Below are 57,671 nucleotides of genomic sequence, written 5' to 3' on the forward strand. Positions count from 1 at the left end.
GGCCGACGCGACGCGACCGATGGTGCGGACCGAGTCGGCCAGCGCGTCGGCGATGAGCACGTGCGGCACGCCGAGCTGGGTCGCCCACCGCAACGCCTCCAGCGCGCCCGCGCGGTCACCGACCACCGCCTTCTCCGCGACGGCGAAGCCGGTCACCTCGGCGCGGCCCCGGTAGTAGCGGCGGACCGCGTCCGCGTCGATCTTGCCGCCGGTGTCGGCCACCAGCTGCGAGGCCGCCGCGGCCAGTTCCCGCAGGTCCGACCCGACCGCCTCGATCAGCGCGCTGACCCCGCCGGCGTCGGACTTGCCCCCGGCCCGGCGGATCTCGTCGCGCACGAACGCTTCTCGTTCGGCGGGCTTGGTGATCTTCTTGCACTCGGTGACGCGCGCACCGATCTTCTTCAGCGCGTTGGGCAGTTCTTTGGCGTGCTTGGCGCGCCCACCGCCGGTGTGCAACACGATCAAGGTCACACCCTCGGCCGGTTGCCGGGCGTGGGTGAGCAACGCCTCAGCGATCTCCTTGCCCGCGTCTTGCGCCGACTCGATCGCCAGCACCCGTGCCTCTGCGAACAGGGAGGGACTCAGCATTTCAGCGAGCTCCGGAGGGGTGAGGTCACTCACCTTCACACGGCTGAAGTCCGCCTCCGGATCGGCGGCTCGAGCCGCTCCCACGGCGGCCCACATCGCGCGCTCGACCAGCAGCTCTTCGTCTCCGAGCACCAAGTGCAGCGGGTCCGCGACGACGGTCGGTGAGCTCATGCAGGAATGTTCCCATGGGGCCGTGACAGTCTCGCCATCTGGATGCGCACTGGCCAGGAAGACATTCGTTCAACTAACGTTGCTGGCACAACTGAAAAGCTCATCCAGAGGGGCAGAGGGAACGGCCCGTTGAAGCCCCGGCAACCGTTCGTCTGATGCATCGTGCGAATTCCGGCGCGAGGTCACAGACGAGACAGGTGCCAATTCCGACCCGCCCGCGGGACAGATGAGGAGAGGACCTCGCGCGATGACCGCTGCTGCCCAAGCCACCACGACCTCCGGCAAGAAGTTCGACCTCGGCAACGCCGTCGAACTGGTGTCCAAGGAAGAGGGACACCGGCAGCCGCTGGCCCCTGAATTCGTCTCCCTCGAAGACTTCTCACCGCTCGAAGTCGCCTACGACTTCGGCAAGATCCGCCGCGAGGACATCGAGGCCGGTCCGCGCTCGATCTGGCGCTACAAGCAGCTGCTGCCGGTGCCGAGCAACGTGGACCAGATCCCCAACACCGAGCCCGGCTGTACCCGCTTGATCCAGGCGGACAACCTCGCCAAGGCGCTTGGTGTGAAGAAGATCTGGATCAAGGACGACACCGGCAACCCCACGCACTCCTTCAAGGACCGCGTCGTCGCCGTCGCGCTGGCCGCCGCCCGCGAGTTCGGATTCAAGGTCCTGGCCTGCCCGTCGACCGGCAACCTCGCCAACGCCGTGGCCGCCGCCGCTGCCCGCGCCGGCTGGGACTCGGTCGTGCTCGTGCCCAAGACCCTCGAGCGCGCCAAGATCTTGATGAGCGCGGTTTACGACGGTTCGCTGCTGGCCGTCGACGGCAACTACGACGACGTCAACCGCCTGGCGACCGAGCTCGCCGCTGAGCACGAGGACTGGGCGTTCGTCAACGTCAACGTCCGGCCCTACTACTCCGAGGGCTCCAAGACCCTGGCCTTCGAGGTCGCCGAGCAGCTGGGCTGGCGCATCCCCGAGCAGATCGTCGTGCCGATCGCCTCCGGCTCGCAGCTGACCAAGGTCCACAAGGGCTTCAACGAGCTCAGCCAGGTCGGCCTGGTCGACCAAAGCCCGGTGAAGATCTTCGGTGCGCAGGCCTCCGGCTGCTCCCCGGTCTCCACCGCCTTCCGCGAGGGCCACGACGTGGTGCAGCCGGTCAAGCCGGACACCATCGCCCGCTCGCTGGCCATCGGTGCCCCCGCCGACGGTCCGTACGTGCTCGACATCGTCCGCAAGACCGGCGGTGCCATCGAGGACGTCACCGACGACGAGGTCCGCGCGGGCATCCGCTTGCTGGCCCGCACCGAGGGCATCTTCGCCGAGACCGCCGGTGGTGTGACCGTGGCGACCGCCAAGAAGCTCATCGAGGCGGGCAAGATCGACCCGGACGCCGAGACCGTGCTGCTGATCACCGGTGACGGCCTCAAGACCCTGGACGCCGTCGAGGGCGAGCTCGGTCCGAAGGCCACCGTCGCCCCGTCCACCGAGTCGGTGGACCAGGCGCTGGGTCTCTGAGCCGCTTCGGCACCTCCCTTCTTCCGGGCGGGTGGCGGTCTGCGAAGACCGCCACCCGCCCTCTTCTTCCGCCGACTCCCGCCGGTCAGTCATCGGTGGCGCGCAGGGGATCTCCGCGCGAGGCGGATCGCGGCCCCTGCGGTCCCGGTAGGACGGCGATGTCCCCTTCCTGGTCAGTGCGCAGCACGCGAGCGCCCGCGCGGGTGAGCGCCTCGACCACGAACCGGTTCGGGTGCCCGTAGTCGTTTCCCGCGCCGACGCTGATCAGCGCGAGCCTCGGTCGCACCGCGCCGAGGAAGTCCGGTGTGGTGTAGCGGGAACCGTGGTGCGGGACCTTGAGCACGTCGGCCCGCAGGTCCACGCCGGAGGAGACCAACCGCCCTTGCCCGGCCAGCTCGACATCGCCGGTGAGCAGGACCCGGCCCGCCGGCGTGGACGCGCGGATCACCAGCGAGGCGTCGTTGGCGTCGTCGGCGTCCTGCGTGCGGGTCACGCGCGGGTCCGGCGCCAGCACGTCGAGCACCAGTCCCGGCCACGCCAGCCGTTGACCGGACCCCAGCGCGATGACCGGCGTGCGACGCGCGCGGGTGTCGCGGCTGAGGTCGTCGTAGGCCCACCTCGGTTCCCGCAGCGGCCCGATGCCCACCGCACCCACCGGGATCTCGCCGAGCACGGTGCGCAGACCGCTGACGTGGTCGGCGTGCAGGTGCGTCAGCACCACCAGCGGGACGCGGTGGATCCCCAAGCGCCGCAGGCAGTTCGCTGCCCGCCGCGGATCCGGTCCGGTGTCGACCACCACGGCCTCCCCCGGCGTCCCGGTGGCCAGCACGAGACCGTCGCCCTGCCCGACGTCACAAGCCACCACGCTCCACCCCTGCACCGGCCAGCCGGGCAGCATCGTGCGCACCGGCAGCACGATCAGCGCGCTGATCAGCACCGCCACCACGGCCAGCAGCCGAATCCTCCTCCCCCGCAACGCGATCAGCCCCACCAGCACCAGCACGGCCAGCAGCAGACCGCCGCCGGTACCGGTCGGCCAGTCGACGACCGCGCCCGGTACCGCCGAAGCGCGGTCGGCGACCAGCAGCACCCACTCCAGTTCCGGCCCGGCCAGCGTGACGAGCAGACCCGCCACCCAGCTCGAGACCGGCCCGGTGACGGTGGCCAGGACGCCGAACACCGTCGCGGGCGCGATCACCGGCGCAGCCAGCATGTTCGCCGGGATCGCCACCAGGCTCACCCCACCGGAGATCGCGGCGATCAGGGGCGCGGTGACCACGTGCGCGGCCACCGGGACCGCGATCGCCTCGGCCAGCCCGAGCGGGACACCGCGCGTGCGCAACGCCGCCGCCCACGCGGGTGCCAGCAGGACCAGACCCGCCGTCGCGGCGACCGACAGGGCGAACCCCGCACTGGTGGCCAGTTCCGGCAGCAGGAGCAGCAGCACGATCACGCTCGCCGCCAACGCGGGCAGCGCCGACCGGCGACGCCCGAGCACCAACGCGAGCAGCGTGATCGCGCCCATGGCCGCAGCGCGCAGCACGCTCGGCTCGGGACCTGCCAGCCCGACGAAGCCGACGAGCGCCACCGCCGCCCCGGACGCGCAGACCACGGGTCCCAGTCCCAGCAGGTGCAGCAGCACCAGGACCGCACCGCACACGATCGCCAGGTTGGCTCCCGAGACGGCCGTGAGGTGCGTGAGCCCCGCCGCGTCGAACTCCTGCTCCACCTCCGGTGGCAAGCCGGTCGTGTCACCGACCACCAACCCGGGCAGCAGTCCCGCAGCCTCGGGCCCGAGCCGCTGCGCGGCGACCGCGCGCAGCCCGGACCGCATGTCGGTCGCCAGGCGCTGCCACTCCGGTGGCGGGGCGACCTCGCTGGGCGCTCGGTAGACCGGGACCACCGCCACGACCAGCCGACCGTCGCGCGGGGGCGCGGCCTCTCCTCGGACCGTGACTCGTTGCCCGGCGGTCAACCGGCCCCACGACTCGGTGGGCACGAGCAGCACCACCGACCCGCCAGACCGGTACTGCCGGCCACCGACCTCGGTGGTCACCACCTCGGCACGAGCGAGAGAGCGGTCCTGCGCCCGCCTGCCACCGAAAGCCGCACCGCGCAGCGGGGTCGGCGCCGCGGTGAGTTCGACCCGCACCGTCACCGGCTCTCCTGCGTCTGCCGCGTGCCGGAGCGGGTGCGCCTCGACGTCGTGGACCCGGAAGGCGATGCCGGTGGCCGTGACTCCCGCGAGGAGCAGGACCACGAGCACCGCCCGGGCCCCCGGCCCGCGCCGGGAGAGCGGCCGGACCAGCGGAACCGCGCCGACCACACCCAGCGCCGCGACCACCGCGGGCACCGAGCCCACGTGCAGCCCCAGCAACGTGACCAGCCAGACCGCCGCGGCCGCCGGAACCAGCCGCAGGTCCGGCCGCCGGATCACACCCGCACCAGGTCGCGCAGCTTGGACAGCCGGGCGTCACCGATCCCGCCGACCTCGCGGAGCTGGTCCACCGAGTCGAAGCGGCCGTGTTCGGTGCGCCACTGCAGGATTCGCTCGGCGGTGACCTCGCCGACTCCCGGTAGTCCATCGAGCTGCTCCTTCGTCGCCGCGTTGAGGTCGAGCTTGCCGTCACCGCCACCCGAACCGGACTGCCCGGTCTGGGCGCCCGGTGGCACCGGGATGGCGACGTAGAGCTGCTCGCCGTCGGCGAGACGGCGGGCGAGGTTGAGGCTGGTCAAGTCGGTGTCGGGCAGTGGCCCACCGGCCGCCGTCACGGCATCGGCGATCCGGGATCCGGCGGGGACGGTGACCAGGCCGGGGTTCGTCACCCGGCCGACGACGCTGACCACCAGCTCGGCGGGAGCGGTGGTGCTGGTCATCACGGGCGGCGGCGCGGGCGGCAGGGGTGGCGGTGCGGACTCGGCCGTCGGACGTCCGCTCCAGGTGAGGACCAGCACGCCGAGCAGCACGACCACGACCAGCCCGATCGCGAGCACCCCTGCCCTGCCGGGGTCCACTCTGGACCGCAGCAGGGACTCGGGCAGCCACCTCTCGGCGAACCGGGACAGCGGCGAACTTCGGCCGCTGTCCGGCGGTTTCACCGAGTAGTTGCGCTCGAGGCGTTGCGTCGGCTCGTCGTGCTCGGCCTCGCGGCGCAGGGTCTGCAACCGGGACCGGGTGTCGAGCTGCTCGTAGGAGTCGTCGTCGGTGGCGCGGAAGAGCGTGGAGTCGAACATGCCGACGACGATAGCGCGGGCGAAAGACGTTGTGCACGAACATTTTCCGTGCATCTGACTACTGTGGACGGGAAGGCGTCGGGATTCAGCTCGATGGTGTGGAATCCGCGACCCGGAAGGTCCTCACCCGCTGAAACGCCACCCGTTCGGGAGCACGACCACACCGACCGATCCAGGACCGATGTGCGCCCCGATGACCGCGCCGACCTCCGAGACCACGCACTCCACCGACCCGCCCAGCTCGGCGGTGAAGCGCGCCGCGAGCTGCTCGGCGTGCTCGGAAGCGGCGAGGTGGTGCACCGCGATCGCCGCGCTCCCGGACCCCGCCGCGTCCAGCGAGAGGTCGCACAACCGGGCCATCGCGCGGGTCGTCGTCCGCACCTTCTCCAGCGCGTCGATGCGCCCGTCGTGGACGTGCAGCAGCGGCTTGATCGACAGCGCGGTGCCGAGCACGGCGGCCGCGGTGCCGATCCGTCCACCGCGCCGCAGGTACTCCAGGGTCTGCACGGAGAACGTGGTCGTCGTGCGCGCGGCCGTCACCGCGGCGGTGTGCTCCACCTCGTCGAGGTCGGCTCCCGCCGCCGCGGCGTCGGCGGCGGCGAGCACGGAGAACCCGAGTCCCATCGCGGCCGACCGGGAGTCGACGACCCGGACCCGGTCCGGGTCGGTCTCGCGAGCAGCCAGCCGCGCGGCGTCCCAGGTCCCCGACAGCTGCCGCGACAGATGCACCGCGACCACGCCCTCGGCGCCGTCGTCGAGGGCCTGCCGGTAGGCACGCGCCAGCTCACCGGAGGTGGCGCTGGCCGTGGTCACCCGGTGCTTGTGCGCCAGGGCCTCGGCGAGGTCGCCGGGCGAGAACCCGGTCTCGTCGACGTGCTTCCCCCCGTCCACGCTGACGTGCAGCGGGACGATCCGGACCCCGTACCGAGCGGCGTATCCGGAAGGCAGGTAGGCCGTGGAATCGGTGACGACGGCAATGGACACGGCGCCACCCTACGACGTCAGACGGCCGCGGCGATCACGCGTGGCTCTGCGGACCCGCGTTGTAGGCCACCAGCCGCCACCGGTGGTCGCTGGGACTGCGGCGCTTGAGCACCACCCAGTGGCAGTTGCGCACCCCGCCGAGCCCGGGCCACAGCTCCACCGGCAGGGCCAGCAGCTTGGCGGTCAGCGCGGTGATCAGACCGCCGTGGGCGCACAGCAGCGCGGTGCCCTCGTACTGGTCGTCGAGCTCGGTGACGACCTCGCCGGCGCGGGTGGCCACCTCGACGCGGGACTCGCCGCCCGGCGGCGCCCAGTCCGGGTTCGCCCGCCACGTGTTCAACGCCCCCGGCCAGCCGTGCTCGACCTCAGCTCCGCTGAGGCCCTGCCACTCGCCGACGTGGGTCTCCCGCAGCCGCTTGTCCAGCTTCACCGGCTCACCGCTGAGCTTGGCGTACGCGGCGGCGGTCGTGCGGGCGCGGTTGAGGTCCGAGCTGACGGCCACCGCCGGCTCGAACCGCGCGATCTCCGGTGCGGCCAGCTCGGCCTGCACGACGCCGTTGGCGGTCAGCGAGCTGTCGAGGTGTCCCTGGATGCGTCCGGCCAGGTTGTAGTCGGTCTCGCCGTGCCGCCACAGCACGAGCCGGTCGAGGCTCACTCGTCTTCCTCGGCGGGCTGGTCCTGGTCGACGAACTCGATCCGCGGGCAGTCCTTCCACAGCTTCTCCAGCTGGTAGAAGGAGCGTTCCTCCTCGTGCTGGACGTGCACCACGACGTCGACGAAGTCCAGCAGGACCCACCGGCCCTCACGAGCACCCTCGCGCCGGACCGGCTTGACCCCCGCCGCGCGCATCTTCTCCTCGACCGAGTCGACGATCGCTTCGACCTGCCGCTCGTTGGACGCCGAGGCGATCATGAAGCAGTCGGTGATGACCAGCTGTTCGGAGACATCCAGCAGGACCACGTCACTGGCCTTCTTGGCGGCCGCCGCCTGGGCGGCGACCTGCGCCAGTTCGCGTGCTTTCTCGGTGGCTGCCACGTCACTCCTCTCGGCCGGGCTCGGTCTGCCCACGCCGGGTAGCAGGATAGGCCGCCGGTACCCGGGAGGACCCGCCCGGCCTCCCCGACGACCAGCACGCCTTCTGATCCACGCCGCCCGGCGGGCGCCCGGGCCGGCGCCGGGCGGGGCTGCGCTCGGTGACCCGGCGTGCCCTGGGGGCCGCACCCGTGCCACCACCAGTGTGCACGTGCCCTGGACCGACGTGTCGCAGCCGCTCAGGCGGCGCGGTGCCGACCGCGCCTCACGCGAGGACGCGCCGGGTGGTGACGCTGACCCCTCCGCTGGCGCGTCCTCCGCACACGTCCACGATGCTCAGGCAGTAGCGCACCCACATGTTCAGCTGCATCTCCTTGGCCAGCCGGAGCCGGGCGTAGAGGAGGTTCACCAGCTCGCTGCTCGGGCGTGCCCACGTCTCGATCTCGAAGCGGAGGCCGGCCTCGTCGGGCACCGCCCGGAACTCGATCTGACCCGCTTCGAGGTGCCCCTTCAACGTCACGAAGCGGAAGCGTTCCTCATCGCAGCCGACGACCCGCACCGGCCCGTCCCACGGACCGGGCATGCGCACCAGGAACTCGTCGCCGAGGCGCATGTCGTCCATCCCGCCGCTGGTCTTGTAGAACTTGGCCACCTCGGTGGGAGCCGCGCAGTTGAGGTTCTCCTTGACCTGCCGCACCAGGTCCGTGCAATCACGCGTGCCCTGCTCGATCCGCACGCTGAAGAGGCGGTGGTAGAGCTCGCCCACACCTTCGTCGTCGGTCTGGGAACGCTCGTCGAGCAGTTCCGGCGGGATCTCCGGTGGCGGCCGGTCGTCGGTCCGCACGGTCACCTCGTCGCGGTGCAAGGGCGTGGTTTGCCACAGGTAGCGCCAGGAGACCAGCGCCATGCCCATCAACCACCCCGCCAACAGGGTGACGTACCTGGTGATCTTGACCATCACGTTCCCTTCGCGGAACCAGCTGGAAGCAGGGATGCTGGCATGGTCCCAACAGTCGAGCAGGCTCACACGTCAGCGAGGTGACATCGGTGATCGCGCTACTACACCGGCTCGGGGTGCGCAGCGCGTACCTGCAACTGGCTTCCCTCGGATCGGTCGGGCTGTGCATCGGCCTGTGGATCCGGGCGAAGACCGTCGACCAGGACGAGCGCGGCAACGCCGAGCGCAGGGCGCTGTTCGTCGGGCTGTGGCCGACCACCCTCTGGCTGATCGGCGACACCCTCCGCGAGCTCGAGTGAGCGGCTCCCGCAGCGGCCTGCTCGTCGGTGTCGACCACGTCGCGGCGCTGGACGACCTGACGTGGCGGAAGGTCAACTACGCAGCCGAGGAGGTCCGCGAGCCGCACTGGAACTTCGACACCCACCGCCGCTTCCTCGGTGTGGAACGGCCCGGACCGCCCGAGCCGGGCAGGATCTGGGAGACGGCGTGCCGGCTGGTCCGCGACTACGAGTTCGCCGTCCCCAGCCGGATCCGCGCGATCTACCGGTGCGGCTCCCCGCTGCTCGGCCGGGACTTGCTGTTGGAAGGCCGCTTCTCCGGCATGCGCTTCCACATGGGCGTGCGCATCACGGAGGTCGTCGACGAAAGCAGCCCGCAGCGGGTTTGGGGCTGGGCTTACGAAACGCTCGAGGGGCACCTCGAGCGCGGGAAGATGAGCTACCTGGTGGTCAAGCACCCCGGCTCAGGTCGCGTGGAGTTCGTCGTCTCCGGTTGCTCGCAACGCTCGCCCGGTCTGGGCCCGGTGGTGGAGCTGGGCTGGGCGCTGTTCGGCAGGCCGACCCAGCTCCGCTTCTACGGCCACTGCGGGGTGCGCTTGGAGCGGCTCGTGCGGGAGAGCCTGGCCGGACGACCCCCGGGTCCCCCACGAGTATCCGACGGCGTGGCCTTGGCGCCGTCGGACGGCGTCCCGCACCGCTTCGACGTGGTGCACGCCCGCCTCGACCACCCGGGCTGACCAACCTGCGGGGCCGGGCGTCAGGGCATCGGGAGCGGGCCACCGGCGAGCAGGGTGTGCAGCTCCTGCAGGGACACAGGGCGGCAGAACAGGTAGCCCTGGAAGGCCGAGAAGCCGAGGTTCGCGAGGATCTGGAACTGGGCGGGGTTTTCGACGCCTTCCGCGATGCAGACCTGGCCCATGCTGGTGACCATGGCCAGCACTGCGGTGGTGATCCCGCGGTGGGTGGGGTTCTCCGCCAGGTCGGAGATGAAGTTGCCGCTGAGCTTGATGATGCTGACCGGGGGCCTCTCGAAGTGGACCAGGGAGGAGTACCCGGTTCCGAAGTCGTCGAGCGCGAAGCGCATGCCCCGGCTCGTGAGTCCGAGCATCGCCCTGCGGGCCGGCTCGGCGAGGGTGGCCAACCGGATCTCGGTGATCTCGAGCACCAGCCGAGACCACTCGAGCCCGGTGCGGTTGATGACGTTGACGACGTGCTCGCTGTAGCGGGGATCATCGGGCACGACGCTCAGGTTCACCGCCACCGCAGGCGGGTTCGGCGCCAGTTCCGACCAGGCGGCCGCTTCGCTCGCGGCCCGGCGCAGCACGTACTCGTCCAGGCGGTTCACGAGGTTGCCGCGGTGCGCCGTGGCCAGGATCGTCGCGGGGCTGAGCATGCCGTGCTCGGGGTGCGGCCAACGCAGGAGCGCCTCGGCCATGAGGATGACCCCGCCCCGGTCGACGATCGGTTGGTAGTGCAGCACCAGGTCTTCGTCTTCGAGGGCTCGGCGCAGGTCGCTCTCCAGGCCGAGGTGCGCATCGACCTCGGCGATCAACGACGCGTCCGCCACCGAGACGCTGCCGGGCCCGCGCTCCTTGGTGGCGTACATGGCAGCGTCGGCGTACCGGAACAGGTCCTTCACCGTGGTCTCGGGCCCGGAGACGGTGCAGGCACCGATCGAAGCCGACACCTCGACCATGCCCTGCGGTCTCAGCGGCATCGTGATCCGCAGCAGCTCGCCGACCTGGTCCGTGAGCGCCTCCAAGCCGCCGACCGCGTTGACGTCGGGGCAGAGGACGACGAACTCGTCGCCGGAGAGCCGGGCGGGCACGCACCCGGCGGGCAGCCCTCCCCGCAACCGCCGGGCCAAGGTGTGCAGCAGTTCATCACCGGCGTCGTGGCCGAGACCGTCGTTGATGCGCTTGAAGTTGTCCAGGTCGCAGAACAGGACCGCCACGTTCTCGCGTAGCCCGTTGTCGAGCAGCTCGGTGAGCACATCGCCGAGACCGCGGCGGTTGAGCAGACCGGTCAGCTCGTCGTGGGCGACCTGCTCGCGCAACTGGCTGACGAGCTCGGCTGATTCGTCCTCGGCCAGCGCGTCGTTGAGCGGCGCCAGGCGTTGGGCCAGCGCGACGGTCGAGGCGACGTGCTCGGCGAAGCGGTAGGCGCGCTCGCGCTCGGCCTCGCTCCACGGCTCCTTGCGGTCGAGGTTGAGCGCCCCGACCGTGCCCGTGGCGGCGTTCAGCGGCACCGACAGGGTGACCGGAACTCCGGCCTCACGCGACTGCTCCGCGAACAACGGCCAGCGGAGCCGGTCGTTCACCGTCTCGACCTCGACGGTGTGCCCGGTGGACAGCGCCCACACGCACGGCCCGTCCCGCTGGGACTGCTGGAGCCGGTCCAGCCGCTGTGCGAGTCCGTCGCTGGACGCCACCAGCAGTTGCCCGTCCGGTCGCCGCGGCAAGGTCAGCCCGCACGAGAGGTCCCCACCCGCACCGCCGGCGGCTTCGTCCACGATGGCCTTCGCGACGTCTTCGATCGACCCGGTGAGGACGATCCGCTGCAACAGACCCAGATCCGACAGCTCCCACGGCGCCTGCGCTGGTGGCGCCATGGTCAACGCACCTCCCCGCGCGTAACCGCGCCCGAAGCGCGGTCCGCGCCCGCGGAACCCGATGACCCCAGCCCAGTCGCCACTGCCTCGTGCCGCCAGAGACGAATGTCTCCGCCCGCACAACTCGCCCAACCACCGTGGTCGTACATCCGGGTTGATCAGGCGTCAGGGACCCGGAGCGATCCGACACCCGAGCCGCGACGAGCGACCTGACGCCCTCGGAGCAGTTCACGTCGCCCCGGAACCGCTGTCCCAGGCGTGGGTCCCAACCGGTGCCAGGGGGTTCTGAGCGGCGCACCGCGACGCCGCGTGCAGCGACGTGCTCGACCTGGAGCCCTCCTCGGCGAGCGAAGGCTTGAGGGGCTCCACGAACGCACAGCTGGTTCCGTGGAGAGCCTTCGGGGCTTCGCTCTCTCGTCTCGTCCCCGCGAGGACGAGCTCGCCGACCGTCCTCACCCTCTTGGCCTGCTCCTCGGGTGAGGACGCTCGGTCCACCTGTCTGCGCGGGGATGCGTGCCGGTCTTGCTCTACGTCGGGCGGGCGTGCTTGCGGGCGTACATGTCGCGGTCGGCGCTGTCCAGCAGGGCGCGGGAGGTGGTCGAGGCGTCGTGGGTGGTGGTCATGCCCACGCTGGCACCCAACCTGACGGGGTGACCGGCGGCGGTGGTCTCCGTGTTCAGCCGGTGGACGAGCCGGGCGTGCATGACCTCCGCCCGGGCCTCGTCGCCGAGGTGCGCGAGCACGACGAACTCGTCGCCGCCGACGCGGGCCACGGTATCGGCCGGGCGCACGCTGCACAGCAGCTCGCGTGCTGCGGCCTGCAGGAGCTGGTCCCCGGCCTCGTGCCCGTAGTGGTCGTTGATCTCCTTGAGCCCGTCGAGGTCGATGAGGAACACCGCGAGCACCCCGCTCCCACCGCCGAGCTCGGCGAGCTCCTGCTGGAACCGCTCGATCAGCAGGGCGCGGTTGGCCAGCCCGGTCAACGGGTCGTGCAACGCCATCCGGGTCAGCTCGACCAGGCGCGCTTCACTGACCCGCGCCTCCACCCCGAGCGCTTCGTACTGGCCGACCACGTAGGCCGGCCGATCGTCGGCCCCCCGCATCACGCTGAGGCGGGCCAGCATCCAGAACGGGTGCCCATCGCGGTGCCGCACGCACGCCTCCTGACGGCCCGTCTCGGCGCGGCCTGCGCGGAAATCGGCGTACATCGCCTCCACCGGTTTCCGGTAGCCGGGGTAGATCAGATCCAGCCCGCGTTGCCCCAACAGCTCGTCGCGGCGGCGACCGAGCAGCTCGCAGAGCCTGTCGTTGACCTCCAGGAGGTGCGAGTGCAGGTCCAGCAGTGCCATGCCGATCGGGGCGTTGAGCAACGTCTGACGCCAGAGCTTCTCGGATTCGCGGCGGGCGGTGATGTCGTGGCACTGGGAGATGACCAGCTGCGGGCTGCCGTCCGGGCGCCGGACGAGTGAGCTGTTGATGAGCACCCAGACGACGCCGCCGTCGGAGCGCACCAGCCGCTTCTCGTCCACGAAGCTGTCCGGGCCCTCCGCCACGAGCCGGTCGATCGCCTTCTTGTCGAGAACCGGATCACCGGAGTACGTCACCTCCCCCGGACGGAGGCGGAGCAGCTCCTCCCGGTCGTAGCCGAGCAGGCCGCACATGGCCGGGTTGACCTCCACGGCTCGGCCCTGCAAGTCGAGCAGCACGGTCGGGCTAGGAGCCTGCTGCCACAGCGTCTCCCACGCCATTTCGCCGATCGTGCTCCGCCCTCCGGCCTCCACTCCCACACGGTAAGCGTCCATCGTCCCCACCACCCAGCACGAGCACACACGACCCCTCCACGACTACCCGGCTCTTGCGCGGACGAGGCATCACCTCGATCTCGAAGCAGACGGGTTCACGCGGGTTCCCCCGTGGACCGTCATCCCCTGCGGAAGGAGGCTTCTGCCCACCCCGTCGACCTGGCGCCAGCCCGACCGAGGTCGGGCCGAGGGGGCAACCTGCGATGCAGGCAGGAAACAGCCACGACGAAACCGCGGCCTGCGAGCCCGACCGCCTCAGCCTGTGGGCCTGCCCGTCCGGCGAGGACGTCTCTTCCGTCGCTGCGGCCCCTCCGTGGTTCCCGGTCGCCTGCCCTCCGCCCCCGGACGCAGGGACCGGCGCCAGCCGCACGCCCGGCATCCCGAATGGCCGAGCGCACCAGACAGCGGGCAGGCGGCCCCGGAGGGGCCGAAGAGGTCAGCGGTGATGCGGGCAGGCGGCCCCGGAGGGGCCGAAGAGGTCAGCGGTGATGCGGGCAGGCCCGCCGCAGGGGCTTGGACTGCACGGCTCACCGCACTACTTCGCGACGCTGCGGACCCGCTCGGGGCGTCGGTGAAGACAGTGCAGCTGGCGCTCGGACACAGTTACCGACGATCACTCTGAGCGCCTGCACCCATGAGTGGCCCGGGGCGGTGGGTCGGAGGCGGACGCTCGTCGATGGGGCGCTCGGCTGTGGGCCCTTCCGGCACAGCCTCGCCCTGCACTCGTTCCAGCGTTGTCCCTGCTAGGGGCCCCACTCGGCGGGGACTTCGCGGTAGAGGCCGCGCTTGGTGATGTACTGGACGATGCCGTCGGGCACGAGGTACCAGACCGGCAGTCCGGCCCGGACGCGGTCGCGGCAGCCGGTCGAGGAGATCGCCATGGCCGGGATCTCCACCAGCGAGACCGCGCCCTCCGGCAGGTGCGCGTCGTCGAGCGAGTAGCCGGGCCGGGTGACGCCGATGAAGTGCGCGAGCTCGAACATCTCCTCGACGCGGTGCCAGGACAGGATCTGCTCCAGGGCGTCGGCCCCGGTGATGAAGTACAGGTCCGCGTCGGGGTACTCCGCGTGGAGGTCGGTGAGCGTGTCGGCGGTGTAGGTCGGCCCCTTGCGGTCCACGTCCACCCGGCTGACCAGGAACCGCGGGTTGGACGCGGTGGCGATCACGGTCATCAGGTAGCGGTCCTCGGCCGGGGACACGACCTCGTGGCTCTTCTGCCACGGCTGCCCGGTGGGCACGAAGATCACCTGTTCGAGGCCGAACTGCGCCTGCACTTCGCTGGCGGCCACGAGGTGTCCGTGATGAATGGGATCGAAGGTGCCACCCATGACCCCGATCCGGCGACGAGACATAGCTGACAACCCTAGAGAAGCGCCGCCACCAGGAACATCAACGGGTCGCCCCGGGGTGTCGGAGGCCACGGTCCCAGCGCGGACTCCCCTCGACCCCCGCGCCGGGATCCGTGGCCGGCCGCGGGGTCCGGTCCAAGGCTCCCCCCTCGACCGGACCCCGCAACCCTGCGCGAACCTCGGCGGCTGGGGGTCCACCTCGGAACGCGGGCGCTGCCTCGTGGGCGCGCACGGGTGGGACCCGCGCGTTCCTGAGAACGTGACGCCACCGTGGGCGTGATCTGCGTCACTCGCCCCGGGGGGTCAGTCTTCCGGGGCGACGACCTTCCCGGTCGCGGCCTCCTTCACCACGATCGCCTCCACCGGGCAGGACTCCGCCGCGTCGACGACTTCGTCGGCCGGCTCCACCCGGTCCTGGAGCGGTGTGGAGTAGCCGTCGACCAGCTCGAAGTGCTCCGGGGCGACCCCGGCGCACATGCCCGACCCGATGCAGGTGTTCGCGTCGACCTCGATCGACCAGCTCATGAGTTCACCTCTTCTTCCTCTGAGCGAGATCACCCCACACCTTGCCACGACACCAGCATCCGCTGAGGCCCTCGGACGAGAAGTCCCGTCTTCCACTCGACGTCCTGCTCGGGAGAGTGCGGGAAACTCAGGCCGGGAAGCCGCTCCAGCAGCGTGCGCAGGGCGACCTGCAGCTCCATCCGGGCCAGCTGGGCGCCCAGGCAGTGGTGCGGCCCGTGGCCGAAACCCACGTGCGAGGCCTCGGCGCGCAGCAGGTCCAGCTCCTCCGGGTCGCCGAAGACCGCCTCGTCGCGGTTGGCCGAGCCGATGCTGGCGAGGACCGGTTCGCCCGCGCGGACCAGCACTCCACCGAGCTCCACGTCCTCGGTCGCGTACCGCGCGAAGCCGGCTCCCACGCCCAGCGGCACGAAGCGCAGCAGCTCCTCCACGGCCGGGGGGACCAGGTCCAGGTCCGCGCGCAGCTGCCGCAGCTGCTCGGGGTGGGTCAGCAGCACGTGGAGGAAGTTCGGGATCTGCGAGGCGGTGGTCTCGTGCCCGGCGACCAGGATCCCGGTGGCGAGCAGGACCATCTCGTCCTCGCTGAGCTGGTCGTGCTCGTCGCGGGCGGCGATGAGCCCGGTGATCAGGTCGTCGGCGGGCTCGGCCCGGCGCTGCGCGATCAGGCCCGCGATGTAGTCCAACATCCGCTCGGTGTAGCCGCTGACCTGCTCGTCGGAGAGCCTGTTGGTGGACAGGAAGGCGTCCGACCACACCCGGAAGTCGGCGCGGTCCTCGACGGGCACGCCGAGCAGTTCGCAGATCACCGTGATGGGCAGCGGCAGCGCGAACTCCTCGACCAGGTCGACCGGACGACCTCGCTCGACCATCCCGCTCACCAGCTCGTCGGCGATCTCCTGGGTGCGCGGGCGCAGCTGCTCGACCCGCCGCTGGGTGAAGGCCTTGGCGACCAGCCGGCGCAGCCGGGTGTGATCGGGCGGGTCCATGGACAGGATCCCGCCGGCGGCCGGGCCGGGCCGCATCCGCGGTTCATCGCGCCGCTCTGCCTCGGCTCGGCTGAAGCGTGGGTCGCCGAGGACGACCTTGACGTCCGCGTACCGGGTGGCCAGCCACGCCCTCTCGCCGTAGGGCAACTTCACCCGGGTCAACGGCTCCTGCGCGCGCAACCGCGCGTAGATCGGATCGAGGTCGAGAGCTTCCGCGATGTTGAACGGGTAAGCCCTGGGCTCCGTGGTGGTCATGCGCAGCTCCGCGCGAGGCAGCAGTGGGTGAGCACTCACACGTCACGCTACGCCCGGAAAACGCCTGTGCACGAGCCGATCAACGCTCATCCGGGAGACCCTGGCGGCGTGGCGGCACGGCTGACTTACCGGTGAGCGGGCTCCTGCCGCGCACCGGGCGGGCCGTGCTACCAGCACCAGGCGCGCAGCTGGGCGCCGTCGCCACCAACGGGTGCTCGATTGCGAGCGTGGTCAGCAGCTGCCGGGGCAGCTCGTCCGCGGATCGGCGACCACCTGCTCACTGGGCGGGTCGGCACCGCCGCGAACAGCGCCTGGTCGGCACCGGCGCGGAGCGAAGTCCCGCTGGGGCCGCCTCGGAGAACAGCTCCGAGGCGGCCTGCAGCACGCTCAGGACTCCGGCTTGGCCGGGGCCGAGCCGGCGCGCACGTGGCCGTCGCCGTAGGCGATCCACTTGGTGGAGGTCAGCTCCGGCAACCCCATCGGGCCGCGCGCGTGGAGCTTCTGGGTGGAGATGCCGATCTCGGCGCCCATGCCGAACTCGCCGCCGTCGGTGAAGGCCGTGCTGGCGTTGACCATCACCGCGGCCGCGTCGACCTGCGCGGTGAACTGCTGGGCCGCGCGGACGTCGTTGGTCACGATGGCCTCGGTGTGCCCGGAGCCGTGCTCGCGGATGTGCTCGACCGCGCCAGGCATCGAGTCGACGACCTTGGCGGCGATGTCCAGCGACAGGTACTCGGTGTCCCAGTCGTCCTCGGTGACCGGCACGACGTGGGAGCCGCCGACGGCCACCACCCGCTCGTCGCCGTGCACCGTCACCCCGGCCTCGCGGAGCTCGCTGATGGCGCGCGGCAGGAACTCCTCGGCGATGTCGGCGTGCACCAGGAAGCTCTCCGCCGCGTTGCAGACGCTCGGCCGGCGGGCCTTGGAGTTGAGCAGGACGCGCAGCGCCATGTCGATGTCCGCGGCGGAGTCGACGTAGACGTGGCAGTTGCCCACGCCGGTCTCGATGGCCGGGACCGTGGACTGCTCGACGACCGCCGAGATCAGGCCCGCTCCACCGCGCGGGATGACCACGTCGACCAGGCCGCGAGCGGTGATCAGGTGCTGCACGGAGGCCCGGTCGTGGCAGGGCAGCAGCTGGACGGAGTCAGCGGGCAGGCCGTGCTTCACGACGACCTCGCGCAGCACCGCCACCAGCGCGGTGTTGGAGTTCTCGGCCGAGGACGAGCCGCGCAGCAGCACCGCGTTGCCCGACTTCAGGGTCAGACCGGCGGCGTCGACCGTCACGTTCGGCCGCCCCTCGTAGACGATGCCGACCACGCCGAGCGGCACCCGCACCTGGCGCAGCTGGACGCCGTTGGGCAGCACCTGACCGCGCAGCACCTCGCCCACCGGGTCCGGCAGTCCGGCGACCGTGCGCAAGCCGTCGGCCATCGCCTCGACCCGGCCTGCGCTCAGGCTCAGCCGGTCGATCAGCGCCTCGGTCATGCCCGACTCGCGGGCGGCGGCCACGTCGCGCTCGTTGGCGGCCAGGACCTCCGGGACGCGCTTGACCAGCTCGTCGGCCATGTCGTGCAGGAGGGCGTCCTTGGCACCGCGGGTCGCCTGCGCCAGCCCGGCAGCGGCCTCGCGGGCCCGGCGCGCGGCCTCGCGCACCTGTTCGCGCAGCTCGTCGCCGGTCGCCTTGTCAGAGGTGGGGAACTCGATGACGGTCACCCCACCAGCCTAATCCGTGCCGTCGGACCCCCGACAACGCATTTCCCGCTCCTCAGGACGGCGTCACCCGCAGCCCTGAGGGTCGACGTCGAAGTCATCCGCTGCGAGTTCTTCCACCCGGCACCGCCGGTCACGGTGAGCGGTTCCCGACACGCCCCGCGCGGCCCCGGGCGCGGCTCGTCAGCGACGTCCGGTAGGAATCGGGTCGTGGACGAAGAAGCGCTGCGGGAACTCGCCGAGGAACGACTCCGCGCACTGGCCGGCCCTCAGGCGGCGCTGCGCGAGGACCAGTGGGCCGCGATCCGCGCCCTGGTGGTCGAACGCCGTCGCGCCCTGGTCGTCCAGCGCACCGGCTGGGGCAAGTCGGCCGTGTACTTCATCGCCACCGCGCTGCTGCGCGAGCTCGGCGAAGGTCCGACCGTCATCGTGTCGCCGCTGCTGGCGCTGATGCGCAACCAGGTCGCCGCCGCGGCCGGAGCCGACGTCCACGCCGCCACGATCAACTCGGCCAACCCCGAGGAGTGGGCCGACATCGAGGAGCGCGTCGCCGCAGGTGAGGTCGACGTGCTGCTGGTCAGTCCCGAGCGCTTGAACAACCCCGACTTCCGCGACACGATCCTGCCCGAGCTCACCCAGAGCGCCGGGCTGCTGGTCGTCGACGAGGCGCACTGCATCTCCGACTGGGGCCATGACTTCCGGCCCGACTACCGGCGGCTGCGCACCCTGCTGACCGAGCTGCCCGAGGGCGTGCCGGTGCTGGCCACCACGGCCACCGCCAACGACCGGGTGGTCGCCGACGTCTCGGAGCAGCTCGGTGTCGGCGGCGAGTTCACCGACCCGCAGGAGACGCTGGTGCTGCGCGGCAGCCTCGACCGCGAGAGCCTGCGGCTCGGCGTGGTGCAGCTGCCCACGGTGCAGGCCCGGCTCGGCTGGCTGGCGGGCCGGCTCGCGGAGCTGACCGGCTCCGGCATCATCTACACGCTCACCGTCGCCACCGCCCACGAGATCACCTCTTACCTGCGCGAACAGGGGTACGAGGTGGCCGCCTACTCGGGTCGCACCGATCCGGCCGAGCGGGAACAGGCCGAGGCCGCCCTGCTGAACAACGAGGTCAAGGCGCTCGTGGCGACCTCCGCGCTCGGCATGGGCTTCGACAAGTCCGACCTGGGCTTCGTCGTGCACGTGGGCGCACCCTCCTCCCCGATCGCGTACTACCAGCAGATCGGCCGAGCCGGCCGCGGTGTGCAGCGCGCCGACGTGCTGCTGCTGCCCGGGCCGGAAGACCGCGACATCTGGAGCTACTTCGCGTCGCTGGCGTTCCCGCCGGAGCACACCGTGCGCGCGGTGCTGGACGCGCTGACCGAGCACGGCAAGCTCTCCACCGCCGCCCTGGAACCGCACGTGGAGCTGGGCCGGAACCGGCTGGAGATGGTGCTCAAGGTGCTCGACGTCGACGGCGCCGTGAAGCGGGTCAAGGGCGGCTGGGAAGCCACCGGGGAGCCGTGGCACTACGACGCCGAGCGCTACCAGCGGATCGAGGCCGAGCGCCAGTCCGAGCAGAAGGCGATGATCGAGTACCAGACCACGTCGTCCTGCCGGATGGAGTTCCTGCGCCGCCAGCTCGACGATCCGCACGCGGCACCCTGCGGGCGCTGCGACAACTGCACCGGGACCGGCTACTCCGCCGAGGTCGACGAGCAGGCCGTGCAGCAGGCCCAGGAGCGGTTGCAGCGTCCGGGCGTGGAGATCGCACCCCGCAAGATGTGGCCGAGCGGCATGTCCGCGCTGGGCGTCGAGGTCTCCGGGAAGCTGCCCGAGTCCGAGCAAGCCACCACCGGCCGCGCGATCGGCCGGCTCACCGACATCGGCTGGGGCAACCGGCTGCGCGAACTGCTGGCCACCGGCGCACCTGACCAGGAGCTGCCCAACGACCTGTTCCAGGCGGCGATCAAGGTGCTCGCCGCCTGGGAGTGGGAGCAGCGCCCGGTCGGTGTGGTCGCGCTGGGGTCGCGGACCCGGCCGAAGCTGGTGCGCAGCCTGGCCGAGCGCATCGCCGGGATCGGCCGGTTGCCGCTGCTCGGCGAGGTGCTGACCAACCCCCACACGACGCCGAACCGCGCCACCAACAGCGCGCAGCGGGTCGCCTCGCTGTGGCGGCAGTTCAAGGTCGACGAGGAGCTGGCGGCGAAGTTGTCGCAGCTGGACGGGCCGGTGCTGCTGATGGACGACTACGCCGACACCGGTTGGACCGCAACGGTCGTCGGCCGCGTGCTGCGTCAGGCCGGTGCGCCAGCAGTGCTGCCGTTCACCCTCGCCTCGACCAGCTAGCCACACACCGGCCAGCGTCGACAGCGGCAGCGGGCCGGTCGCCAGCACCCCGTCGTGGAAGCCGCGCAGGTCGACATCGGCCTGCGCGCGCAACCGCTGGAACTCCCAGCGCCCGACCATGTACGACAGCGCCTGGCCGGGAGCTCCGATGTAGCGGTCGGTTTCGCGCTGCACCTCGACCTCGGCAGTGGGACTGCGGGCTCGCAGGAAGTCCACGACCTGCGGCCGGGTCCAGCCGAAGGCGTGCAGCCCGGCGTCGACGACGAGCCGGGCGGCGCGCGCGGAGTCCATCGCGAGCATGCCCCACCGGCCGAGATCGTCGCTGTAGCGCCCGATCTCGTCGGCCAGCCGCTCGGCGTAGAGACCTCTCCCTCGATGGAGGCGTTGAACCCGGCGACCTTGCGGATCATCGGGACGTCGATGAGCTGCTGGGCGAGGCTGATCTGGAAGTGGTGCCCGGGAACGGCCTCGTGGAACGCCACCGGCTCGGCGAGGAAGCGGGGCCGCTGCTCTGGGTGTTGGCGAAGTAGGTGCCCGGCCGCGACCGGTCGACCACTGCTGGGAGGTAGGCGGCACCGACGGCGTCCGGCGCCTGGTCCTCGGGGAACGGTGCGACGCGGCAGCGCTGCTCGGGTGTCCGGCCGAACCACCGGGCGATACCTCTTCCGCCCTGGTCACGGCGCTTTTCGCGGCGTCCAGGAGTTCCTGGCCGCTGGACCAGTACAGCGCCGGATCGGTGCGCACCCGGTGGTGGACGTCGGCGACGTCGCGCAGGCCGAAGATGCGGGCGCCGATCTCGGCGTACTCCTCGTCGAGTTCCGCCAGCAGCTCCAGCCCGGTCCGGTGCAGCCCTGGGGAGTGCGCTCGATCGTGGTGTGCATCCGGACCCACGACGCGTAGGTCCGCTCGCCGTCAGGCAGGAAGCCCAACCCCGGCTCGTCGTCGGAACGGCCGGGCAGGCCCCGCACGCCCTCGCGGTAGGTCGCGAACGCGGGCCGGATCCGCTTTTCCAGCAGGCGATTCCGCTCGTCCTCCGAGCTCAGCGGGGGTTTGCGCAGCGGATCGCCCTGCGGTGCGGCCAGGTGCGCGTCGACGTGGTCGGTCGCGGCGCGCACCCGGCGGGCGACCGGGAGCCGCCCCGCCCGCACCCCGTCCCGGTGCCGCTGTCCGCTCCGGCCGAGGAAGTCCGGGACCGCCTCCAGCAGCCGCAGGCAATCCCGCGCCTGCTCGGGGGTTTCGGGGTGCTGCTCCGGCACCCTCTCCAGGATCAGGCACAGCGGCGGGACCACTGAGTCGTGCATCGCGTGCTCGACCAGGCGAGACTCGACGCGGGCGACCACGCCTTCCGCTTCGGCGGTCACCACCTCGCAGGCGAGGTCGTCACCGTCGAGCTCGCGCGCCCTCCGCGATGCGCAGAGCGCGCGCAGGTCAGACCGGGTGTCCTCCCGCGGATCGGGGAGCTGGCGGTCGTGCCGGGAAGGCCCTGGAGCAGCTCGTTGAGCGGATTCTCCCCGACCAGCACGTCGAGGAGCCGTCGGGCACTTCGCGCACCATCCGGGCAGTCTGCCCGAGAACCGGGAGCGGGTTCATCCGGATCCGGTGATCCCAAATCGGACTCGGACCTTTCTCCCACCCGGTCGAACGCTTACCGTGTCGACACCTCAATTCCCGGGCGCGACACGGAGGTTGCGATGACCCAGGACGAAGCGGTGGCGCACAAGCTACCAGTCCGCACACTGGTCGCGGCCAGCATCGGCAACGCCATCGAGTGGTACGACTGGACCATCTACACGGCGTTCAGCGTCTACTTCGCCTCCGAGTTCTTCCCCGGCGAGTGGGCCCTGATCAACACGCTGGCGACCTTCGCGCTCGCGTTCTTCTTCCGCCCGCTCGGCGGCTGGCTGCTCGGGCGCTTCGCCGACCTGCACGGGCGCAAGACGGCGATGCTGGTGACGATCTCGCTGATGGCCGGCGGGTCGTTGATCATCGGCATCCTGCCGACCTTCGCCACCATCGGGTGGCTGGCGTCGATCCTGCTCGTCCTCGCCCGCATCGGCCAAGGCCTCTCGCTCGGCGGTGAGGTCTCGAACGCCTCGGCCTACCTGGCTGAGATCGCCCCGGCGTCCCGGCGCGGCCGGTACTCGTCGTTCTTCTACATCTCCACCGGAGCCGCGCTGCTCATCGCCTCGCTGCTGGGCTTCCTGCTCACCTCGGTGCTCAGCGACGAGCAGCTGTCGGCCTACGGCTGGCGGATCCCGTTCATCCTCGGCGGAGTTCTCGGGCTCATCGGCATGTGGCTGCGGCGCACGCTGGCCGAGACCGAGCAGTACGAGGAGAACAAGACCAAGGCGCAGGCCTTGAAGAACCCGCTGCTGCAGACGCTGCGCCACCACCCCAAGGCGGTCGGGCAGCTCGTCGGGTTCACGATGCTCTCGACGCTCTGCTACTACACGTTCTTCAGCGCGCTGACGCCGTTCGCCGTGAAGAACCGGGGCGCTGACGCGACCGACGTGTTCCTCGCGCTGTCCATCGCCACCGCGTTGTTCATCGCGCTGCAGTACCCGCTGGGCGCGGCCTCCGACCGCTACGGCCGCAAACCGCAGCTGCTGGTCTGGTCGGCGGCCGTCGCGGTCCTCATCGTGCCGCTGTCCTCGCTGGTGAAGCCGGGTTTGGGCAACCTGCTCGTGGTGTTCTGCGTGGGTGTCGGGCTCTACTCGGCGATGACCTCGATCGCCCCGGCGATCATGTCGGAGCTGTTCCCCACGGAGCTGCGCGGTCTGGGCATCGGCGCCTGGTACAACCTCACCGTCGCCGTCTTCGGCGGCACGGCACCGCTCGTCATCCAGGCCTTCGCCAAGTTCGACGCCTCGACGGGGTTCTTCTGGTACCTCGTGGTCGGCGCGGTGATCGCCTTCTTCGTCATCCGCACCCTCCCGGAGACCCGGGCCACCGAGCTGCGCTAACGACACCTCGTCCCGCGTGGGCGGTCCGAACTGGACCTCCCGCGCGGGACGGCGTCAGCGGAGGGCGACGAGGTCGTCCGCGTGCACCACTTCCCGGCGCTGTTCCGCCGGGAGTTCGTGCGTGGAGCGGCCGATGAGGCCGGGGAGCTCGTCCGCGTCGTAGGCGACGACGCCCCGGGCCACGACCTTGCTGGTGGGGTTGAGCAGTTCGACGACGTCGCCGCTGTCGAAAGCCCCCTCCACAGCGGTGATCCCGGCCGCCAGCAACGATCGGCGGCGCTTCACCACGGCCGCCACGGCACCGTCGTCGAGCCAGAGACGACCGTTGGCGCCCGCGGCGTGCGCCAGCCAGAAGCGGCGCGCCGACAGGCGGTCGCCGGTGGCGGCGAACGCCGTGCCCACGTCCGCCTCGCCCAGCGCTCGGGGCGCGTTGTCCGACGAGGTCAGCAGCACCGGGATGCCGGAGGTGCAGGCGACCTTCGCCGCCGCCACCTTCGAAGCCATGCCGCCGGTGCCCAGTCCGGACGCGCCCGCGCTGCCCGCGTCGACACCGGCCATGTCAGCTGCACCGGTGACCTCGCGGATCACCGTCGAACCGCCCTTGCGCGGATCCCCGTCGTAGAGGGCGTCCACATCGGACAGCAGCACCAGCGCGTCGGCGCCGACGAGGTGCGAGACCAGCGCGGCGAGGCGGTCGTTGTCACCGAAGCGGATCTCGGTGGTGGCCACCGTGTCGTTCTCGTTGACCACCGGAACCACGCCCAGCCCGAGCAGCCGGTTCAGGGTGCGCTGGGCGTTGCGGTAGTTGCTGCGGCGCACCACGTCCTCGGCGGTCAGCAGCACCTGCCCTACGGTGAGGTCGAAGCGGGCGAACGACTCGGCGTAGGCGTGCGCGAGCGTCAGCTGGCCCACCGATGCCGCGGCCTGCTGCGTCGCCAGGTCCTTCGGCCGGCGGCGCAGCCCCATCGGGGCGATGCCCGCCGCGATGGCGCCGGAGGAGACCAGCACGACCTGCCCCCCGGCGGCGACCCGCTTCGCGACCGTGTCCACCAGGCCGGACAGCCGTTCGGCGTCCAGACCGCCCTCGGTGGTGGTCAACGACGAGGAACCGACCTTCACCACGATCCGCTGCGCTGCAGCGACCGCCTGCCGGGCCGACGAGAGGCTCACTCGTCGTCCTCCTCGCCTCCGACGAAGCGGCCGAACTCGTCCAGGCTGCTCCCGCGCCGCGCCTTCCTGGCGGCCTTGCGCTCGTGTGCTGAGATCCGTTCGTCGGACTCCAGCCGCAGGTCGTGCCCGCGGCGGCCGAGCACGCTGGCCATCCCGGCGGGAGTGGAGGGCTCCCAGTCGAAGGTCACGTCACCGATGGTGACCTGGCTGCCCGGCTCGGCGCCCTGCTTGGCCAGCTCGTCCTCGACGCCCAGCTTCGCCAGCCGGTCGGCGAGGAAGCCCACGGCCTCGCTGTTGTTGAAGTCGGTCTGGCGGATCCAGCGCTCGGGCTTCTCACCGCGCACGAGGAAGGCGTCCTCGTCCTCCGGGTCGGGTTCCACGGTGAACCCACCGTCGTCGACCGCGGTCGGCCGCACGACCACGCGCGCCGGTTCTGGCTCGGGCAGCGTCTCGCGGTAGCGCTCGACCTCGGCACCCATCGCGAAGCTGAGCTCGCGCAAGCCCTCTCGGGAGGCGGTGGAGACCTCGAACACCTGCCAACCGCGCTGCTCGACCTCCTCGCGCACGAAGTCGGCGAGCTCGCGGGCCTCCGGCACGTCGATCTTGTTCAGCACCACCACGCGCGGGCGGTCGCCGAGGTCGGCACCGCCCTGCTCGGCAGCCAGCGCCGGGGTGTACTGGGCGAGCTCGTTCTCCAGCGCGTCGATGTCGGAGATCGGGTCGCGGTTCGGCTCCAGCGTCGCGCAGTCGACGACGTGGACCAGGACCGCGCAGCGCTCGATGTGGCGCAGGAAGTCCAGGCCCAGGCCGCGTCCCTGGCTGGCGCCCGGGATGAGGCCGGGCACGTCGGCGATGGTGAAGACCGTTTCGCCGGCGGTGACCACGCCGAGGTTGGGCACCAGCGTGGTGAACGGGTAGTCGGCGATCTTGGGCTTGGCGGCTGAGAGCACCGAGATCAGCGAGGACTTGCCGGCCGAGGGGAAGCCGAGCAGGCCGACGTCGGCGACCGACTTCAGCTCCAGCACCAGCTCCAGCTCTTCACCGGGCTCACCCAGCAGCGCGAAGCCCGGCGCCTTGCGGGCCTTGGACGCCAGCGCGGCGTTGCCCAGGCCACCGCGGCCGCCGGCCGCCGCGACGAACGTGGTGCCCGGTCCGACCAGGTCGGCCAGCACCTCACCGTCCGGGTTGAGCACCACGGTGCCGTCCGGCACCGGCAGCACCAGGTCTTCGCCCTGCGCGCCGTTGCGGTGGCCGCCCTTGCCGGGTTGGCCCTTCTCCGCGCGCGCGTTCGGCCGGTAGTGGAAGTCGAGCAGGGTGTGCACGCCGGGGTCGACGACGAGCTGGACGTCGCCGCCCTTGCCACCGTTGCCGCCGTCCGGACCGCCCAGCGGCTTGAACTTCTCCCTGTGCACCGAGGCGCAGCCATTTCCCCCGTCGCCCGCGGCGACGTTGATGGTCACGCGGTCGACGAACCGCGACACGAATGCCTCCAGGAAGATCAAGCCGAGCCGGGGCCCGGCGGGTGGTGCTCTCGACGAGTGCAACAGCGACGGAGCGCGTGCGCTTCCCGGCCGCGGCGCAGCTCACCCAGGACGACGCACAAAGCGAGGGGCGGTCCGGACATGCCGGTTTCCGCCCCTCGCCGGGAAGTTGCTGGCCTGCGTCGAGAGCCGGGTCAGGCCTCGACCGACTGCACGCTGACGGCCTTGCGGCCGCGGTAACGCCCGAACTCGACGGTTCCGGCGGACAGCGCGAACAGGGTGTCGTCCTTGCCGCGGCCGACGTTCAGACCCGGGTGGAACTTGGTCCCACGCTGGCGGATCAGGATTTCACCGGCCTTGACGACCTGGCCGCCGTAGCGCTTCACCCCGAGGTACTTGGGGTTCGAGTCGCGGCCGTTCCGAGAGCTGGATGCGCCCTTCTTGTGTGCCATGACTACTCAGGTCCTCACTTGTTGATGCCGGTGACCTTCACGCGGGTCAGCTTCTGACGGTGACCCTGGCGCTTCTGGTAGCCGGTCTTGTTCTTGAACTTGTGGATGCGGATCTTGGGGCCCTTGGTCTGCTCGACCAGCTCGCCGGTGACCGACACCTTGGCCAGCGCGTCGGCGTCGGTCGTGACCTCGGAGCCATCGACGACCAGAACCGCCGGGAGCGCGACCTCGGAGCCCAGCTCGCCATCGAGCTTCTCGACCTGGACGACGTCCCCGACAGCCACCTTGTACTGCTTGCCGCCGGTCTTGACGATCGCGTACATGAGTCGGAAGTCTCCTGCTGCTCGGTTTCGCTAATTCACCAGTGTGCGGCGGACGTCCGCCCAGCCACGAGGACCGGGCTTCCTACCACGCCGCCGGTGCAGCGTCTCGGTGGGTTCCTGTCTCAGCAGCGAGGACCGCGCGGGGCCGCACTCGAAACAGGCGTTTCATCTCTCCGCCCGTCCGGCGGCGAGAAGTTCTCACCCATCATACAGACCGGGTCTCCACCCCCGATCGACAGGGGCGGCCACCAGTGCGGATCCTCGCGGACCCCGCGCTGACGGGCGAGCCGGGACAGCATAAGCGAGCTCGTCCGCGCTCGGCGAACCGCCCCGTCCCGTGGCGGGTTCCGGCCGGGTCACCCCGTTCCACCCCTCGTCGTGACCTGCTCTTGCTACCGTCGGTCGCCGCTCGTGATGATCTGGGGAAACGCAGAGTGACCAACACCGCTTCGGAGACCGGCCGCCAGGCCCCGGCGCCCTCGACACCACCGCTGCCGGGGCTCGCGCGGCGCTTCGGTCCGCTCCTGCTGGCGCTGTCGGCGGTCGTGCCGCCGCTGATGATGCTGCGGGAGGTCCTGCGCTACCCGCAGATGCACTTCTACGACTACTGGTGGGTGCTGCTCGACATCACCGACGCCGACGGCTCGCTGCGGCCGGAAGCGCTGGTGGGCTTCCGCAACGAGCACCCCTTCGTGCTGCCGAGCCTGCTGTTCTGGCTCAGCGCCCGCTTCGGCCACGGCCTCAACCAGCCGCTCGGCCTGGTGGTGCTGGCGATGGGCGTCGGGTGCGTGCTGCTGGTCGCGCTGATGCTGCCGCGGCACCTGACCGCCTGGCAGCGGGCCGGCCTGGTCGCGGCGACCTCGACGCTGGTGTTCAACCCGCACGGCATCCACAACTACGTGCGCTCGATGAGCGGCGCCTCGTGGGTCCTGGCGATGCTGCTGGTGCTGGGCGCGCTGCTCGCGGCACACCGGGGGCGCCGGGTGGTCGCAGTGGTTCTGGGCCTCCTGGCCTCGATCAGCTACGGCACCTCCTTCGCGGTGTGGCCGGCGCTGGCGCTGGTCGCCTGGCTGCGCGGGGACCGGCGGAAGTGGATCGCGACGCCGCTGGTGGTCGGCTTCGTGGTGGTCGCGACGTGGCTGGTGCTGCGCGGGCCGCAGGGCGGCGGCGGGGACTCGCCGACCGACGACCCGGCGCAGGCGCTGCTGGCCGGGCTGAGCATGCTCGGCATGGTGTGGACCGGCACCGAACCGTCGGTCGCACTGCTGGCGGGAGTGGCCGGTCTCGGCGTGCTGGTGCTGCACGTGCACCAGAGCGAGTCCGAGCGCCGGGTCGCCGCGCCGTGGTGGGGGCTCGCGCTGCACGCGCTGGGCTGCGCGGTGATGATCTCCGGTTCGCGGGCGGCGTTCGGCGAGTCGGCCGGCCTGCAGAGCCGCTACAACAGCATGGCCGCGGCGCTGTGGATCGCGGTGCTGGTCATCGTCGTGGCCTGGGCGCGCTGGCCTCGGTTCCGCGCGGTAGCGGTGGGCGGCACGGTGCTGGCCACGGTCGCCCTCGGCGCGCCGATGGCGCAGAGCGTGCGGGCCGACGCGCCCCGCCAACAGCTGCTGGCGGTGGCCGCGCGGATCGGGCACCCGGACGCCTTCACCGACCGGTTCCCCTCGCCCGGCGCGCTGCTGCCGCGGTTGCGGGCGCTCGGGCACTACCCCTTCTCCCCCACGTTCTCGCTGGGCTGCCCGGACGGGCTCACCGTCGACGACCGGGTCAGCACCGCGGGCTGGCGCTCCCCCAGCGTCGACTCCCTGCGCGAACCGCGCCCGGACGGCCGGGACGTCGTGCTCAACGTCGAGACCGACCAGGTCCAGGGCGGCGCGCGGATGCTCGAGGGCTGGGCGATCTCGGGGATCGAACGCGCCCGCTGCGTGGCGGTGCTCGACCAGGAGGGGACGGTCGTCGGCGGTGGCGTGGTCGACCTCCCGCGCTCGGACGCCGAGGCGGCCACACCGGGCATCGAGAGCGGGCTCGGGTTCCAGGCCGTCGCCCCGGCGCGACCGGGCCTTCTGCGCGTGGCCTTCCAGTTCCCCGACGGCTGGTGGATCCGGCCGCTGACCGAGAAACCGCAGGTGGCGCGATGAGCGTTCCGCACGTCTCCCTGCTGGCACCGGCCAAGGACGAACGCGACAGCCTGCCCGAGCTGATCGCCCAGGTCCAGCAGGCCATGGACGGCCAGCACCGCGCGTGGGAGCTGGTGGTCGTCGACGACGGCAGCAGCGACGACAGCTGGCGGGTCATCACCGAGCACGCCGCGCGGGACCCGCGGATCCGGGGCATCCGGCTGCGCCGGAACTTCGGCAAGGCCGCTGCGCTGGCGGCCGGAGTCGCCCAGCTGCGCGGCGAGCTGGTGGTCACCCTGGACGCCGACCTGCAGGACGACCCGGCCGAGATCCCGCGGTTGCTGGCCGAGCTCGACGACGGGGCGGACCTGGTCAGCGGGCACAAGGCGCAGCGCAAGGACCCGCTGGGCAAGCGGCTGCCGTCGAAGGTGTTCAACTGGATCACCGGCTTGATCACCGGGTTGCGGCTGTCGGACCACAACTGCGGGCTCAAGGCCGCGCGCACCGAGGTGTACCGGCGGGTTCCGCTGTACGGCGAGCTGCACCGCTACATCCCGGCGCTGGCGCACCAGCTGGGCTACCGGGTCGTGGAACGCACGGTCAAACACCGCCCCCGGCAGCACGGGGTGTCCAAGTACGGGCTGGAGCGCTACGCGCGGGGTGCGCTGGACCTGCTCACGGTCATGGCGCTGACCCGCTACGGGCGTCGTCCGGCGCACCTGTTCGGCGGGCTCGGCATGATCGCCGAAACGCTCGGAACCCTGGTGCTGGTGCACCTGACCGGGGTGTGGTTGTTCACCGAGGAATCGATCGGAACGCGCCCACTGCTGACGCTCGGGATCCTGTTGGAAATTCTCGGTGTGCAGATGGTCTCGTTAGGTCTTCTGGCGGAACTCGTGCTGCACCGGACGGGCCGGGAACACGATGTGACAGTGCTGGTGGCGGACCAGACCAGAAATGCCGGACAACACGCATCGTGACGGAACATTTCAATTCGGAACACAGCGCGGTAACGAGATCCTGACACCGCCATTGCCCAATACCTGACGCATTTGCGAAATAGGGCGGGGGGCGGCAGAACACACCCCGTCATCGCACGTAGGGTCTCCCCCGTGCAGCAAGAGTCGGCGAAGAAATTGCGGTTGCTCGCCACGCTCCTCGGGCTGGTCGGCACCGTGTTGGCGCTCATGGTTCCGTTCCTCCCCGTCAACCACAAGGTGGGGACGTTGCGGTGGCCGACGGCGGAAGGGACGAAACCCGTTTCCGCCCCACTGGTGACCTACGAACCGGTGTGGCTGGACGCGAAGATCCCGTGCGCCTCGGCGAGGAGTCTCGACGCGCGCTCCGAAGGCCCCGGTCTTCTGCTGAGCACCAACTCGCCCGATTCGGATTCGGGTCAGCTCACCGGTCTGGTGATGCAGGTCCGCGACGGGCAGGCGGAGCTCTACAACAAGGGCCAGCAGGTCGGCACCACGCCGCTGCCCACCGGTGACTGCACCCTGGAGGTGCGCGCCGACGCCGCGGGCACCAAGGCCTCCGTCGGCGGCGAGCGGTGGGTCAACCTGACCGGCGACCAGCGCCCGCAGGTGACCGGCATCTACTCCGGGCTCGAGGACGGTCGTGACGACGTCCGCGGCCTGGACTTCCAGGCCCGGGTGGACAACCGGTTCAGCTCGTGGGCCACGCCGCTGAAGACGGTCGTCATCCTGCTGACCCTGGCCTCGTTCATCGGCTCGGTGCTGTGCCTGCGCCGACTGGACGTGCTGGCCGGCCGACGAGCACCACGGCTGGCTCCACGACGCTGGTGGCGGCCGACGCTGCGCGATCTCTCGGTCTTCGTGGCGCTGGGCATCTGGTGGCTGATCGGGGCGATGACCTCCGACGACGGCTACGTGCTGAGCATGGTGCGCTCGGAGCAGAGCGCCGGGTACGTCAGCAACTACTACCGGTGGTTCGCCAACCCGGAATCACCGTTCGGCTGGTTCTACGAGGTCTACTCGTTGTGGGTGCGCGTCTCGACCGCGACCCCGTGGGTGCGGTTGCCGGCCCTGCTGATGGGCATCATCAGCTGGTTGCTGATCTCCCGCGAGGTCCTGCCCCGGCTGGGCCAGCAGGTGCGGCGCTCGCACGCCGCGGGTTGGGCCGCTGCCGCCGTGTTCCTCGCCTTCTGGCTGCCCTACAACAACGGCCTGCGCGCCGAGCCGGTCGTGGTGCTGTTCTCGCTGCTGGCGCTGTGCGCGGTGGAGCGTGCGGTGGCCACCGAGAGGCTGACGCCCGCCGCCCTGGGCCTGGTCGCCGCCGCGCTGTCGGTGGGCGTGAACCCGCACGGTCTGATCGCCGTGCTCCCCTACGTGGCCGGGTTCAAGCCGCTGCACCGGATGGTGCGCAAGCGAGCCCAGGAGTTCGGCTGGCTCCCGGTGCTCGCCCCGCTGTCCGCGTCCGGGTTCGTGATCCTCACGCTGGTCTTCTACGACCAGACGTGGCGTTCGGTGATGGACGCGATGGAGCTCAAGACCACCTTCGGCCCCAACGGGCACTGGTACGAGGAGCTCAGCCGCTACCTGATGCTGTTCAGCGAGAGCGCGGACGGGTCGCTGAGCAGGCGGTTCCCCGTGCTTCTGGTGATCTTGTGCGTGGTGACCTGCGGCGTCGTGCTGCTGCGCCGCGGCCGGATCCGCGGCGCGGGACTGGGCCCGAGCAGGCGCCTGCTCGCGGTGGCCGCGATGTCCTTCGCGGTGCTGGCCCTGACCCCCACCAAGCACACCCACCACTTCGGCATCTTCGCCGCGGTCGGCGGTGCCCTGGCGGCGCTCACGGCGCTGGCCACGAGCACCACGGTGCTGCGCTCGCGACGCAACCGGATGGCGTTCGTGACCGGCCTGCTGGTGATCCTGGCCTTCGCCGCCACCGGCCCGAACGCGTGGTGGTACGTCTCCGGCTGGGGCGTCCCGTGGTTCGACAAGCCACCGTCGATCAAGGGCTACCGGGCCAGCACGTTGATCCTGGGGCTCGCCGCGATCACCGCCGTGGTGGCCGTGGTCGAGCACCTGCGGATCGACGAGCGCAACCCGAAGGTCGTCGACGAGAGCTTCCACGCCAAGGAGAAGCGCAACCTCGCGTTGCGCTGGGGCACGGCTCCGCTGTCGGTGCTGTGCGCGCTGCTGGTGCTCGGTGAGCTCGCCGCGTTCGGCAAGGGCATCGTCGCGCAGGGGCACAGCTACACGCTGGGCACCGACAACATCAAGCAGCTCACCCAGAGCAGCTGCGGGCTGTCCGACGCGGTCGGGGTGGAGACCAACCCGCGCGAGGGCGTGCTGAAGGCGTCGGCGCAGCAACCGACGAAGGCCGCACCCGCGAAGCGACCCGACCTGCAGCTGCCGCCGCAGCGACTGGCGAACCAGGAGAACGCGGAGCAGTACCTGCAGCCCAAGCAGGTCGGGTTCACCGACCCGGGCGTGCCGCCGACCGACGAGTCCTCGCCCGACTCGCCGAACTGGCGTCCGCCGAACCAGTTCGGCGGACCAGAGGCCCCGGTGTGGGGCAGCTACGAGGAGGAAGGCCGGGGCACCGGCGAACTGCGCACCCCTTGGTACGACATCCCGGCGGAGGCCAAGAGCGGCAAGCTGCCGGTCGCGGTGAGCATCGCCGGCGCGGAGTCGGGTGCCAACCAGGTCTACTTCGAGCTGGGCAAGGACACGCCGCAGGGCTTCCAGGTCACGCACCGCTACCCGGTCCAGCAGGGCCCGCCGCCGGGGTGGCGCGATCACCGCTACATGCTCGGTGGTGAGGCCGAGGACGCCACGAAGCTGCGGATGGTGCTCGTCGACCAGTCGCTGGGCCAGACCGGGTGGCTGGCGGTGTCGGCGCCGCGCGTGCCGAAGCTGACGCAGCTCACCCGGTTCGTCGGCGACGACCCGACGTTCGTGGAGTGGCCCGCCGGGCTGGTGCACCCGTGCCTGGAGATCTCGGGCTTGTACAACGGCATCGCCGAGATCCCGAGGTTCCGGGTCAGCGGTGGCGAGCAGGTCCGGGACACCGGTGCGGGCTGGTCCTCGCCGGACGCCGGCGGACCGTTCGGCTGGCTGACGGTGTCCTCCAGCGCCCGGAACCTGCCGACGTACATGGAGAACGACCCGCAGAAGGACTGGGGCTCGCTGTACGAGGTGCACCCCTACACACCGAACGCCCTGCCGGCGTCGAAGGCGCTGGAGCTCCACACCGAGACGCACTCGGGTCTGTGGTCACCCGGCCCGCTCACGCAGGGCCTGGTGCTGCCGGGTGGCATGCCCAGCTCCGACGAGCGGACGGACGTCCCGGAGTTCGGCAGCGACGAGAACTGACCCCGGTCGCGCGAGCCCCCGGTCCCGCAGCGGACCGGGGGCTCGCTGCGTTCCCGGCGCCTGTGTCGGGGTGAGGCCGCACACTGGGTGCCGTGGGGTACTGGGAAGCGGCACCCCCCGCCGAACTGCGGGGTCTCGTCGCGTGCGTGTGGGGGCACCGGGACGTGCACGGTGGCGCGCAGCTGGTCGTGCCCGACGGGTGCGTGGACCTGGTCTGGCGCTCCGGCCGTTGCGAGCTCGTGGGGCCGGACACCGGGTCGTGGGTGTCGGACCTGGAGACCGGGAAGGCGGTCGTCGGGATCCGGGCACGGCCCGGGATGGCGCGGTTGCTGCTCGGCATCCCGGCCGGTGAGGTGCGGGACCAGCGGCTCGACGCCGTCGAGGTCTGGGGCTCCCGGGGACGAGCGCTCGCCGAGCAGCTCGGTGACCGTTCCGCCCCGGACCCCGCGCTGCTCGTGGAGTTCGCCCGGCAGCGGCTGGCCGAGTGGGAGCCGGACCGGGCCGCGGCCGCAGCCGTGGCCGCGCTGGACGACCCGCGACCTCCCTCGATCTCCGCTCTGGCGAGCCGCATCGGGGTGTCCGAGCGGCAGCTGCGGCGGCGGATCGGTGACGCGGTCGGGTACGGGCCGCAGACGCTCGTCGGCGTGCTGCGGTTCCAGCGGGCCGCGCGCAGCGGCGGCCGAGGCGGCCTCGCGGACCTCGCCCACCACTGCGGCTACGCCGACCAGGCCCACCTGACCAGGGAGTTCCGCAGGTTGTCCGGCACGACGCCGAAGCGCTACTTCGCCTCGTCGTAGGCCTGGAGCACCCGCAGCGCGTCGAGCGTGACCCGCGGCCTGCCCTCCAGGGCGGTGCTCGGCGACCACTCCCGCCAGTGGATCGGCCACCCGCCGTCCTCGCGCTGCTGGGCTGCCAGGTGGTCCAGCCCCCGCTCGACCTCGGCGTCGGTGAACCACTCCCGCGCCAGGCTCGTCGGGCTCGCCGCGTAGTCGCAGACCCCGGGGACCTCGCCGGAGGCGTAACCCGGGGCCACCCGCGCCTGCTCGGGGTGGTCGGGGTCGAGCAGCACGTACCCGGCTTCGCGGATCATCGCGCCGATCCGGGCCGCGGTCCGACGGGCGCGGTCCCTGTCGGGCACGTGGTCGAGGAACGCGATCGCGGCGGTGGCCTCGTACGGGTGGGTCTCGGTGAGCGCGTCGACGCGCTTCCAGCAGAAGTCGGTGGCGCCCGCCAGCCAGGGGTGCTCGACGGCGTTCTTGTGCAGCACACCGGCCAGCAGCGCGGTGGTCAGCAGCATGCCCTCGGGCTCCTCGGCGACGGGGATCCACGGGGCGTGCGGGTAGTCCCGCAGCCGGACGTCACCGCCCGGGACGCCGCCGTCGGGCCGGGTGATCGTGGTGAGGTGGTCGCAGATGCCCGGAGCGGCTTCAGCGCAGCACCCGATCTCGTCGAGGGTCGTCAGCGCCGTCCAGGTCTGCAGCGGCTGGCTGATCGGGCCGCGCGCGTCGGGCTCGAGGCCGTAGCCGTAGCCGCCGTCGGCGCAGCGGTAGGCCTCCAGCGCGGTGCGCACCGGCTCAGCCGGGCCACCGGCGTGGAGGTGTTCGAAGCGGCGTTGTTCGAGCACCCGCGCGGTGAGCCAGATGAAGTGCTCGGCGTCGGCCAGGCGCTGAGGTGTGCAACGAGTCATACGCCGACGCTAAGCGCAGATGGCCGACCCGTTCTTGAACGGATCGGCCATCTGCAGCGGGGATCGGGTCAGTCCTCGACCGGTGGACCGGACGGACGCGAGACCGCGCGGCGCCGCACCCGGCGGGCCGGGGCGGCCGGCTCGACGTTGGCGAGGCCGTCGTCGGTGGCCTGCGGCTGAGCCGGCTTGGAAACCACCAACGGCTGGGCCGGAGTCCCCGCGCTGCCGGCCGACCGGACGGCCTTCCGGCGGGGACGGGTGCCGTTGGCTGAGGGCTCCTGCGCGGCGTCCGGCTCCGGCTGCGTCGCGACCGGGGCCGCCGGGGCCTCGCTGACCTGCTGCTTCGCGGCAGCGGGCTCGGCCTTCTCGGTCGTCTCGACCGGCTCGGGCTTCGCCTCGGTCTTGGGCTCCTCGGCCTTCTGCTGCTGCTTGGCTTCGGCCTTGGGCTCGGGCTTGCGCTCCTCCGCCTTCGGCTCCTGCTCGGCCTTGGGCTGGGGCTTCTGCTCCTGCTCCGGCTTGGCCTCGGCCTTGGGCTCGGCCTTGGGCTCGGCCTTGGGCTCCGCCTTCGGCTCCTGCTCGGCCTCGGCCTTGCGCTCGGGCTTGGACTCCTCGACCTTCTGCTGCTGCTTGGCCTCGGCCTTCTGGTCGGTCTTCGTCTCCGAGGCCTGCTGCTCGGTGTCCTGCTGCTTGCCCCGGTTGCGGTTGCGGCGGCCACCGCCGTTGCCGCCACCGTTCTGGCCGCCGCCACCGCTGTTGCCGTGCTGGTGGGTGATCGGCTCGGTGGAGACCATCAGGCCGCGCCCGCGGCAGTGCTCGCAGGTGCTGCTGTAGGCCTCCAGCAGGCCGGTACCGACCCGCTTGCGGGTCATCTGCACCAGGCCCAGCGAGGTCACCTCGGCGACCTGGTGGCGGGTGCGGTCGCGGCCCAGGCACTCGGTGAGGCGCCGCAGCACCAGGTCGCGGTTGGACTCGAGCACCATGTCGATGAAGTCGATGACGATGATGCCGCCGATGTCGCGCAGCCGGAGCTGGCGGACGATCTCCTCGGCCGCTTCGAGGTTGTTGCGGGTGACCGTCTCCTCGAGGTTGCCCCCGGAACCGGTGAACTTGCCGGTGTTGACGTCGATCACCGTCATGGCCTCGGTGCGGTCGATCACGAGGTAACCGCCGGAGGGCAGCCAGACCTTGCGGTCCAGGGCCTTGGCGATCTGCTCGTTGATCCGCTTCTCGTGGAAGACGTCGTTCTTGCCGACGTGCTTCTCCAGCCGGTCGGCCAGGTCGGGCGCGACGTGCTGGACGTAGGCCTCGATCGTCTCCCACGCGTCGTTGCCCTGGATGGTCATCGACGAGAAGTCCTCGGTGAACAGGTCGCGGACGACCTTGATCAGCAGGTCGGGCTCCTCGTAGAGCAGCTGCGGGGCGTTCGCGCCGGAGCTCTCCGACTTCTCCTTGATGACCTCCCACTGCGCCTGCAGCCGCCGCACATCGCGGTCCAGGGCTTCCTCGCTGGTGCCCTCGGAGGCGGTGCGGATGATCACGCCGGCGTTCTCCGGCACGATCCGCTTGAGGATCTCCTTGAGCCGCTTGCGCTCGGTGTCGGGCAGCTTGCGGCTGATGCCGGTGGCACCACCGCCGGGCACGTAGACCAGGAACCGGCCGGGCAGGCTGATCTGGGTGGTCAGGCGCGCGCCCTTGTGGCCGACCGGGTCCTTGGTGACCTGAACCAGGACGCTGTCGCCGGTCTGCAGCGCCTGCTCGATGCGACGGGCCTTGCCCGCCAGCCCGGCGGCGTCCCAGTCGACCTCACCGGCGTAGAGGACCGCGTTGCGGCCCCGGCCGATGTCGACGAAGGCGGCCTCCATGCTGGGCAGCACGTTCTGCACGCGGCCCAGGTAGACGTTGCCGACCAGCGAGCCGCTGCCCGAGGAGGTCACGAAGTTCTCGACGAGGACGTTGTCCTCGAGGACCGCGATCTGGGTCTGCTCGCCGTTCTGGCGGACGACCATCTTGCGGTCGACCGACTCGCGGCGGGCCAGGAACTCCGACTCCGACAGCACCGGAGCGCGGCGGCGACCGGCCTCGCGGCCGTCCCGGCGGCGCTGGCGCTTGGCCTCCAGGCGGGTCGAACCCTTGACCGCGCGGACCTCGTCATCGCTGGAGTCCTGCCGCGACGGCTCGGGCGCGGGCTCGCGGACGTGCACCACCGTGTTCGGCGGGTCGTCCTCGCGGGTACCGCTCTCGTCGTCGGACGAGCCCTTGCGGCGGCGACGACGGCGACGACGGCGGGTGCCCTCCGACGGGCCTTCGGAGTCGGAGGACTGCTCGTCTGCGGACTCCTCCGAGCTCTCGCCCGAGGAGTCGGTCTGGGTGGTCTCGGACCGGGTGTCCTCGGAGCCGTCCTCGCCACCGGTCTCAGTGTCGGAGTCGGCTCCGCGGCCACGACCGCGTCCGCGACGACCGCGGCGGCGACGACGGCGGCCACCGGCATCACCCGACTCCTCGTCGCCCTCGCTCGACGACTCGGTGCGGCCCTCGTCGGAGGCGGACTTCTCCGCGGGCTCCTCGGTGGACTCCGCCTCGGCTTCGGGCTCGGGTTCAGGCTTGGCCGGAGCGGGCTGCTGCGCCGGCGGCTGCGGGGGCAGGAACATCGCCTCCGGGGCCGCGAACATCGGTGTCAGGCCTGCGGAGGCGGGCTCCTGCGCGTCGGCCGCCTGGGCCGGGGTGAAGTCCGCAGCGGGCACCCCGGGGCTCTGCTCGCTCTCGGCCGCCTGAGCGGTCTCGGCCGCCCCGGCCGCCTGAGCGGTCTTTGACGCTCCGGTGGTCCCGGCCGCCCCTGTGGCCTCTGACGCCCCGGTGGTCCCGGCCGCCCCGGTGGCCTCTGACGCCCCGGTGGCCTCTGACGCCCCGGTGGTCCCGGACGCGGTGGTCCCGGCGGCCTCTTCGGAGGCGGGAGCGGACTCGGCCGCGTCCTCGCCTTCCTCGGCGACCATCTCCGGGTTCAGCGTCTGCACGACGCGCAGGGCGACGTCCCGGTTGATGTTCGACTGAGCGCTGCGGACGGGCTCACCGATCTCGTCGAGCGCCTTGATGACCTCCCGGCTGCTGGCGCCCAGCAGCTTGGCCAGTGCGTGGACCCTGAGCTTGGCGGGCAGCTCGATCGTGCCCTGCTCCTCCTGGGTAGGTGTGGGCGATTGCCCGCTGGCGTTGTTCCCAGCGGGCGTGTCCATGTTCAACATCCAGCTCCTCCGCCCCCGGGCGCGTCCGGGTGGACGCGGCCGCACAGAGGCATGTGCGATCTTCTTGTCTCCGCCGCCCGCAGGCGACGGCAATTCTTCGTGGTCCCCTCCGCCCCGGACCCTGCAGGCCGGGAAGCCGTACGGCGGGTCGACGACGTCACGCCGTCCGTCACCCGCCCGCGGGCTCTCCCGCCGGAGTCCGGTCGCCGTCTGAGTCCTGGGCCAACGGGTCGGCAATGCCTCCCCCGTCGTCGAGCCGACCCTGTTCCAGCCGGGTCGCGCTCACGGCGGCCGACGGTGCCAGACCGGCGACGACACGCAGGGCGCTCAGTACGTCGTCGGGCCGTACGACGGGTGTTGTCTGCCGCACGACCGTTACGAGTATCCCATACGGTGCGGACGCCTCGGGCCAATCGTCCACCCGGGCGGTCGCGTCGCGAGTTTGATCACGCTGCGCAATCGGCCGACGACCCTCCCAGACCTCGGCGCTGAGCAGCGCGGAGCGGGCGTCGATGGTGCGCCTGCCGTCCTTGGTCATGCGCTCGACCAGGGCACTTTCAGCGTCCATCAGCTGCTGCGCGGCCCGGCGCAGCTCGTCCACACCGGTGCCGGGCACGTCGATGCGCCACTTGCTGACCTCGAGCCGATCAGCGAGCGCTCCGGGACGTGCCTGGACCGCTTGGAGCAGGTCGATCCCGTCGGGCAGCGCGGTGTCGAGCTCCACGCGCAGCGCCTCGGGGTCGACCTCTTCCACCAGCTGCAGCTCGACGTACTCGGCCTCGCTGGACACGCCTGTCGGCACTGCTCCGGCCCACGACACCTTCGGGTGAGGGCTGAAGCCTTGGGAGTAGGCCATCGGGACGCCGGCCCGGCGCAGCGCGCGCTCGAAGGTGCGCGCCACGTCGCGGTGCGAGGTGAACCGCAGCCTGCCCCTCTTGGCGTAGCGCACGCGCAGCTTCTGCACCGGCGGCGCCGAAGGATTGGGGTGATCTCGCCTACTCAGAATGCCTCCCCGACCATGATCGTCACCGCCGGCCCCCGGACCGCTCACGATGTCGATGCTTGCTCGCTCAACCGCGCGGTGACAACACCCGCGGGAAGTTTTTTCATCTTGGACCGTACCCGGCCAGTAGTGGCGCGCACGTCCGTGCGCGGTCGTGCGCGCCGCCGCGGGAAGCGCAGATCAGCCCTGGGTGAAGGCCGGGTTCTGCACCGGCGAGCCCTGTCCGACCGGTGAGATCGGGAGCAGTTTTCGCCCGGTCGGGCCCACCTCGATGTCGGTGCCCATGGTCGGGCACACGCCGCAGTCGAAGCACGGCGTCCACCGGCAGTCGTCCTGCTCACGGGCGTCGAGGGCGTCCTGCCAGTCCGCCCACAGCCACTCCTTGTCCAGCCCGGAGTCCAGGTGGTCCCAGGGCAGGACCTCGTTCTCGGTGCGCTCGCGGGTGGTGAACCAGGCCAGGTCGACGCCGAACTCCGCGAGCTCGGCCTCGGCGCAGTCCACCCAGCGCTCGTAGGAGAAGTGCTCGTTCCAGCCGTCGAACCGGCCGCCCTCGCGCCACACGCGTTCGATCACCCGGCCGAGCCTGCGGTCACCGCGCGAGAGCAGGCCTTCGACCAGCGAGGGCTTGCCGTCGTGGTAGCGCATGCCGATGTTGCGGCCCAGCGAGCGGTCGGTGTTGATCGCCTCGCGGAGCTTGCGCAGCCGGTCGTCGATGGTCTCGGGATCGGTCTGCGAGGCCCACTGGAACGGGGTGTGCGGCTTGGGCACGAACCCGCCGATGGAGATCGTGCACCGGATGTCCTTGCGCCCGGAAGCCGCGCGACCCGCGCGGATGACCTCCTTGGCCATCTCGGCGATCTGCAGGACGTCGGAGTCCTCCTCGGTGGGCAGACCGCACATGAAGTACAACTTGACCTGCCGCCAGCCGTTGGCGAAGGCCGCCGAGACCGTGCGGATCAGGTCCTCCTCGGAGACCATCTTGTTGATCACCCGGCGGATCCGCTCGCTGCCGCCCTCGGGCGCGAAGGTCAGCCCCGAGCGGCGGCCGTTGCGGGACAGCTCGTTCGCCAGGTCGATGTTGAAGGCGTCGACCCGGGTCGACGGCAGCGACAGGCCGGTGTTGGTGCCCTCGTAGCGGTCCGCGAGGCCCTTGGTGATCTCGGCGATCTCGGAGTGGTCGGCGGAGGACAGCGACAGCAGGCCGACCTCCTCGAAGCCGGTGTTCTCCAGCCCCCGCTGGACCATCTCGCCGATGCCCTCGATGGAGCGTTCGCGCACCGGACGGGTGATCATGCCGGCCTGGCAGAAGCGGCAACCCCGGGTGCAGCCGCGGAAGATCTCCACGCTCATCCGCTCGTGCACGCTCTCGGCCAGCGGGACCAGCGGCTGCTTCGGGTACGGCCAGTCGTCGAGCTCCATCGTGGTGCGCTTGAACACCCGGTGCGGTGCGCGCTCGCAGCGGGGCACGACGTCGGTGATCGCACCATCCGCGCCGTAGGAGACGTCGTAGAACTTGGGGACGTAGACGCCGCCGGACTCGGCCAGCCGCATCAGCAGCTCGTCACGCCCACCCGGGCAGCCCTCGCCCTTCCAGCGGCGGATCGCCTCGGTGATCTCCAGGACGGCTTCCTCGCCGTCGCCGAGCACGGCGGCGTCGAGGAAGTCGGCGATCGGTTCGGGGTTGAACGCGGCGTGCCCGCCGGCCAGCACGATCGGGTGGTCGTCGGTGCGGTCCACCGCGTGCAGCGGGATGCCCGCCAGGTCCAGCGCGCTGAGCAGGTTCGTGTAGCCCAGCTCGGTGGCGAAGCTGACGCCCAGGACGTCGAAGGCGCCCACCGGCCGGTGCGCGTCCACGGTGAACTGCGGGATGCCGTGCTCGCGCATCAGCTCTTCGAGGTCCGGCCACACGGCGTAGGTGCGCTCGGCCAGCACGTCGGCCTGCTCGTTGAGCACCTCGTAGAGGATCTGGACGCCCTGGTTCGGCAGCCCGACCTCGTAGGCGTCGGGGTACATGAGGCACCACCGGACGGTGGCGTCCTCCCACGCCTTCACGCTCGAGTTGAGCTCGCCGCCCACGTACTGCACGGGCTTGGAAACCCGCGGCAGCAAGGGCTCCAACCTGTCGAAAACGGACTCCACAGCCACGCGACCAGGGTAGAGGTCCTTCGACCGAGCGCCGAGCGGGGGCGATCCCAGCCGGGGGCGCTGTGCTGCACACCCGCAGGCGGCGCAGCCGCGAGGCGTGAGGACCACCCTCGCAGCTTGCACCGCCGCGGGTTGTGACACGTCGTCTGGCGAGCACGCCGTGACGCCGTGCGGGTCGTGCATCGGGAGCGGCGCGCGGAGTCCAGACGGCGTGTCAGGTTCCGCTACCCGCACCGACGAGCGAGGTGACCGGCTCAGGCCCCCAGCTCGGGGAACCAGAGCTTGAGCTCTCGGGCTGCGGACTCGGGCGAGTCCGAGCCGTGGACCAGGTTGTACTGGACCTCCAGGCCGTAGTCGCCGCGGATGGAGCCCGGGGCGGCCTTCTCGACCGGGTCGGTGCCACCGGCGAGCTGGCGGAAGGCCGCGATGGCCTTCGGGCCCTCGACGCAGGCCGCCACGACCGGGCCGCCGGTGATGAACTCGATCAGGCTCTCGAAGAACGGCTTGCCGTCGTGCTCGGCGTAGTGCTGCTCGGCGAGCTGGCGGTCGACGTTCTTGAGCTCCAGCGCGACCAGCTTCAGGCCCTTGCGCTCGATCCGGCTGATGACCTCGCCGACGAGTCCCCGCTCGACACCGTCGGGCTTGACCAGCACCAGAGTGCGCTCGCTCACGTTCTCTCTCCTCACGTCACGGTTGCGCCGAGCGAGAAGACCCGGCGCCCGAATTGACCGTCAGCGTATCGATGCAGGTGAACCCACCTCTCCCGGGGTTCGGACCACTGACGTCCGCCCTGCCGCACTCCGGGGGTGGAGTTCTTCCGCCGCATCCGCGCGGACCCTGGTGCGAGTCCGCTCGGGCCGCTAGCTTCACGGCCGAACCGACTGGCCGTGTCCGACGAGGAGGTCATGATGCGCGCCGCCGTGCACACCGCCGCCAACGCACCACTGCGGATCGAGGACCTGGACGATCCCACCCCGAGGGCCGGCGAGGTCGCCATCGACGTGCGCTCCTGCGGCGCGTGCCACAGCGACCTGCACGTCATCAAGGGTGAGCTGCCGTTCCCCACGCCGGCCGTGCTCGGCCACGAGGTCGCCGGGGTGGTCTCCGAGCTCGGGTCCGGGGTCAGCGGGCTGTCCGTGGGCGACCCGGTCGTGACCAGCTTCATCATGCCGTGCGGCCAGTGCGGGCAGTGCTCGCGCGGCAACGAGGAGATCTGCGAGCGCTTCTTCCGGTTCAACCGGGGCCAGGGCAAGCTCTACGACGACGACACGCGGCTGCACAGGCCCGGCGGCGAGCCGGTCTGGATGTACTCGCAGGGCGGCATGGCCGAACGCTGCGTCACCCCGGCCAGCTCGGTGTACCGGGTGCCAGACGGGGTCGAGCTCTCCGACGTCGCCTCGGTCGGCTGCTCGACGATGACGGCTTACGGCGCGCTGCGGCACGCGGCGAACGTGAAGGTCGGTGACACCGTGGCGGTGGTGGCCGCCGGTGGTGTCGGCTCCGCGCTGATCCAGCTGGCGGCGGTGTTCGGCGCGTCGATGATCATCGCGGTGGACATCAACGACGCCAAGCTGGAAGGCGCCCGCGAGCTGGGGGCCACCCACGTGGTCAACTCGTCCGAAGTGGACGCTCCCGCGGTGATCCGCGAGCTGACCGGCGGGCGCGGCGTGGACGTCGCCTTCGAGGCGCTGGGCGCGGTCCCGACGTTCAACGTCGCCCGGGACTCGGTCGTCGAAGGCGGCCAGGTGGTGGTCGTCGGCATCGCCGCCAAGGGCACCACCGGTGAGTTCGACCTCGCCACGATCGCCCGGCGCAAGCTGCAGATCAAGGGTTCCTACGGCGCCAAGCCCCGCCGCGACATGCCGGTCCTGCTCGACCTCGTCGCCCGCGGCCAGCTGCGCCCGCAGGACGCGATCAGCCGCCGCTACCCGTTCGAGAAGGTGCAGGACGCCTTCGACGCCCTCAACCGAGGCGAGATCCTCGGCCGAGCCGTCGTCGACCTCGCCTGATCGAGGAACGGAATTCGAATGTCGCGCGAAGTTCGAAGACTCTCCGTCGGAGTCGAACTTCGCGCGCACGTCGAACGCTCTCCACGGGAGTTCAACTTCGCGCGAAGTTCGACCGGGCCCTGTTCCCGGAGGAGGAGTTCCCCACCTGAGAGATTTCCGATGGTGGGGTTTCGGCAGAGCCACTCCCGCGCAGGAGGGCTCCCCGCAGGAGGGCTCCCCGCAGGAGGAGTCCCCGCAGGAGGAGTCCCCGCAGGAGGAGTCCCCGCAGGAGGAGTCCCCGCAGGAGGAGTCCCCGCAGGAGGAGTCCCCGCAGGAGGGCTCCCCGCAGGAGGGCTCCCCGCAGGAGAGGTTCCAGCCGGTGGGGCCCGGCCGGGGATGGTCAGTCTGAGCCCTCGGGGTAGCCCGGGGGGTGGCCGAGCTGGTCGTAGAGCCGGCCCTCGCGCATCCGCGTGGCGATGTCCTTGCGCAGGTGCAGGATGTAGGCCCAGATCAGCGCGAAGATCACGCCCATGATGCCGATCGACGGGTGGATGAACGCGCACACGATCATCGCCGCCTGCAGCGCGAGCGCGAAGCCCAGGCCCCACGGACGGCGCTGCACGAAGGCCGCCACCAGCATCAGCACCGACAGCACGATGACGACCACGAAGCCGGCGCTGGACACCCCGCCGCCGAACTTCCACACCACCGGCAGCGCCAGCAGGAACGTGATGAACTCCAGCGCCAGGGTGGCCGCCATGATGCCGCGCAGGCCCTTCCACGGGTCGCGCACGCCTTCCGGCGCCTCCGGCAGGCCCTTCTCGGGCCGGGACTCCTCCGCCACGTCCGCTCCCGTCTCGCTCACGCGGGCTCCTTGCCGAACAGGGCGCGGGCCTCGCCCGCGGTCACCACGGACCCGGTGATCACCACACCACCGCCGGACATCGACTCACCAGGGTCTTCGGTCTCCTCCGCGAGCTGGATCGCCTGCTCGACGGCGTTGTCCAGGCGCGGCTCGACCATGATCCGGTCCTGCCCGAAGATGTCGAGCGCGATGCCGGCCAGCTCGTCGGGGTCCATCGAGCGCGGCGAGGAGTTGCGGGTCAGCACCAGCTCCTCCACCACCGGCTCCAGCTCGGCGAGGATGCCGCGCGCGTCCTTCTCGCCCAGCACGCCGACCACCGCGACCAGCTTGCGGAAGGAGAACTCCGATGTGAGCCCCTCGGCCAGGGCGCGGGCGCCGTGCGGGTTGTGGGCGGCGTCGACCAGCACCGCGGGCGCCGCGCGCACGCGCTCCAGCCTGCCGGGCACGATGACCGAGGCGAACCCGGCCCGGATCCGCTCGACGTCGAGCTGCCGGTCCGCGCCCGCCCCGAAGAAGGCCTCCACGGCGGCCAGCGCGAGGGCGGCGTTGCGGGCCTGGTGCTCGCCGTGCAGCGGCAGGAAGATCTCGTCGTAGACACCGCCGAGCCCTTGCAGCTTGAGCACCTGGCCGCCGACCGCGACCGTGCGCTCCAGCACGCCGAACTCCTGACCTTCGCGCGCCACGGTGGCGTCGACCTCGGCGACCCGCTTCATGATCTCCTGCTGCGCCTCGACCGGCTGGGAGGCCATGACCACGACGGAGTTGGACTTGATGATCCCGGCCTTCTCCCGGGCGATCCCGGCGAGGTCGGTGCCGAGGTACTCGGCGTGGTCGAGCGCGACCGGGCAGATCACCGCGACGTGGGCGTCGACGACGTTGGTGGCGTCCCAACTGCCGCCGAGACCGACCTCGACCACGCCGACGTCGACCGGCGCCTCGGCGAACGCCGCGAAGGCCATGCCGGTGAGCACCTCGAACTTGCTCATCTTGACGTCGCTCTGGGAGTCCACGATGGACACGTAGGGCGCGACGTCGCGGTAGGCCTCGACGTAGCCCTCGGGGCTGATCGGGCCGCCGTCGACACCGATGCGCTCGGTGGCCAGCTGCAGGTGCGGGCTGGTGTAGCGGCCGGTGCGCAGTTCGAGCGCGGTCAGCAGGGCGTCGACGATGCGCGTCGTCGAGGACTTCCCGTTGGTGCCCGCGACGTGCACGACCGGGTAGCCGCGCTGCGGCTCGGCGAGCAGGTCGGTGAGCGCGCGGATGCGGTCCAGCGACGGCTCGATCTTGGTCTCCGGCCAGCGTTCGTTGAGCTCGGCCTCCACCACGCGCAGCTCGTGCAGCGCGGCCGGATCCATGCCGGTCACGTACCCACTCCCCTACCAACGACGGAATGCCGAGGGTGAAGTCTACGTCTCCCCAGGTGGACGGGGTGTCCAGGCCCGTCGAGGGGCGAGGGGCCCTCCCGCGGAGGGCCCCTCGTCCACGATGTGCGTCAGCCCTGCGGGAGCGCCTCCAGGCGGGCGGTGATGCGGGCGATGTCGGCCTCGGCGACCTCGCGGCGGGACTTGATCTTGTCGACGACCTCGGCCGGCGCCTTCTCCAGGAACGCCTGGTTGCCGAGCTTCTTGTCGGCCCCGGCCAGCTCCTTCTCAGCCGCGGCGAGGTCCTTGGTCAGCCGCTTGCGCTCGGCCTCGACGTCGATGGCACCGGAGAGGTCCAGCTCGACGTTCACCGTGCCGCCGGTCAGGCCGACTTCGATGGAAGCGGAGGAGGTGAACTCCTCGCCCGGCTCGGTCACCTTCGCCAGCGACCGCACCGCGGGCACGTGCTCGCCCAGACCCAGCTCCTCGACCCCGCTGAGCCGCGCCGCGACCTTCTGGCCGGGCTTGAGCCCCTGGTCGGAGCGGAACCGGCGGATCTCGGTGATCAGCTTCTGGGTCGCCGCGATCCGGTCGGCGGCGGCGCTGTCGGCCTCCCCTCCGGTGGGTTTCGGCCAGTCGGCGATCACCACGGACTCGCGCCCGGTCAGCGCCGTCCACAGGGTCTCGGTGAGGAACGGGATGATCGGGTGCAGCAACCGCAGCAGCACGTCGAGGACGTGGCCGAGCACCTCGCGGGTGCGCTCGGCGCGCTCCTCGGAGACGTCCACCTGGACCTTGGACAGCTCCAGGTACCAGTCGCAGAACTCGTCCCAGGTGAAGTGGTAGAGCGCCTCGGTGGCCTTGGCGAACTGGAAGTCCTCCAGCATCTCGTCCACGTAGGACACCAACGCGTCGGCGCGGTCCAGGATCCACCGGTCGGCGTCGGTCAGCGCGTCGTGGTCGAGCGGCTCGGACGGCACGCGCGCACCGTTCATCAGCGCGAACTTGGTGGCGTTGAACAGCTTCGTGCCGAAGCTGCGCGACGCCGAGACCCACTCCTCGCTGATCGGCGAGTCGGTGCCCGGGTTCGCCCCGCGCGCCAGGGTGAACCGCAGCGCGTCGGTGCCGTAGGTGTCCATCCACTCCAGCGGATCGACGGTGTTGCCCGCGGACTTCGACATCTTCTTGCCGTGCGCGTCGCGGACCATGCCGTGCAGCGCGATGGTCTTGAACGGGATCGCCTCCTCCGGGTCCCGGTCCTTCATCGCGTACAGGCCCATCATCATCATCCGGACGACCCAGAAGAAGAGGATGTCGTAGCCGGTGACCAGCACGGACGTCGGGTAGAACTTGTCCAGGTCCGGGGTTTCCTCGGGCCAACCCATGGTCGAGAACGGCCACAGGCCCGAGGAGAACCAGGTGTCGAGGACGTCCTCGTCCTGGTGCCAGCCCTCGCCCGAGGGCGGCTCCTCGTCCGGTCCGACGCAGACGACCTCGCCGTTGGGGCCGTACCAGATCGGGATCCGGTGACCCCACCACAGCTGCCGCGAGATGGCCCAGTCGTGCAGGTTGTCGACCCAGTCGAAGTAGCGCTTGGCCATCTCCGGCGGGTGCACCGCGACGCGGCCGTCGCGGACGGCGTCCCCCGCCGCCTTGGCCAGCGGGCCGACCTTGACGAACCACTGCAGCGACAGGCGCGGCTCGATCGGCTCCTTGGAGCGCGAGCTGTGCCCGACGCTGTGCACGTAGGGACGCTTCTCGGCGACGATGCGGTCCTGCTCGCGCAGCGCCTCGCGCACCGCCACCCGGGCCTCGAAGCGGTCCATGCCGTCGAAGCGCGTGCCGGTGTGGGCGATCCGGCCCTGCTCGTCCATGATCGTGAGCATCGGCAGGTCGTGCCGCTTGCCGATCTCGAAGTCGTTCGGGTCGTGGGCCGGGGTCACCTTGACCGCGCCGGTGCCGAACTCGGGGTCGACGTGCTCGTCGGGAACGACAGGGATCTTGCGGCCGGTGAGCGGCAGCTCCACCTCGGTGCCGACGACGTGCTTGTAGCGCTCGTCGGCGGGGTGCACCGCGATGGCGGTGTCACCGAGCATCGTCTCGACACGCGTGGTGGCCACCACGATCGAGTTCTCGCCGTTGCCGTAGCGCATGGAGACGAGCTCGCCCTCGACCTCCTTGTGCTCCACCTCGATGTCGGAGATCGCGGTGCGCATCTCCGGCGACCAGTTGACCAGCCGCTCGGCGCGGTAGATCAGGCCGTCGTCGTAGAGGTTCTTGAAGATCGTCTGGACGGCGCGGGACAGCCCGTCGTCCATGGTGAAGCGCTGGCGGGACCAGTCGACGCTGTCACCGAGACGACGCATCTGGGACAGGATGGCCCCGCCGTGCTTCTCCTTCCACTGCCAGACGCGCTCCAGGAACTTCTCGCGGCCCAGCTCCCGGTGGTCGATGCCCTCGTCGCGCAGCTGCTTCTCCACGAGCGCCTGCACGGCGATGCTGGCGTGGTCCATGCCCGGCAGCCACAGGGCTTCGTAGCCCTGCATCCGGCGGCGCCGGGTGAGGACGTCCATCAGCGTGTGCTCGAAGGCGTGGCCGATGTGCAGGCTGCCGGTGACGTTCGGCGGCGGGATGACGATCGAGAACGGCGGCTTGTCGCTGTTCGCGTCGGCGGTGAAGTACTCGGCGGCTACCCAGCGCTCGTACAGCTCGGCCTCTACGTCGGCCGGGTTCCAGGTCGACGGGAGTTCACGGTTCGCTGCGGCTGCACGGGTCTGTGTCACACGTCGGATTCTACGAGTGCCCGGACAGCGGTTTTCCCGGGCATACCACCGGCCCGGACCAGCGGCGACGTGACCCTGGCATGCAGCGAGGGGGCGCGGCTCAGCAGCCGCGCCCCCTCAGCGGAGCCCGAGGTCAGCCGGTGAAGAGCTTGGTGACCTTGGCGATGAGCTCGTAGAGGCCGTAGAGGAACGGAACACCCACCCAGAGCCAGGCGATGACCAGGAGGACCTTGCGGTTCGCGGTCGTCACTTGTCCCCTCCTTCCGCCGGTTCGTGGAACTTCGGGTTGACCGGGCGGACCAGCTCGTTGGCGATGAAGCCCACCACCAGCAGGCCGATCATGATGGAGAGGGAGGCCGCGTACAGGTCCGGTCCTTCAGCACCGCCGGCTTCCTGCGCGTCGGCGACGGCGTTGACGATCAGCGGACCGAACACGCCCGCCGCCGACCACGCGGTGAGCAGCCGCCCGTGGATCGCGCCGACCTGCAGGCTGCCGAACAGGTCCTTCAGGTAGGCCGGGATGGTGGAGAACCCACCACCGTAGAAGGACAGGATCAGGATCGCGCACAGCACGAACACCGGGACGCCGACCGAGCCGAACAGCAGGATCCCCAGGTAGAGCAGGGCTCCTCCGCCCAGGTACAGGCGGTAGATGTTCTTCCGACCCACGACGTCCGATGTGGACGACCAGACGAACCGCCCGGCCATGTTGGTCAACGACAGCAGCGCCACGAACCCGGCCGCCGCACCGGTCGCCACCGGGGTCGGGCTGGCCTCGAAGAAGTCCACGATCATCGGCGCGGCCTTCTCCAGGATGCCGATGCCCGCGGTGACGTTGCAGCACAGGACCACCCACAGCAGCCAGAACTGCGGGGTGCGGATGGCGTTGTTGGCCGTCACCTCGGCCGAGGTGACCATCGGCTTGGCGACCTGCTCGGGCATCGACTTCGGCTTCCAGTCCGGAGCCGGAACCCGGACGAGCAGCGCGCCCAACGACATGAACACCGCGTAGACCACGCCGTGCACCAGGAAGGTCTGGGCGATCCCGGACCGGTCCTCGCCGAAGGTGTCCAGCATCTGCGTCGACCACGGCGAGGCGATCAGCGCACCGCCGCCGAAGCCCATGATCGCGATGCCGGTGGCCATCCCCGGGCGGTCCGGGAACCACTTCATCAACGTCGACACCGGCGAGATGTAGCCGATGCCCAGACCGATGCCGCCGACGAAACCGTAGCCGAGCACCACGAGCCAGTACTGGCCCAGCGCCACGCCCAGCGAGGAGATCAAGAAACCGAGCGAGAAGCAGGTCGCCGACACCGTCATCGCCCAGCGCGGCCCGCGCTTCTCCACCGTCGTGCCGCCCAGCGCGGCCGAGAGCCCGAGCATCACGATGCCCAGCTGGAACGGCAGGGCGCTCAGGGTCCCGGACAGGCCGAGCGCGTCCTCGAGCGGAGGCTTGAACACGCTCCACGCGTAGACCTGGCCGATCGACAGGTGCACCGCCAGCGCTGCCGGTGGGATCAGCCACCTGCTCCAATCTGGTGGAGCGACGATTCGACTGGGCGAAAGCAGCCCTGAAACCATTGGGCCTCCCGGCTTCGCGACGTTGATCAGCGCGCCGAGCATACTGTTGGCGACGGCCCGGAACGAGCCATCTCCTTCAAACCGCAATGAAGTTCCGAGGAGGCGTGATGGGACGTGTCACGGTACGTCGGCCAGTGCTGCGCATCACCGAGAGCAGCCACCGGACCAGGCCGGACGCGCTGGCCGCCGAGGAGCCGCTGGAAGTCCGGGTCAACGGCAAGCCGCTGTCGGTGACGATGCGCACGCCCGGTCACGACGTGGAGCTGGCGCACGGGTTCCTGCTCACCGAGGGTGTCATCGGCGAACCCGACGAGCTGGCCACGGCCCGCTACTGCGACAGCCCCGGACCCGACGGCCGCAACACCTACAACGTGCTCGACGTCGCACTGGCCCCGGGCGTGCCGATGCCGGACGCCTCGGTGGAGCGCAACTTCTACACGACCTCCTCGTGCGGCGTGTGCGGCAAGGCCGCGCTGGATTCCGTCAAGCTCCGCACCCACCACTCGCCCGCCACCGACCCGGTGAGCGTCGGGTCGACCACCCTCATCGGACTGCCGGACGCGTTGCGCGCGGCCCAGCGCGTGTTCGACTCGACCGGCGGCCTGCACGCGGCCGGTTTGTTCGACTCGGACGGTGAGCTGCTGGTCGTGCGCGAGGACGTGGGCAGGCACAACGCGGTGGACAAGGCGCTGGGCTGGGCCCTGATGCAACGCCGGGTGCCGCTGGCGGGGTGCGTGCTGATGGTCTCGGGCCGGGCGTCGTTCGAGCTCGTGCAGAAGGCGGCGATGGCCGGCGTGCCGGTGCTCGCGGCGGTCTCCGCACCGTCGTCGCTGGCCGTGGACCTGGCCGAGGAGCAGGGCATGACGCTCGTCGGCTTCCTGCGCGGGTCCTCGATGAACGTCTACACCGGAGCCGAGCGGATCTCGATCGCCGGGACCGGGTGACGAACAGCTGGAGCCTTGGCAGGATTGCGGCCGGTGTCGAGGAGGAGGGATGGATTGCCGCATCGGAGATCGTTCGGAAGCGCGCTGTCGAGGCGCGCTCTGCTGACCTCGGGAGTGGCCGGCATCACAGCGGCCGGGCTCGGGCTGAGCACCGACAGCGCAGGCGGACCCGTCGAGCAACGGGTGTCGCTGGCCTCGAACGTCTCGGTCGAGCGGATCTACTCGCACGCCCGCAACCAGGCCATCGACATGGTCGCCATCCACCCCAGGAACGTGTCGTCGCGGGGGCTCCCGGTGTGCCTGATGCTGCACGGGCGCTTCGGCGACGCGCTGGACTCGGTCGCCGGCCTTCCCGCGTGGTTGTCGAACTCCGTTGCCGCCGGGCGCGTTCCCCCCTTCACGCTGCTCTCCGTGGACGGTGGTTCGAACAACTACTGGCACCGCCGCCCCGGAGACGACGCGATGACCATGCTCCTCGACGAGGTGCCGCAGTGGTTGTCCGAGCGCGGTCTGGGCGAACCGATCGCGGCGGCGGGCATCTCGATGGGCGGCTTCGGGGCCCTGGTGTACGCCCGGCGGCGCCGCGAGCTCGGCGACCCGATCCAGACGGCCGGCGTGATCGCTCCCGCGCTGCACACCAGCTGGCGGGAGATGCGCAAGCGGCGCGCGTTCACCAACGAGGCGGAGTGGCGGGCCATCGACCCCCTCCGCCACGTCGACGCCCACGGTGACCTGCCCCTCGGGGTCTGGTGCGGCAACGGCGACAAGTTCATCGAGGGCACCCGCCGCTTCATCCGCCTCGCCCGGCCGACCTACGCCTCGACGAGCCCGGGGCGCCACAACAAGACCTACTTCCGCAAGGCCCTCCCGGAACTCGTCGACTTCATCGGCGGCCACATCCGCACCTGAGTCCCCGGGGATTCGGCGAGCCACGCGGGTGATCGGTGATCGCCGAACCTCGTCCGCTGCTCACACGGAACCCGGCGTAGTCCGGCCACCTCGGCCGCGGCAGCGGACTCGGTCGAGGTGCGAGGCCCTGGCGGGGTGGTGCGGTGGAGCCGGCTCGTGGAGGGTCAGACCAGCCGGAGCTGCTCCTGGGAGCGACCGGCGGTGTAGGCGTCGGAGTCGAAGCGGTCGTGCAGGGGAACCGTTCCGTAGAGCGCCCAGCGCAGGACCGAGGGCCAGGGCCCGTAGCCGGCGTCGGTGTTGAGGTGACCGCCGTCGAGGACGACGTCCATCTCCACCTGCAGGTCCTCCGCCAGCGCGTGCGCGCGGTGCATCGGGAGGTAGGCGTCGCCGGTGCCGACGACCAGGCGCGTCATGCCCGCCGCGCGGCGCAGCGCGGTCGCGTCGACCGGGTACGGCGTGAGGTCGCGGGCGTCGGGGTGGTCCCACTCCGCGTCCGGCGGTGCCACCAGCAGCACCCGGTCCGCGCGCGGGTCGTCCGAGCCGGTGGTGGCGGCGTGGTGCAGCCACAGGGCCACTCCGCAGGAATGCGCGGCGACCACCAGCTCCGCCTCTGGTGGCACGGCCGCCAGGCGCTCGCGCAGCACCGGGAGCCACCGCTGGAGATCAGGCCGGTCCGGGTCCGGCAGCACCGGAGCGTCGACCTGGACGCCGTGCTCCGCGAGCTGGCCCGCCAACCACTGCTGCCAGTGCCACGGACCGGCACCGGTCATCCCGTGGACCAGCAGAACATGCATGTCGCTCATGCCAGGCACTCCCGGACTCGTCGTCTCGCCACCCCGTCCCTCCACCATCAACTATTCACCTGACCGCCGCGGGACGTGGCACCGGGTGCCCGCGACATGCCCTGAATGACCGCATCGGGTGGCCGAACGCACGAGCACCCCGCGCCGAGCGGCACGGGGTGCTGGTGGAGTGACAGCTCAGGCGGACTTCTCGCGACGCTCCCGGCGCGAAGCCTGACGGGCCACGATCGTGGGGTTGACGTTCTCCCGCACGGTCTGCTCGGTGATGACGACCTTCGCCACGTCCGAGCGGCTCGGGATGTCGTACATGACCGGCAGCAGGACTTCCTCCAGGATCGCGCGCAGACCGCGCGCTCCCGTGCCTCGCAGGATCGCCTGGTCGGCGATGGCCTCCAGCGCGGTCTTGGTGAACTCCAGCTCCACGTTGTCCATCTCGAACAACCGCTTGTACTGCTTCACCAGCGCGTTGCGCGGCTCGGTGAGGATCTGCACCAGCGACGCCTTGTCGAGGTTCGTCACGCTGGCGACGGTGGGGAGCCGGCCGATGAACTCGGGGATCAGACCGTACTTGATCAGGTCCTCGGGCATGACGTCGGCGAAGTGGTCGGCGGTGTCGATCTCGGCCTTGGACCGCAGCTCAGCGCCGAAGCCGACGCTGTGCTTGCCCACCCGCTCCTCGACGATCTTCTCCAGTCCGGCGAACGCGCCGGCCACGATGAACAGCACGTTCGACGTGTCGATCTGGATGAACTCCTGGTGCGGGTGCTTGCGGCCGCCCTGCGGCGGCACGCTCGCCGTGGTGCCCTCCAAGATCTTCAGCAGCGCCTGCTGGACACCCTCGCCGGAGACGTCGCGGGTGATCGACGGGTTCTCGCTCTTGCGGGCGATCTTGTCGACCTCGTCGATGTAGATGATGCCGGTCTCGGCGCGCTTGACGTCGTAGTCGGCGGCCTGGATCAGCTTCAGCAGGATGTTCTCGACGTCCTCGCCCACGTAACCGGCCTCGGTCAACGCCGTGGCGTCGGCGATCGCGAACGGCACGTTGAGCATCTTGGCCAACGTCTGGGCCAGGTAGGTCTTGCCGCAGCCGGTGGGGCCGAGCATCAGGATGTTGGACTTGGCCAGCTCGACGGCCTCTTCACCGCGGGCCTCGCGCCGCTCCCCGGCCTGGATGCGCTTGTAGTGGTTGTAGACCGCGACCGACAGGTTGCGCTTCGCCGGGTCCTGCCCGATGACGTACTGGTCGAGGAACTCGTGGATCTCCGCCGGCTTGGGCAGCTCGTCGAGCTTGACCTCGCCGGCCTCGGCCAGCTCTTCCTCGATGATCTCGTTGCAGAGATCGATGCACTCATCGCAGATGTACACGCCGGGGCCGGCGATGAGTTTCTTCACCTGCTTCTGGCTCTTCCCGCAGAAGGAGCACTTCAGCAGGTCGCCGCCGTCACCGATACGTGCCATGACCGCTGACCCCGTCCCCTCCGGCACGCCTCCGATCGGCGCGCCTGACCGTATGTGCCTTCGACGGTACCTGTCGTTCCCCGCGTTCGGGGAGACTCACAGTGTCCGCCATCGCCGTGCGTGCTGTGACCAGCGTCGCGTTCGGCGTGTCGCGGTCCCGGCAGCCGGGCGTGGCGCCCGCTCCACCGCCGGACCTGCGACCGGAACTCACGCTGCGGAAACGCCTCCGGGGGCCCTGAGGCCCCCGGGGACGCCACATCAGGACTGCTGCTGCGACAGCTTCCGGTACGGCACGACCTCGTCGATGATGCCGTACTCCTTGGCCTGCTCCGAGGTGAGGATCTTGTCGCGGTCGACGTCCTCGTGCACCTGCTCCTGGGAGCGCTTGGTGTGCTTGGCCAGCGAGGACTCCATCAGGTCGCGCATCCGCTGGACCTCGTTGGCCTGGATCTCGAGGTCGGAGACCTGGCCGTAGATGCCCTCGACCGACGGCTGGTGGATCAGCACGCGGGAGTTCGGCAGTGCCTGGCGCTTGCCCTCGGTGCCGGCGGCGAGCAGCACCGCGGCCGCCGAGGCCGCCTGGCCCAGGCAGATGGTGCGCACGTCAGGACGCACGTACTGGATCGTGTCGTAGATGGCCATCATCGCGGTGAAGGAACCACCGGGGGAGTTGATGTACATCTGGATCTCGCGGTCCGGGTCGTCGGACTCCAGGAACAGCAGCTGCGCCATCACGTCGTTGGCCGAGGCGTCGTCGACCTGGACGCCGAGGAAGACGATGCGCTCCTCGAACAGCTTGTTGTACGGGTTGGACTCCTTGACCCCGTACGCGGTGCGCTCGACGAACGACGGCAGCACGTACCGGGACTGCAACGACTGGTAAGGGTTCACGATGGGTGACTCCTCGTAACTAGGTCCGGGTGCGGGAGGGTGATCAGCTGGTCGGCAGGTTCGCCGCGCTCGCCACGTGGTCCACGAGCCCGTAGTCGCGGGCCTCCTCGGCGGTGAACCACCGGTCCCGGTCGAAGTCCGCCATGATCGTCTCGGGCGACTTGCCGGTCTGCCCGGCGATCAGGGCTGCCATCTCCTCCTTGTGCTTGGAGAACATCTTGGCCTGGATCGCGATGTCGGCCGCGGTACCACCCAGACCGGCCGAGGGCTGGTGCATCATGATCCGCGCGTGCGGCAGCGCGAAGCGCTTGCCCTTGGCGCCCGCCGACAGCAGGAACTGCCCCATCGAAGCCGCCATGCCCATCGCCACGGTGGCCACGTCCGGCTTGACCAGCTCCATCGTGTCGTAGATCGCCATGCCGGCCGTGACCGAACCACCCGGCGAGTTGATGTAGAGCTGGATGTCGCGGTCCGGGTCCTCGGCCGCCAGCAGCAAGAGCTGCGAGCAGATCTGGTTCGAGATGTTCTCCTCGACCTGGGACCCGAGGACGATGATCCGCTCCCGCAGCAGCCGCTCGAAAACCGAGTCGTTGAGCGAGAGCCCGTTCGTGCCCGTCCGCATGGACGGAGCCTGCGCGTTGGACGCCGGAGTCAGGTGCTGCGTCACGTCTCCCCTGCCTTCTCCCACAATGGGCCCTTGTCCACCCTGGCCGGTCGGGTCTGCCCGGAGCTCGTCGCAGCCCTTCCAAAGTGGACCCGACGAACCACCGGGCGTCCTCGACGACCGCAGGTGATGTCCTGCTTCCCTACTCGGGTGATCCGCTACGACAGACCCTAACGAACGTGGACGGCACCAGCTTCCCAGTACCGCCCACGTTCGCTCAGAGCTTGCGTATCAAGTTTTCGGCGAGAGCCGGATCACTGCTTGGACGACTCCGCCTTCGCGTCGTCGGCCTCGACCTCGGCGGACTCGGACTCACCCTCGACGACCTCGGGGGTCTCCTCGCCCTCCTGCGGGCCGAACAGCTCGTCCATGTCCAGCGTGTTGCCCGACCCGTCGGTCACGGTGGCCTGGCGGACCACCGAGAACAGCGCCTTGCTGCGGCGGACGTCGGCGTACAGGGCGCCGATCTGGCCCGACTCCTGGGCCTGCTGCACGAACTGGTCCGGGCTCATGCCGAAGCGCTGCGCCTGGTAGATGATGCGCTGCGTCAGCTCCTCGTCGGAAACCGACACGCCCTCTTCATCGGCGATGGTGTCCAGCACCAGCTGGGTGCGGACGGCCTTCTCGGCCTCTTCGCGGGTCTCGGTGTCGAACTGCTCGCGGGTCTTGTCCTGCGTCTCGAGCCACGCTTCGAAGGCCTTCTCGTCGTGGTCGAAGGGGTGGATGGCGTCGTGCTGACGCGCTTCCACCTCCTGCTCGACGACCTTCTCCGGCAGCGGGACGTCGATGGTCTCCAGCAGCACGTCCAGGACCTTGTCCCGGGCCTGCATGCCCTGCTCCATCTTCTTGACCCGGCCCAGGCGCTCGCGCAGGTCGGCGATCAGCTCGTCGATCGTGTCGAACTCGCTGGCCATCTGCGCGAACTCGTCGTCGGCCTCCGGCAGCTGGCGCTCCTTGATGGAGTTGACCGTGACCGAGACCTCGGCGTCCTTGCCGGCGTGCTCGCCGGCCACCAGCTTGGTGGTGAAGCTCTTGGTCTCGCCTTCGGTCGCGCCGATCACCGCGTCGTCGATGCCCTCGACGAGCTGTCCCGAACCGATCTCGTACGACAGGCCGGAGGTCTGGGCGTCCTCGACCTCTTCACCGTCGACCTTGGCCGACAGGTCGATGCTCAGGAAGTCGCCCTGCTGCGCGGGGCGGTCAACGCCGGCCAGCGTGCCGAAGCGGGCACGCAGCGAGTCGAGCTGCTCGTTGACGTCCTCCTCCGCGACCTCGACGTCGTCGACGCTCACCGACAGCTCGCCGAAGGCGGGCACGGTGATCTCGGGGCGGACGTCGACCTCGGCGGTGAACGCGATCTCCGCACCGTCCTCGATCTTGGTCACCTCGATGTCCGGGCGACCGAGGGTGCGCAGCTCGTCGCTGTTGACAGCCTCCAGGTACTTGGCCGGAACCGCCTCGTTGACGACCTCGTCGAGCACGGGCCCACGACCGATGCGGCTCTCCAGCACCCGCGCCGGGACCTTGCCCGGCCGGAAGCCGGGGATGCGGACCTGCTGGGCCAGTGCCTTGTACGCGCGGTCGAAGTTCGGCTTGAGCTCGTCGAACGGCACCTCGACGTTGATCCGGACGCGCGTCGGGCTCAGGTGCTCGACGGTGCTCTTCACGTGGTCTCCTAGTGCGAACGTGCTTGATTCCCCGGCGCTAGCTGAGGGCGCGGCTGCACCACGTCCGATGCCGGGCTGACCACCGAGTCTATTGCTTCCCGCCCGGGCACGGGGTGTGGGGTTGCGAGAAACGGCCCGCACCCGCTCAGCGAACCGGCGGAACGCCGAGGTCGGTCGGCGTGACCGCGGTGACGATGCCCGCCGCCGGGGACGAGCCGGGGGCCGTCGGCGGGCCCGGTACCCACAGGGAGACGGCGATCAGCGCCACGACGGCCGCGCCCAGCGCCGCGCACACCGCGGCGGCGGACCGCTGCAGCCCTGGACCGGTCTGGATCGCACCTCGCACGTCGGGGGAATCGGACGGGTTCACCAGGTCGTTACCGGGAGCTGCGCCTCACGCGGCGGGGATCACCCGTGGGAATGCGAAACCGGCCACCCGCGAGTCCTGCGAGCGGCCGGCTGACACGTCGGGGTGGCGGGATTTGAACCCACGACCCCTCGCACCCAAAG

At 70.8% G+C, this 57,671-nt stretch carries 46 protein-coding genes, 1 tRNA gene, 2 pseudogenes and 1 riboswitch (2 of these 50 only partly in view); of the genes and pseudogenes, 12 read left to right on the forward strand and 37 right to left on the reverse strand.

Annotated features, from left to right (window positions below):
- A protein-coding gene (holA, locus tag EIL87_RS04235; RefSeq protein ID WP_125088819.1) for a DNA polymerase III subunit delta crosses the window boundary here: on the reverse strand, positions 1-759 show its 5' portion. 228 nt of this gene lie to the left of the window's left edge; 759 of the gene's 987 nt are visible here — the first part of the coding sequence; its start codon is at positions 757-759; its stop codon lies beyond the left edge, outside the window.
- A 97-nt stretch (positions 760-856) separates the two neighbouring features.
- Positions 857-992: riboswitch (SAM riboswitch) on the forward strand.
- 14 nt (positions 993-1,006) lie between these two features.
- Here holA and thrC point away from each other — a divergent pair.
- Positions 1,007-2,275 carry a threonine synthase gene (gene thrC, locus EIL87_RS04240; RefSeq protein WP_125088820.1) on the forward strand — a complete coding sequence of 423 codons (1,269 nt, stop codon included), beginning with the start codon at positions 1,007-1,009 and terminating at the stop codon, positions 2,273-2,275.
- 85 nt (positions 2,276-2,360) lie between these two features.
- Here the strand turns inward: thrC and EIL87_RS04245 are convergent, their stop codons facing one another.
- The 6 genes from EIL87_RS04245 to EIL87_RS04270 all read right to left on the reverse strand — a co-directional run bounded on the left by EIL87_RS04245 (position 2,361) and on the right by EIL87_RS04270 (position 8,483).
- The gene (locus EIL87_RS04245; RefSeq protein WP_125088821.1) at positions 2,361-4,712 is read right to left on the reverse strand and encodes a DNA internalization-related competence protein ComEC/Rec2; all 2,352 of its coding nucleotides are present in this window, start codon (positions 4,710-4,712) and stop codon (positions 2,361-2,363) included.
- The gene (locus tag EIL87_RS04250) at positions 4,709-5,509 is read right to left on the reverse strand and encodes a ComEA family DNA-binding protein (RefSeq protein ID WP_125088822.1); all 801 of its coding nucleotides are present in this window, start codon (positions 5,507-5,509) and stop codon (positions 4,709-4,711) included. The genes EIL87_RS04245 and EIL87_RS04250 overlap by 4 nt, the downstream gene beginning before the upstream one ends.
- Positions 5,510-5,632: 123 nt before the next feature.
- The gene (locus EIL87_RS04255; protein ID WP_125088823.1) at positions 5,633-6,493 is read right to left on the reverse strand and encodes a DegV family protein; all 861 of its coding nucleotides are present in this window, start codon (positions 6,491-6,493) and stop codon (positions 5,633-5,635) included.
- Between the two features lie 34 nt (positions 6,494-6,527).
- Positions 6,528-7,148: a histidine phosphatase family protein gene (locus EIL87_RS04260; RefSeq protein ID WP_125088824.1), complete on the reverse strand. Its 621-nt coding sequence runs from the start codon at positions 7,146-7,148 to the stop codon at positions 6,528-6,530.
- The gene (gene rsfS / locus EIL87_RS04265; protein WP_125088825.1) at positions 7,145-7,528 is read right to left on the reverse strand and encodes a ribosome silencing factor; all 384 of its coding nucleotides are present in this window, start codon (positions 7,526-7,528) and stop codon (positions 7,145-7,147) included. Before rsfS ends, EIL87_RS04260 begins: the two co-directional genes overlap by 4 nt.
- Before the next feature lie 262 nt (positions 7,529-7,790).
- The gene (locus tag EIL87_RS04270; RefSeq protein ID WP_125088826.1) at positions 7,791-8,483 is read right to left on the reverse strand and encodes a DUF1990 family protein; all 693 of its coding nucleotides are present in this window, start codon (positions 8,481-8,483) and stop codon (positions 7,791-7,793) included.
- 89 nt (positions 8,484-8,572) lie between these two features.
- Between EIL87_RS04270 and EIL87_RS04275 the strand changes: the two genes are divergently transcribed.
- The gene (locus EIL87_RS04275) at positions 8,573-8,782 is read left to right on the forward strand and encodes a hypothetical protein (RefSeq protein WP_125088827.1); all 210 of its coding nucleotides are present in this window, start codon (positions 8,573-8,575) and stop codon (positions 8,780-8,782) included.
- Positions 8,779-9,498, forward strand: coding sequence for a DUF1990 family protein (locus tag EIL87_RS04280; RefSeq protein ID WP_125088828.1), 720 nt, complete (start codon positions 8,779-8,781; stop codon positions 9,496-9,498). The genes EIL87_RS04275 and EIL87_RS04280 overlap by 4 nt, the downstream gene beginning before the upstream one ends.
- A gap of 20 nt (positions 9,499-9,518) precedes the next feature.
- Here the strand turns inward: EIL87_RS04280 and EIL87_RS04285 are convergent, their stop codons facing one another.
- The 6 genes from EIL87_RS04285 to EIL87_RS04310 all read right to left on the reverse strand — a co-directional run bounded on the left by EIL87_RS04285 (position 9,519) and on the right by EIL87_RS04310 (position 18,002).
- Positions 9,519-11,372: a putative bifunctional diguanylate cyclase/phosphodiesterase gene (locus EIL87_RS04285; RefSeq protein WP_125088829.1), complete on the reverse strand. Its 1,854-nt coding sequence runs from the start codon at positions 11,370-11,372 to the stop codon at positions 9,519-9,521.
- Between the two features lie 527 nt (positions 11,373-11,899).
- Entirely contained in the window at positions 11,900-13,174 is a 1,275-nt protein-coding gene (locus EIL87_RS04290; RefSeq protein WP_125088830.1) for a sensor domain-containing diguanylate cyclase, read from the reverse strand.
- A 743-nt stretch (positions 13,175-13,917) separates the two neighbouring features.
- Positions 13,918-14,526 carry a nicotinate-nucleotide adenylyltransferase gene (gene nadD, locus EIL87_RS04295; protein ID WP_125088831.1) on the reverse strand — a complete coding sequence of 203 codons (609 nt, stop codon included), beginning with the start codon at positions 14,524-14,526 and terminating at the stop codon, positions 13,918-13,920.
- A gap of 300 nt (positions 14,527-14,826) precedes the next feature.
- Positions 14,827-15,048 carry a ferredoxin gene (locus EIL87_RS04300; protein WP_125088832.1) on the reverse strand — a complete coding sequence of 74 codons (222 nt, stop codon included), beginning with the start codon at positions 15,046-15,048 and terminating at the stop codon, positions 14,827-14,829.
- Positions 15,049-15,077: 29 nt separating this feature from the next.
- Positions 15,078-16,286 carry a cytochrome P450 gene (locus EIL87_RS04305; protein ID WP_125088833.1) on the reverse strand — a complete coding sequence of 403 codons (1,209 nt, stop codon included), beginning with the start codon at positions 16,284-16,286 and terminating at the stop codon, positions 15,078-15,080.
- Between the two features lie 387 nt (positions 16,287-16,673).
- Entirely contained in the window at positions 16,674-18,002 is a 1,329-nt protein-coding gene (locus tag EIL87_RS04310) for a glutamate-5-semialdehyde dehydrogenase (RefSeq protein WP_125088834.1), read from the reverse strand.
- A gap of 207 nt (positions 18,003-18,209) precedes the next feature.
- On the opposite strand from EIL87_RS04310, the gene EIL87_RS04315 reads away from it, so the two are divergent.
- A complete protein-coding gene (locus EIL87_RS04315; protein WP_125088835.1) occupies positions 18,210-20,330 on the forward strand; it encodes a RecQ family ATP-dependent DNA helicase in 2,121 nt (706 codons plus the stop codon).
- Positions 20,331-20,399: 69 nt separating this feature from the next.
- Here EIL87_RS04315 and EIL87_RS27305 read toward each other — a convergent pair.
- From EIL87_RS27305 to EIL87_RS27310, 3 genes and pseudogenes are all read right to left on the reverse strand, one after another.
- Positions 20,400-20,678, reverse strand: a pseudogene (locus EIL87_RS27305) (DUF885 family protein); the annotation flags it as partial.
- 80 nt (positions 20,679-20,758) lie between these two features.
- Positions 20,759-20,980 (reverse strand): annotated as a pseudogene (locus EIL87_RS27820) (hypothetical protein); the annotation flags it as partial.
- Between the two features lie 24 nt (positions 20,981-21,004).
- Positions 21,005-21,892 carry a DUF885 family protein gene (locus EIL87_RS27310; RefSeq protein ID WP_325049401.1) on the reverse strand — a complete coding sequence of 296 codons (888 nt, stop codon included), beginning with the start codon at positions 21,890-21,892 and terminating at the stop codon, positions 21,005-21,007.
- Positions 21,893-22,021: 129 nt separating this feature from the next.
- Here EIL87_RS27310 and EIL87_RS04325 point away from each other — a divergent pair, with 129 nt between their 5' ends.
- Complete coding sequence (locus EIL87_RS04325) at positions 22,022-23,293, forward strand: MFS transporter (RefSeq protein ID WP_125088836.1); 1,272 nt, start codon at positions 22,022-22,024, stop codon at positions 23,291-23,293.
- Between the two features lie 54 nt (positions 23,294-23,347).
- Here EIL87_RS04325 and proB read toward each other — a convergent pair whose 3' ends face one another.
- The 4 genes from proB to rplU all read right to left on the reverse strand — a co-directional run bounded on the left by proB (position 23,348) and on the right by rplU (position 26,719).
- Entirely contained in the window at positions 23,348-24,463 is a 1,116-nt protein-coding gene (gene proB, locus EIL87_RS04330; protein ID WP_125088837.1) for a glutamate 5-kinase, read from the reverse strand.
- Positions 24,460-25,956 carry a GTPase ObgE gene (obgE, locus tag EIL87_RS04335; RefSeq protein WP_125088948.1) on the reverse strand — a complete coding sequence of 499 codons (1,497 nt, stop codon included), beginning with the start codon at positions 25,954-25,956 and terminating at the stop codon, positions 24,460-24,462. The genes proB and obgE overlap by 4 nt, the downstream gene beginning before the upstream one ends.
- Before the next feature lie 182 nt (positions 25,957-26,138).
- Positions 26,139-26,396 (reverse strand): 50S ribosomal protein L27, encoded by a 258-nt coding sequence (gene rpmA / locus EIL87_RS04340; protein ID WP_125088838.1) that lies wholly within the window; start codon positions 26,394-26,396, stop codon positions 26,139-26,141.
- Positions 26,397-26,410: 14 nt separating this feature from the next.
- Positions 26,411-26,719, reverse strand: coding sequence for a 50S ribosomal protein L21 (gene rplU, locus EIL87_RS04345; protein ID WP_125088839.1), 309 nt, complete (start codon positions 26,717-26,719; stop codon positions 26,411-26,413).
- Between the two features lie 434 nt (positions 26,720-27,153).
- Between rplU and EIL87_RS04350 the strand changes: the two genes are divergently transcribed.
- From EIL87_RS04350 to EIL87_RS04365, 4 genes are all read left to right on the forward strand, one after another.
- Positions 27,154-28,854, forward strand: coding sequence for a hypothetical protein (locus tag EIL87_RS04350; RefSeq protein ID WP_125088840.1), 1,701 nt, complete (start codon positions 27,154-27,156; stop codon positions 28,852-28,854).
- Entirely contained in the window at positions 28,851-29,813 is a 963-nt protein-coding gene (locus tag EIL87_RS04355) for a glycosyltransferase family 2 protein (protein WP_125088841.1), read from the forward strand. The genes EIL87_RS04350 and EIL87_RS04355 overlap by 4 nt, the downstream gene beginning before the upstream one ends.
- Positions 29,814-29,945: 132 nt before the next feature.
- Positions 29,946-33,173, forward strand: a complete 3,228-nt coding sequence (locus tag EIL87_RS04360) for an arabinosyltransferase domain-containing protein (RefSeq protein ID WP_325049394.1) — start codon at positions 29,946-29,948, stop codon at positions 33,171-33,173.
- 92 nt (positions 33,174-33,265) lie between these two features.
- On the forward strand, positions 33,266-33,970 hold the full coding sequence (locus EIL87_RS04365) for a helix-turn-helix transcriptional regulator (protein ID WP_233576011.1): 705 nt from the start codon (positions 33,266-33,268) through the stop codon (positions 33,968-33,970).
- Here the strand turns inward: EIL87_RS04365 and EIL87_RS04370 are convergent.
- The 5 genes from EIL87_RS04370 to ndk all read right to left on the reverse strand — a co-directional run bounded on the left by EIL87_RS04370 (position 33,952) and on the right by ndk (position 41,915).
- A complete protein-coding gene (locus tag EIL87_RS04370; RefSeq protein ID WP_125088843.1) occupies positions 33,952-34,860 on the reverse strand; it encodes a hypothetical protein in 909 nt (302 codons plus the stop codon). The genes EIL87_RS04365 and EIL87_RS04370 overlap by 19 nt on opposite strands.
- A gap of 68 nt (positions 34,861-34,928) precedes the next feature.
- The gene (locus tag EIL87_RS04375) at positions 34,929-38,096 is read right to left on the reverse strand and encodes a translation initiation factor IF-2 N-terminal domain-containing protein (protein WP_125088844.1); all 3,168 of its coding nucleotides are present in this window, start codon (positions 38,094-38,096) and stop codon (positions 34,929-34,931) included.
- A gap of 169 nt (positions 38,097-38,265) precedes the next feature.
- On the reverse strand, positions 38,266-39,060 hold the full coding sequence (locus EIL87_RS04380; protein ID WP_125088845.1) for a TIGR03936 family radical SAM-associated protein: 795 nt from the start codon (positions 39,058-39,060) through the stop codon (positions 38,266-38,268).
- A 219-nt stretch (positions 39,061-39,279) separates the two neighbouring features.
- Positions 39,280-41,244 carry a TIGR03960 family B12-binding radical SAM protein gene (locus EIL87_RS04385; protein WP_125088846.1) on the reverse strand — a complete coding sequence of 655 codons (1,965 nt, stop codon included), beginning with the start codon at positions 41,242-41,244 and terminating at the stop codon, positions 39,280-39,282.
- 254 nt (positions 41,245-41,498) lie between these two features.
- On the reverse strand, positions 41,499-41,915 hold the full coding sequence (gene ndk / locus EIL87_RS04390; protein ID WP_125088847.1) for a nucleoside-diphosphate kinase: 417 nt from the start codon (positions 41,913-41,915) through the stop codon (positions 41,499-41,501).
- A gap of 216 nt (positions 41,916-42,131) precedes the next feature.
- Between ndk and EIL87_RS04395 the strand changes: the two genes are divergently transcribed.
- A complete protein-coding gene (locus EIL87_RS04395) occupies positions 42,132-43,253 on the forward strand; it encodes a zinc-binding dehydrogenase (RefSeq protein ID WP_233576012.1) in 1,122 nt (373 codons plus the stop codon).
- Positions 43,254-43,632: 379 nt separating this feature from the next.
- Here EIL87_RS04395 and EIL87_RS04400 read toward each other — a convergent pair whose 3' ends face one another.
- The 5 genes from EIL87_RS04400 to EIL87_RS04415 all read right to left on the reverse strand — a co-directional run bounded on the left by EIL87_RS04400 (position 43,633) and on the right by EIL87_RS04415 (position 49,825).
- Positions 43,633-44,097 (reverse strand): DUF4233 domain-containing protein, encoded by a 465-nt coding sequence (locus tag EIL87_RS04400; protein ID WP_233576013.1) that lies wholly within the window; start codon positions 44,095-44,097, stop codon positions 43,633-43,635.
- Positions 44,094-45,452 carry a bifunctional tetrahydrofolate synthase/dihydrofolate synthase gene (folC, locus tag EIL87_RS04405; RefSeq protein ID WP_125088952.1) on the reverse strand — a complete coding sequence of 453 codons (1,359 nt, stop codon included), beginning with the start codon at positions 45,450-45,452 and terminating at the stop codon, positions 44,094-44,096. The genes EIL87_RS04400 and folC overlap by 4 nt, the downstream gene beginning before the upstream one ends.
- Positions 45,453-45,589: 137 nt before the next feature.
- Complete coding sequence (locus EIL87_RS04410) at positions 45,590-48,241, reverse strand: valine--tRNA ligase (protein WP_125088848.1); 2,652 nt, start codon at positions 48,239-48,241, stop codon at positions 45,590-45,592.
- A gap of 133 nt (positions 48,242-48,374) precedes the next feature.
- A complete protein-coding gene (locus EIL87_RS28010) occupies positions 48,375-48,491 on the reverse strand; it encodes an MFS transporter small subunit (protein WP_456114893.1) in 117 nt (38 codons plus the stop codon).
- Complete coding sequence (locus tag EIL87_RS04415; RefSeq protein ID WP_125088849.1) at positions 48,488-49,825, reverse strand: L-lactate MFS transporter; 1,338 nt, start codon at positions 49,823-49,825, stop codon at positions 48,488-48,490. The genes EIL87_RS28010 and EIL87_RS04415 overlap by 4 nt, the downstream gene beginning before the upstream one ends.
- Positions 49,826-49,932: 107 nt before the next feature.
- Here EIL87_RS04415 and fdhD point away from each other — a divergent pair, with 107 nt between their 5' ends.
- Both fdhD and EIL87_RS04425 read left to right on the forward strand, forming a co-directional pair.
- Entirely contained in the window at positions 49,933-50,769 is an 837-nt protein-coding gene (gene fdhD / locus EIL87_RS04420; protein WP_125088850.1) for a formate dehydrogenase accessory sulfurtransferase FdhD, read from the forward strand.
- Positions 50,770-50,823: 54 nt separating this feature from the next.
- Entirely contained in the window at positions 50,824-51,678 is an 855-nt protein-coding gene (locus tag EIL87_RS04425; RefSeq protein WP_233576014.1) for an alpha/beta hydrolase, read from the forward strand.
- 164 nt (positions 51,679-51,842) lie between these two features.
- Here EIL87_RS04425 and EIL87_RS04430 read toward each other — a convergent pair whose 3' ends face one another.
- The 7 genes from EIL87_RS04430 to EIL87_RS04460 form a co-directional block, all read right to left on the reverse strand.
- A complete protein-coding gene (locus tag EIL87_RS04430; RefSeq protein WP_125088851.1) occupies positions 51,843-52,481 on the reverse strand; it encodes an RBBP9/YdeN family alpha/beta hydrolase in 639 nt (212 codons plus the stop codon).
- 177 nt (positions 52,482-52,658) lie between these two features.
- Complete coding sequence (gene clpX / locus EIL87_RS04435) at positions 52,659-53,939, reverse strand: ATP-dependent Clp protease ATP-binding subunit ClpX (protein WP_125088852.1); 1,281 nt, start codon at positions 53,937-53,939, stop codon at positions 52,659-52,661.
- Positions 53,940-54,197: 258 nt separating this feature from the next.
- On the reverse strand, positions 54,198-54,830 hold the full coding sequence (locus EIL87_RS04440) for an ATP-dependent Clp protease proteolytic subunit (RefSeq protein WP_125088853.1): 633 nt from the start codon (positions 54,828-54,830) through the stop codon (positions 54,198-54,200).
- A 43-nt stretch (positions 54,831-54,873) separates the two neighbouring features.
- Positions 54,874-55,497 carry a ClpP family protease gene (locus tag EIL87_RS04445; protein ID WP_125088854.1) on the reverse strand — a complete coding sequence of 208 codons (624 nt, stop codon included), beginning with the start codon at positions 55,495-55,497 and terminating at the stop codon, positions 54,874-54,876.
- A gap of 251 nt (positions 55,498-55,748) precedes the next feature.
- Positions 55,749-57,161, reverse strand: a complete 1,413-nt coding sequence (gene tig / locus EIL87_RS04450) for a trigger factor (protein ID WP_125088855.1) — start codon at positions 57,159-57,161, stop codon at positions 55,749-55,751.
- Positions 57,162-57,306: 145 nt separating this feature from the next.
- Complete coding sequence (locus EIL87_RS04455; protein WP_125088856.1) at positions 57,307-57,507, reverse strand: hypothetical protein; 201 nt, start codon at positions 57,505-57,507, stop codon at positions 57,307-57,309.
- Between the two features lie 121 nt (positions 57,508-57,628).
- Positions 57,629-57,671 (reverse strand) — tRNA-Pro (locus EIL87_RS04460) (it continues 31 nt past the right edge of the window).

The sequence above is a fragment of the Saccharopolyspora rhizosphaerae genome (assembly GCF_003931915.1).
Lineage (GTDB): Bacteria > Actinomycetota > Actinomycetes > Mycobacteriales > Pseudonocardiaceae > Saccharopolyspora > Saccharopolyspora rhizosphaerae.

Excerpts from the sequence above, each read along its gene's own strand:
- EIL87_RS04285 (WP_125088829.1), bottom strand. The coding sequence starts at position 11,372 with ATGGCGCCACCAGCGCAGGCGCCGTGGGAGCTGTCGGATCTGGGTCTG.
- thrC (WP_125088820.1), top strand. The coding sequence starts at position 1,007 with ATGACCGCTGCTGCCCAAGCCACCACGACCTCCGGCAAGAAGTTCGAC.
- EIL87_RS04415 (WP_125088849.1), bottom strand. The coding sequence starts at position 49,825 with ATGGTTTCAGGGCTGCTTTCGCCCAGTCGAATCGTCGCTCCACCAGAT.
- EIL87_RS04375 (WP_125088844.1), bottom strand. The coding sequence starts at position 38,096 with ATGTTGAACATGGACACGCCCGCTGGGAACAACGCCAGCGGGCAATCG.
- EIL87_RS04290 (WP_125088830.1), bottom strand. The coding sequence starts at position 13,174 with ATGGACGCTTACCGTGTGGGAGTGGAGGCCGGAGGGCGGAGCACGATC.
- EIL87_RS04430 (WP_125088851.1), bottom strand. The coding sequence starts at position 52,481 with ATGAGCGACATGCATGTTCTGCTGGTCCACGGGATGACCGGTGCCGGT.
- EIL87_RS04270 (WP_125088826.1), bottom strand. The coding sequence starts at position 8,483 with ATGGTCAAGATCACCAGGTACGTCACCCTGTTGGCGGGGTGGTTGATG.
- folC (WP_125088952.1), bottom strand. The coding sequence starts at position 45,452 with ATGGATCCGGCCGCGCTGCACGAGCTGCGCGTGGTGGAGGCCGAGCTC.
- EIL87_RS04325 (WP_125088836.1), top strand. The coding sequence starts at position 22,022 with ATGACCCAGGACGAAGCGGTGGCGCACAAGCTACCAGTCCGCACACTG.
- nadD (WP_125088831.1), bottom strand. The coding sequence starts at position 14,526 with ATGTCTCGTCGCCGGATCGGGGTCATGGGTGGCACCTTCGATCCCATT.
- EIL87_RS04305 (WP_125088833.1), bottom strand. The coding sequence starts at position 16,286 with ATGACCACCACGGAGCCCAGGGCTTACCCGTTCAACATCGCGGAAGCT.
- rpmA (WP_125088838.1), bottom strand. The coding sequence starts at position 26,396 with ATGGCACACAAGAAGGGCGCATCCAGCTCTCGGAACGGCCGCGACTCG.
- fdhD (WP_125088850.1), top strand. The coding sequence starts at position 49,933 with ATGGGACGTGTCACGGTACGTCGGCCAGTGCTGCGCATCACCGAGAGC.
- EIL87_RS04355 (WP_125088841.1), top strand. The coding sequence starts at position 28,851 with ATGAGCGTTCCGCACGTCTCCCTGCTGGCACCGGCCAAGGACGAACGC.
- clpX (WP_125088852.1), bottom strand. The coding sequence starts at position 53,939 with ATGGCACGTATCGGTGACGGCGGCGACCTGCTGAAGTGCTCCTTCTGC.
- rplU (WP_125088839.1), bottom strand. The coding sequence starts at position 26,719 with ATGTACGCGATCGTCAAGACCGGCGGCAAGCAGTACAAGGTGGCTGTC.
- EIL87_RS04300 (WP_125088832.1), bottom strand. The coding sequence starts at position 15,048 with ATGAGCTGGTCGATCGAGGTCGACGCGAACACCTGCATCGGGTCGGGC.
- EIL87_RS04250 (WP_125088822.1), bottom strand. The coding sequence starts at position 5,509 with ATGTTCGACTCCACGCTCTTCCGCGCCACCGACGACGACTCCTACGAG.
- EIL87_RS04370 (WP_125088843.1), bottom strand. The coding sequence starts at position 34,860 with ATGACTCGTTGCACACCTCAGCGCCTGGCCGACGCCGAGCACTTCATC.